The organism is Methanolobus sp. ZRKC4, from assembly GCF_045291305.1.
In the GTDB taxonomy this organism is placed as follows: Archaea; Halobacteriota; Methanosarcinia; order Methanosarcinales; family Methanosarcinaceae; genus Methanolobus.
This window is the reverse complement of record NZ_CP146983.1, coordinates 2820568-2878238: the sequence shown is the minus strand read 5'-3', so window position 1 is coordinate 2878238 and position 57671 is coordinate 2820568. Positions and strand designations below refer to the sequence as shown.

Genomic DNA, 57671 nt, shown 5'->3' with positions numbered 1-57671 from the left:
TCAGCTGATCTACATCGATTCCATTTGAAAAAAACTTGTTGGTAATATAATATGACATATATATAGTCGAATCTCCAAGGGATTCGATAAGCCAATCTGTGTCAAAGGGCAGCTTTGTACCAAGTCCCTTCTTTCTGGCGCATGCCTTATCTTTGAGCCAGTCAACCTTATTGTTGAATTCGACCCGGATCTCTTCCGGGATTATTTCCATGTTTTCAATGCACCTGTAAACTTTGTCCTTCCACTCTGGGTTGGAATAGTTCAGGAACCACTGTCCTTTGACCATGTTCACTACACATGGAGTTCCGCAGCGACAAACTACTGGTTCACTGAATTCGTAGAATATTTCTCCAATTCCTTTTTCAAGAAGGTCACGTGTCAGTACATCTTTTATCTTTGAGACGGCAATTCCTGCGTATTCGCCGGTATTTTCCTTTAGTACGCCACCATGAAACTCGCGTCGGTATACAAGTTTGGTTGCCTCTTCTGCTTTTGGGTCTTTCTGGTCTTTTACCCCTAGCTGTTCAACAGCATCAACAGCAGGGAATTCCCCGAAATCCTTCACTTCGATAAGTGAGATTAGATCTATATCACGTACGTTCTCATTAATTCCATATTCGGAAAGATCTCGATCATACAGGTCCTTGACAGCGAGGTAATCGTAAGGTGCATGGGCAGGAACACTCATAACTATGCCGCTCCCGTTGCCTGCTTTAACAAAGGATGCTGGTAGTGTGATAACCTCTTTCCCTGTCAGTGGGTTCTTTACCTTGATTCCAATGAGGTCTTTGCCAGGTACGTTCTCTATGAACTCAATGGTCCTGTCGGTAAAGGTGAGCTTTCTGTAAGCTTCCTGGCTTACGACCCATATCTCTTCACGTTCATCTTTTGTGACCTTAATCTTAACATGCTCAATTTCCGGGTTAACCCAAAGGTTTGTGACACCGAAAATAGTTTCAGGCCGCAGGGTAGCACAGGGTAGAATAAGTCCGTCATACTCAAATTTTATGAAAGTGAAGTCTACTATAGTTGCATCCTCGCCGTGGAGGATATCATGATCTTCAACCGGGTTATTGTCATTTGGACACCATTTTACAGGATGTGATCCCTTTACGATAAGGCCTTTGTCATGCAGAAGGTTGAATTGCCATTCGATGAACTTCTTATATGTTGGGTCAGTAGTGGTGAATTTTCTACGCCAGTCAATGGAATAACCAATTGAGCGCATTGCAATTTCCGCTTCTACACTGAAATAGTCAACTATCTTTTCCGGCGTATCCAGTGAAGGCAGGATTTCTTCCGGTATTTTGTGTAGCCTTGAGTAGACGTCCATAGTCTGCGGGTCCCTATTGGCGATGAGTTCCGCAAGACCTACTATGGGTGTCCCTGTAACGTGAAATCCCATGGGATAAAGTACATTGTAACCGAGCATTCTTCTGTGCCTTGCAACTACGTCACCAATCGTGAAGGTCCTTGTGTGTCCAGCGTGTAAGTTGCCGTTTAGATAAGGGTAAGGGATTGTTATGAAGAATTTCTCCCTATTGTCGGGTTCAGGTTCGAAGACCCGGCTCTCGTTCCAACGGCTTTGCCATTTATTTTCTATTACATGCGGATTATAGTCCTGTTCCATTGTTCGCACCTTCTCACGCTGGACTAAATCGTCACTATCTTCCCAAAGTCTATTGGTCAAATCTGAATATTAACCTTACGTACTTTTCATGAAACAGGGCATGTAGTTTACTAAATGTCTCAAATAGCACCTGAAAACCTTCAACATCATGCGGTTTGATTCAGTTCTTTGATTATAGTGGGTTTAATAAGTAACAACCTTAATAAAGGATACGGATTTGCCTTAGTTTCTCCGTTTCCATTTTTCTAAAAAGCGTCCTGTAATTATCTGTTGTGAGCACGATACACAGTTATATTATTATCATTGTTATTGGTTCTAGCAGGCCATTCATGACGGTTAAATGCCAATTATTCGGCAATGAAGATTAAAATAGTGTGTAAGTAATGGGTCATTAAAATAATTAGTAACTATTCAGCCTGATAAAAACGCTATCAATAACAATCTTGACAAAAAGTTGAAACGTAAATTTCATTAGGATCATTTATTTTGATTGTTGCTATTGATTGCTTTTTTGATTGTTAGATTATTAGTGAGTAGACATCTCTATTTCGATGAAATCAGTACCAATAGGCAAATCGTGCCAGGCTGAATAGTTACAATAATTAAACTCGAATTACTCTTGTGTCAGCCAGAAATAACACATTTTAAGAGTATGTCTCAATCTCTTAATTTAAACTGTTTACTACAACAAGGGCATACGGTTATATCATCACAGGATGTGTCGCCACGGTCGATGATTTCCATCTCAAAACCGCATGTCTCACAGAAATAACGCTCCCCTGGTTGCATATCATACAGTTTATGCATTTGCACCAATCTTCCGTTTGTTCATTTTAAAGTTTTGTCATTCCCATCCTCTTGCCATCTTTTCACCGCAAAAAGGACACTTCACTTCTCCTTCTCCGCAGTCATTGCAAGGAATAACAACTTCTTTGGAAAACCCACAGTTGTAGCACTTGTAGTATTTGCTTTGTTGCACATTACGTGGTTTATTCATATTGCCCCATACTCCAATTTATTCTTTGGCTTATGTGTTGATAAAGTTATCCAGTTGAACAATTGAACACATCATGCCTGACCGTTATACTTATTCTCAGGGACTCTTGTATCTTGGTACATGGAATTCAAGATGACAGGTGGATCTATCTACATAGACAATGTACCTGATTTTCTGAAGGTGCTAAGGTCTATATCTTCAAATTACAACACTATCGTCCAGGCAATGGATGGCAGCAAGATAGCAGGCGAAAAACACCTTCTTTTTTCTATCCAAAAAGCTTTGCGTGCTAAAGAGAACAATTGCTGTATGGCACATGATCTGGGAATTGAAATCATGAGGTATGCTTCGGGCAAAAAACAGATTGGTGAGGCATTTTCCATGGGTGTTCATGAAGGACAGATGAATGTAGTATTTGTTGTACTTGGTGAAAATACAGATGTTGAATTATCTGTTCAGGAGTTAAATAATCTCATTGAAGAAGCACCTGTGATGAAATATGCAAGTTCCAAAAGGGCTGTTTTGATTGAACAGTTTTCGATAACAGAGGAAGAAATATGGGCAGCAGGCGAAGAGATGATCCCATCCCTTGTTATGGAAAGAGTAGCTTTGGTTGATATTTTGAAATAGACTGAGCATTGACATATCAACCCCGCGAAACTCTAATATAGAAACCATTAATACATGTGTCATTAAATTTGTTATAATCAAAAAACAATTCAGGAAATGATAATTATGCCTCATCCTAAAACCGCTGAAGAGATGATAAAGTGTGCGGGACCAATCGAGTGTTCCCTTTTGCCCAGGTTATTACATGTTACAGAAGCAGCAGCAATTGCAGCTTCTTACCAGATGGGCCGTGGCGATAAGAATTATGCAGACCAGGTTTCTGTGGAATCAATGCGCAGAATGCTGAACTGTCTTGACATGAAAGGTATGATCAAGATTGGTGAAGGAGAGCGTGATGAAGCACCCATGCTTTTTATCGGTGAAGAAGTGGGAACCGGAAAAGGTGAACTGGAAGTCGATATTGCTGTGGATCCTCTTGAAGGTACCAACCTGGCAGCAAACGGAACCCCAGGTGCCATATCTGTAATGGCCATGGCTGAAAAGGGTGGATTGTTCCACGGTCCGGACATTTATATGGATAAGATCGTAGTCGGTTCGGAAGTAGTAAAATATGAGAAAGCACATCCGGATGAAAAAATAGACCTTGATGCACCAGTGCTTCAAAATCTTCAGATAGTCGCAAAGGCCCTTAACAGAAATGTGGATGAACTTGTGGTTGTTATCCTTGAAAGGGACAGGCACGAGGATAAAATAAAAGAGATAAGGAAAACAGGTGCCAGGGTGAATCTCATCACAGATGGCGACCTCCTGCCTGGGGTTGCAACCGCTATTCGTGGTTCCGGCGTACATATGGTACTTGGTTCCGGTGGTTCAGGGGAAGCCGTGCTTACAGCAGCTGCTCTAAAGATACTTGGTGGCAAGATTCTTGCAAGGCTTGTTCTTCCTACTGTAGCTAATGGTGGTTCACCTGAGGATATTGCGAAGGAAAAGGCTGAAAAAATGCCAAGACTTGAGAAAATGGGTATCACAGAAGGCAATATCAATGATGTGTTGGATACTGAAAAGCTGGCACCGGGAAAGGATATTATTTTCTCTGCTACAGGTGTCACACCAGGTTTACTGCTTCGGGGTGTCAATCTTTTCGGAGACGGTGACTCAAGGGTTCACAGCATAACTATGGGTAGTTCAGGAGTTGTCAAATTTTCTGATACGATCTATATCCATGATACAGAGAAAACTCCTCTCCGATTTGTATAAATGTTAGTCATCTGTAAAATGAAAGTACATATCTCAACTTACGGCTGTTCTGCAAGTCAGGCATCAGCCGAGATAATGAAGGCAAGTATCAGGGATAGCGGGCATGAGCTTGTCTCTGAGAAAGATGCTGATGTAGTTGTTATCAATACGTGTACTGTGAAATATACAACCGAGCAGAAGATCCTCTATAAGATTCAGGAATTCGGTGAAAAAGGTATAAAGGTCATAGTTTCCGGCTGTATGCCAGAAGTTCAGCTTGATGATATCATGCATCAGAATCCTGATGCCCACATATTAGGTGTGAATTCGATATCCCGGTTAGGTCAGATGCTTGATTCCCTTAATTCGGCAAATGGCAGTGTAAAGGTTTTTCTTTCGGAACCCGAGGGTTTCCAGAGTGTTCCAAGGATGCGTTTTAATTCTAATATTCATATCTGTCAGCTGTCCCAGGGATGCAATTATGCTTGTGCATATTGTATAGTGACCATAGCACGCGGTAGCCTGCGTTCATTTGAACCGGATGAGTTAGTTGCTGATGTAAGAAAGGCTGTTGATGAGGGGTGCAGGGAGATATGGCTCACATCACAGGACAACGGCCAGTATGGAACTGACAAAGAGGTCTTGCTTCCTCAACTGCTGGATATGGTGTGCAGGATACCTGGCCAGTTCAAGATAAGGGTTGGAATGATGAACCCTTTTTCTGTGATACCAATTCTTGATGATCTGCTTGACTCTTTTGAAGATGAGAAAATATACAAATTTCTTCACCTTCCAATACAATCCGCATCAGATGATGTCCTGAAGTGCATGAATCGGTATCATTCGATATCAGAGGCCAATGTCATTATTGATAGGTTCAGGTCACGATTTCCTGACATGACTATTTTTACGGATATTATTGTGGGTTATCCTGGTGAAAACGATGAAGATTTCAAAAAGACAGTTGACTGGGTGAAAGAGTATAAACCGGAAAAGGTGAATATCTCCCGTTTCACTCCAAGACCGCATACCAAAGCATGGGAAATGCGAAAGCTCGATTCACGTATAATTGTTAACAGGTCCAATGAGTTGCATGATGTTTGCGAGTCTGTTAAACTTGGAACAAGGGATTGTATGATTGGCAAAGAAGTCGATGTTTTCCTTTCAAAGCCTGCAAAACAGAAAGGCATGATGGCACGTACTGACACGTATAAACCAGTGGTCATTCCGAAATGTGCTCTTGAACCGGGAATTAACTGTCGTGTATACATATATGATGCAACACCAGGCTATTTCCTGGGAAGGATTGTAATTTAAGTTTAGGTTTAATTTTAAATTTAACCGGTATTTTAGCAGATTATAGCCTTTATTCCGGTTAAGGACCTTCTTTTTGTAGTCTCTGTACTTTATCAAGTATCTTCTTATCGTATAATTTCACGATATCACTGCGGGTTATTATTCCAAGCAGTTTTGTCCTGTCTGTTTTTAAGACTACTGGAAGCCTTCCAATATCTTTTGCAGCAAGGCGCTTTAATACTGTATTCAGAGTTTCTTCCGGATATGCCACTTCAACATCCTTGCTGCATATCTCATTGATCGTCTTATTAAGTTCATCGTGGCCTACTTTGTCCCTGACATCTTTAAGCGTAACCACGCCAGATAGATTCCCGTTTGAATCAAGCACCGGAAATCCTGCGTGCCGACTTGATTGCATGAGAGATATCAATGCTCCTACTTTCTTGTTCTCCGATACTGTCTGAACGTTGTGTTTCATCGCATTTGTAACCAGCAAGGATTCCATGATGTCGACTTCCCTGCCTTTTCTGATGGTGAAGCCTCGTCTATGTAATCCTTCTGTGAATATGGATTCGGAGTAAATAGAACTTGAAACTACATTGCTGACTACACATGCAAGCATTATTGGTAATATCATGTTATAGTCACGTGTAAGCTCAAAAAGAATGAGAATAGATGCAAGGGGTGCCCTGCTTGTTCCTGCGAATACGGCTCCCATGCCTGCAAGAGCATATGCGCCTGATTCTGCTGTGATCGTTGGGAATATCCCATGCACAATAGAACCGTAAGCTCCACCAAGCATTGCACCGACAAAAAGTGAGGGTACGATGGAGCCACCTGATCCGCCTGATCCCATTGTAAAAGAGAATGCGATGATTTTCAGAACAATGAGTGCCAGCATGAGTTTCAGTGCCAGTCCGTTGTTCAGGGCATCAGTTATGGCATCATATCCTACACCGAATATTTGTGGGTAGAAGAATCCTATCAGGCCTACGAACAGACCACCAATTGCAGGTTTGATAACCGGGTGTATGCTCAGTGAATCAAAGAACTTGTGTATTCCAAAAAGGGAACGCATTAGAATTGCTGATATGATTCCGGCCAACACTCCAAGGAAAAGATAAAGGATGGATTCAAAGAAGGGATTCATAAGTTGATATGATGATACTTCTATTGTTCTAACACCAAATATCACAGTTGATACCAGTGTTGCAAAGACTGCAGAGATAACAATGGGTATAAATGAACTCGCTTCAAGTTCACCTAATATTACCTCAACTGCAAACACAACTCCTGCAAGAGGCGCATTGTAGGCAGCGGCAATTCCGCCAGAGGCTCCACATCCGATCAGTATTTTCACTCGGTTACCATTCATCTTGAATATCTGTGAAACCAGAGATCCTACTCCTGAACCTGCAAGAACCACGGGTGCTTCTTTTCCAACAGACCCACCGGAACCGATAGATACGATAGATGCAAGAACTTCCAAAAATGCATTTCGTGCTGACATTCTTCCGCCATGAAGGGCGGTTGCTTCAATGACCTCTTCAATGTCATAGCGCCTGGTATGTATGAACAGGTGAACTATTATACCAACGATGAGTCCGCCAAGAGCAGGGAGGAGTATTATAAAATAGCCGTGAGATTCAGGAATTATCCCGTTAAATGAATTCTGGCTGATTTTCAGTAATCTATCATAAAAGACGATGGCAAAGCCTGTGAGAACACCTACAACAAGTGCCAGGGAATTGGATATCAGCGATTCTGTATGTAACCATTGTAGCAAATTTTGCTTTAGGTCTTTGAAAGCTGTTTTTCCATCCAAGAAGTTTCATCTCTGTTACTGGCTGGCAGGTTTAACATATCCATAATAGATATATTTTTTGAATTGCCTGTGTATATATATATTTTATATTCTGTAATTAGATTCTTTTCTGTATATATTGTAAAATAATTATCATAAATATATATATCATTCAAAATTAAATAATTTTATATTATATTATTTCTAATAGGTAAATGTGGAGTAATGTGGGGACATCAGTGATAGCGCTGTATGTCTGCAAAAGCAATCATTAGTAGTTGTATACAGGAGTGTATGCGGCTCAAAAAAATTGACTATATTCGGAAGCAGATAGCTGATTATTGTCAAGGGTGGGATTATGCATCCTTTAGTGAAAAACAGTACACAAAACGGTATATTGAATTATATGAGGGTACTATTGTCGATTTTCATTATTCTTTCGACATTTGGCCCCATGGTACTAGCAAGTGCGGCATCAGATGAGATAGTTTCAATAAGTTCTGATAAGATAAACCCCGGTGATAATGCACATGTAATAATTTCTATAGGAAATTGTGCGAATATCACAGGTATAAATCTGACTCTAGTGTATGATCAAAGTATCATATCCCTAAATAGTATTTCAGAGAACAACAGTGTTGTATCGGGACATGTAGTAGATCATGTTGAAAATATCACTGGAATAATTGATATCCAAATGATGCAGTTGGACAATATAACAACAGTAGAAGGCATTTCGTTAATTGACATAATTTTCACAACATCTTTGAGTGGTAATTCCTCTCTGGAATTGCAAGATGTGGAATTGTTTACGGGTGATACCTCATATGCTCCAGCTACTACTATAGATGGGATGATAAATATCAATTCAGCTCCAGTGTTTAACGCAATCGGAGATTTGAATGTTAGCGTTGGTGAACTTGTCAGTTTTAACCTTTCAGCAAACGACGTTGACGAGAATGATGACCTTACTTTTTATAATGTATCTGTACTACCGTTGGGCTCCGCTTTTTACCCGAATAATCAGAGCTTTATGTGGGAGCCTGCATCCATCGGTAATTACTCTGTGACTTTTGGAGTAACTGACAATTATCAAACAGATACAGTGACTGGAACTATTGTTGTTAATGATACTGTCGTTGTAGTAAATCATGCTCCTGAACTTGCAACGGTTAGTGATAGATCTGTCAATGAGTCTGAAGAACTTTCATTCACTCTCACTGCTAATGATGTCGATAATGACACTCTTGTTTACAGTATGAGTGGCCTTCAAGAAGCAGCTAGTTTGAACTCAACAACCGGTGTGTTCAGCTGGACTCCTATAATCGGTGATGCCGGGACATATTTAGTGATATTCGATGTCAGTGATGGTGAATACAATGCAAATGAGTCTGTTTCTATCACTGTAACATCAACTTCAACTTCGACTTCGTCCACCACCAGCTCTAGCAGCAGCGGTGGTGGTGGTGGCTCTTTGTCATCCGGTGAAAAGTTTGAGAATATTGATTTCAAAGATTATGTCATCAAGTCTGTTGTAAAGGATATGGAAACTGTCTTCAGCTTTGTAAAAGAAGACAATAGCATAATTTCTGTAAGCTTCACTACAGGCATCAATGGCGGACAGACAAAAGCAGTAGTTGAAATGCTCAAGAATACTTCCTCACAGGTAGGTTCCAGTGCACCAGGCAATGTTTACGAGAACATGAATCTACATATCGATTCAAAGCTGGCATCGGATGCAATAAGCAATCCAAAGATCAATTTCAAGGTAGAAAAGAGCTGGATTGATGATAATGACATTGATCTTTCTACAATTACACTTTGCAGATATTCCGACAGCAACTGGGGTCAGTTACCAACTGAAAGACAAGGCGAAGATGATCTTTATTTCTATTTCGCTTCAACAACTCCGGGATTCTCTCCATTTGCGATTTCAAGTGTGGAGTCAGCGGTAGTAATAAATGGGAATATAGTTGAAGATGTTGTAGCTAGTTCTCAGGACGCTGGAGACACAGTTATGTCAACTGAAGATGCCGTTTCGAGGAAATTAACAACAGAAACCAATCAGGAGAGCAGATCATCACTTTCATTTGTATTCGTCCTGGCATTGGTTGGTTTCATGGTTATTGGTGCAGTCGGCTATAGGAACAGGGGTTACTACAATAAGGTGCGTTTGCAAGTAGGAAATCCTGACGGTAAGCGTTACAGGCGTATTAAGCAATAGTTGGATCAAAAATGCTTACAGCAGATTACGAAGCTTTTGCTGATCTGTTGTATTCTCTTTTTGTAACTATTCAGCCTAGCTCACTTCCACCAAGCTGATTTCTTCATCCACGATCAATTCTGCAACTTTGGAACAAATGAATTGCCATAAAATATTGCACTAATTGCATCGATAACAGATTCAGAATTCTTATTAACAGTAGACACGTATCCTCTTATACGGCAGAAATTTTTTGCACCCTGTTCACTGCGGAAAGTACCTGATATCTTCTGCTGTACTTTCGTCATTCTGATATCTCTTTCAGCCTGATTGTTATCAAACGGAACGTTTTGGTCGTACATAAATCGCAAGATATCCTCTTTATGGCCAATAAACCTATCCAGCAAATTCTTTACCGTGGTCTGCTTCTTACGTCCTCGTTTTTTAGACCGCACATTTGATTCCGGATCAGGAGGATTTTCATTCACTCCTAAACAAGTTATGTGATCATAATCCTCACTGAACCTTTGAATTAGCTCAGTATCTAAAAGATCATTATCAACATGATGTTTAATGCATATCAAGAGATCACTCATTATCTTTGGCCACTGTTGATCCCTGTTTTCGGAAGCTCCAGTTAACTCTCGTAATAAATGTGCATTACATAATGAATGTTGACATTCATATTTGTTGTACGGTTTCCAAAAATCATGTGTTGCAACACCAGTGTAACCTGGTAATATGCCCATAGCATCCATTGCTTCTGAGCCCCTTTTGCGATGTGCAAAATAATAGGTCAGTTTGTCTGTACCTGCCACATGAAGCCAATTACGAACTGCATTTATTCTCATTCCTGTTTCATCCAGATTGATGACAGGAGATTCTTTCAGGAGATGTTTCACTGTATTTTCAAAAGCTCCAAGCTTCTCAAAACAACTACGTTCCGTGTTCACCAAAGTAGCAGGACTTATCTTGCATCCCAAAATATCAGAGAACAACTTGGTAACACGCTGATAAGGAAGTAATTGGTAAGTGTGCAAATAAACTGCAAATGACTTAACTCGATGACCGTATTGAGTCGGCTGAGTTACACCATCTGGAAAAAGAGCTTTGTTTACATGAGAACATTTGGGACATGTTTTAATCTCGCAACGATGTTCAATGCAATTGATAGTTATAGGAGGAATGTCAAAGACCTGTCTTCTTTCATAGTCAGAGGGAACAGAAGCTAACGATCTCCCACAATTGACGCATTGATTAACAGGATGAACAATAACTTCATCCGGATCATCATTTATTCTTAATGTAGTACCAGGATGACCGTTTTGACCACCTACATGCTTATTGGTCTTTTTTCTTTGACTTTTAACGGTTGGTTTATTCCGTGCATAAGAATCAGTAGAAGGTGGTTTGCTACTGTTGCGACTATTCTTTTCAAGCATTTCTTCCAAATGCCTGACACGCTCTTCAAGTTGTGCAATTTGGAGAGATTGATGTTCAATTATCCCAAGTAATCGAGTTACAAGTTCTACTACTGCTTCTGGACCAGCTTCATAAACTGCAAGTATTTCTTCGCGGTCTATACAAATCCCCTCAGATTGATAGACGTTTTTTATGATATTTTACTGAATATTTTTTAACACATAGAATGAAGCCATAGTATATTGTTTTTTGCATCATTAAAACAGTCAGGCTGAATAGTTACCTCTTTTTTTATTAAGTTGTATTTGTTTTACTGATTTGTTCTACTGATATTTTCAGAGATCTTTAAATAAAATTCATTTATCGATCAACTGTGGAAATAGGAATATTTCTCCTCCGATGACAGTATTGGATGATTAGAATGATTGCAAGCGTTCTCTGAACAATGAGTCTATAAAGGAGCTATAATTCCCGGAGGAATTATAAATTAATCAAAATTAAATAATTTTATAACATATTGTAGTATATTGGGAAATGGAGTAATGTGGGGGACATCAGCTATGGTACTGTATGTCCATACATGGTTGTGTGGAACTTAGATATGTTTGGCAGATAATTCAAGCTCAAATTGCAGATTATTGTCAAGGGTGAGAGTATGCATCCCTTAATGAAAAACAGTACACAAAACGGTATATTGAATTATTTGAGGGTATTGTTGTCGATTTCTATTATCCTTTCGACATTTAGCCCTATGATAATAGCAAGTGCGGCATCAGGTGAGACAGTTTTTATTAGTTCTGACAAGGTAAATCCTGGTGATGATGCACATGTAGTGATTTCTATAGAGAATTGTGAGAATGTCACAGGCATGGATCTGACATTGGTATATAATCAGAGTATCATTGATTTGAATAATATGTCCATCAACGCGACTGTTGGATCAGGCGAGATAAAAGATACTAATACTTCTGGGACGGTTGAAATAAAGCTCAGAAAGTTGGATAATCTTACTGATGTAGGATTAGTTCCATTAATTGACCTCACTTTCGACGCATTGAAAAGTGGTAACTCTACACTTGAGCTGCGAAATGTGGAACTTCTCGGTGGTGAAACTCCATCAATCTTGGGTGGGACGGATGATGAGTATATTCTTGTAGAGGAGACTATAGCGATAAACACTGCACCCAAATTTGGTACAATTGATAGTCAGTTCGTCAATGAATCTTCAGAACTTTCCTTCACTCTTAATGCAACTGATCCTGATGGCGATACTCTCCTTTTTGGCAAGAATGTCAGTTATGGTAACATTACAGGTGATGTTTTTACCTGGACTCCAACCACAGATGATGTCGGTACTCATTACATCAACTTCAGTGTAAACGACAGTGCTCTTTGGGATTATCATGTCGTTATGATTACTGTTAGTGAATTAGTTGAAGAAACTAACAACGCACCTGATTTTGGTATAATTGGTGATAAGTTCGTCAATGAATCTTCAGAACTTTCCTTCACTCTTAATGCAACTGATTTAGATGGTGATGCCCTTCTTTTTGGCAAGAATGTCAGTTATGGTAACATTACAGGTGATGTTTTTACCTGGACTCCAACCACAGATGACATCGGCACCCATTACATCAACTTCAGTGTAAACGACAGTGCTCTTTGGGATTATCATGTTGTTATGATTACTGTTAGTGAATTAGTTGAAGAAACTAACAACGCACCTGAATTTGGTATAATTGGTGATAAGTTCGTCAATGAATCTTCAGAACTTTCCTTCACTCTTAATGCAACTGATCCCGATGGCGATACTCTCCTTTTTGGCAAGAATGTCAGTTATGGTAACATCACAGGTGATGTTTTTACCTGGACTCCAACCACAGATGATGTCGGTACTCATTACATCAACTTCAGTGTAAACGACAGTGCTCTTTGGGATTATCATGTTGTTATGATTACTGTTAGTGAATTAGTTGAAGAAACGAACAGTGCACCTGAATTTGGTATAATTAACGATCAGTCAATCAATGAATCTGAAGATTTTTCCCTCACTCTTAATGCAACTGATCCCGATGGCGATGATCTTACTTATTATATGAGTGGTCTCCCAGAGGATGCAAACTTGAACTCGGCAACAGGTGTTTTTTCCTGGAAACCTGGCTACAATGATTCTAATATCTATGATGTCATGTTCAACGTTTCTGACGGTTTTGTCAACGTTTCTGAAACCATCCGCATAACTGTAATAAATATCGACCAAGCTCCAGAATTCAGTTATTCTATTGGTAATAGGGCGGTAAATGAGGCAGAGCTCATTAATTTCACGATAAACGCTACAGACCCGGATAATGATACAGTAATTTACTCTGTTGTCGGTTTGCCTGATGAAGCCAGCCTTGATCCAGGCACCGGATATTTCAGTTGGACTCCCGATCATGATGCTTCAGGTATTTACAATGTCGAATTAATTGCCACTGCCAATGGTCTTAATGATACGGAGGCAATCACCATTACAGTCAACAATGTAAATCGTGAACCTGTTCTTGCCGATATAGGAAGCTACAATGTTCAGGAAAACAAGACTCTTGAATTCAGTCTGTCTGCTACAGATGCTGACAATGACAGCCTCAGTTATGATATGAGTTATCTTCCATTAGCAGCAACTTTGAACTCGACCACCGGTGCTTTTTCCTGGACTCCTGATTACGAATCATCAGAAACATATACAGTACAATTCACTGTTTCCGATGGCAATGATACCGCTTCACAGTATGTCCAGATCATAGTTGAGAATACTAATAGAGCTCCAGAGTTCCCTGAATTTGGAACTTTGAATGCTACAGAAGGAAGTGAACTTACCCTCGACATCAGTGCATTTGATCCGGATCATAATTCTCTCACATACTCTGCTAATGTATTATTTGGTACCATCTCCGGAAATGAGTTCATATGGACTCCTGATTATAGTGATTCAGGAACACACGATATCGAATTTACCGTAGTTGATAAATATCTTGATTATGATACCTCTATTGTTACAATAGAAGTAGGCGAGTTTAACAGGGCACCATCTATGAATCCTGTATCACCTTTTTATATCTGTGAAGTAGGTGAAGTAATTTCGTTCAACCTTGTAGCCACAGATCCCGATGGACATTCAATCACTTACAGTGTAAGTGGATTGCCGGAAAGTGCAAATTCCAGTTTGGATATGATTACTGGTGCATTCGAATGGACTCCTACTTATGCCGACGAAGACAAAGTCTATTATGCTGAATTCACTGCCTTTGATGGCGATAAGTATGTCAGTGTAGAAACAGTGTTCCTGGTTGGTATAAAACTAAGTTGGGATGATATTGGTCCTAAGCAAGTAAATGAAGGTGAGAATCTATCGATAGTGTTGAATGGCTCTTCCAACGATACTGAAATAACTTATTTCGCATCAGGTTTGCCAACAGGTTCTACGTTTGACAATGTTAATGGTATCTTTAACTGGACACCTTCTTATGATCAAAGTGGAATTCATAATGCAACTTTTGGTATGAAGGTGGGTACATCTCAAATAAAAGAAACAGTATTTATCACAGTTGTCAATGTCAACAGAGCTCCATCGTTTAATATGGATGAGTATTATGTTGTCAACGAAAGTGAGAAATTGAACATTCTACTCAATGCAACTGATCCTGATATCGAGGACACGACTCTCATATTCAATTCCAATGTTTCTTTTGGTTCCATATCAGGTGATGTATTCACATGGACTCCGGGATATACTGCAAACCAAACATCAAATGGAACCTACTACATAAATTTCACAGCTACGGATGGCCAACTCAGTAATTCTACAATTGTAACTGTGCAGGTTTTCGATGTAAATGCGCCACCTGTGTTGTCTCCTATAGGCAGCCAGAGTATTGCGGAAGAAAAAGAACTTGTAACTAATCTTGCTGCAACAGATGTAGATGGCGACGTTCTTACATTTTCAGCTTTGAATCTCCCGGAAAATGCAACATTGAACATTGCAACCGGCGTATTTAGCTGGACACCTATAACCGGTGAAGATGGAACATCTATAATATTCAAGGTCAGTGATGGTGAATACAACGATACTGAAACAGTCACTATCACTGTAACTAAGAGTTCATCAACAAGTTTAACAAGCTCCAGCTCCAGTGGTGGCGGCGGTGGTGGCGGCGGTTCACTGTCTTCTGGCGAAAAGTATGAGAACATCATCTTCAAGGATTATGCCCTGAAGGCAGTTGCAAAAGACACTGAAACAGTTTTCTCCTTCTATAAGGAGAACAACAGTATTGTTTCGTTAAGCTTTACCTCAAAGCTTAACGGAGGACAGGTTAAGGCAGTAGTTGAAGTATTGATGGGCACTTCTTCGCAGGTAAGCTCCAGCGCGCCGGGTAATGTTTACGAGAATATGAATCTATATATCGGTTCAAAGCTTGGATCTGATGCTATAGGCAATTCAAAAGTCAATTTCAAGGTAGAAAAGAGCTGGATCGATGACAATGACTTTGATACCTCTATAATTGTGCTTTACAGGTATTTCAATGATGATTGGGCTCAGTTACCAACAGAAATGACAGGAAATGATGAATATTATTACTATTTCACTTCAACAACTCCGGGATTCTCTCCATTTGCCATCTCAGGTGCAGACGCAACAGATGAGTTCGTTGTTGAAGAGGTCGTAACCGGTTCCACAGATACAGAGGACACAGTTATGTCAACAGAGGATGCCGGTTCGATGGAATTAACGACAGAAACAACTCAGGAGAGCAAGTCATCACTTTCATTTGTATTCGTTCTGGCATTGGTTGGAATCATGGTTATCGGGGTATTTGGCTATAGGAACAGGGATTATTATGGTAAGTTGCGTATGCAACTGGGAAATCCCGATGGTAAGCGTTACAGGCGTGTTAAGAAATAGACTATGAAGAAAGATTGCAGCAGATTGCAAAAGTCGTTGAGTAATCTGTTGTATGCTTTATTTAGTTTGGCAATCATCCATTAAATTTGTCTAGTTATATAATTTGATGTATATGTTCAAATAAGTTTATTAAATCGTAAACTCAAAATAGAGCCGACTATGGAGGGGATTACATCATTAGTCCTATAAAAGAAAAATTTGCCTGTTTAGTTGTAAATGGGAAAAAGCATGAACGTTCTGGGAATTCCTCAACTTTTGTATGGCTACCAGTTATTCTTATCCTTTTAACAATTTCACAAATCGTGATTGTTTCGGCGACTAATAGTACTCCCGTTTTAGAGGTCATAGGCGACCGAACGGTCGATGAGGGCAGTTTATTATCCTTCACTTTGTCTGCAAGTGATTCAAATAATGATTCTCTGGTATTCTCCTCCTCCGGATTGCCGAATGGTTCAAATTTGAATGGAACCACGGGGTTATTTGAATGGCTCCCAAGCTATGAACAATCAGGCATCTATCTAATACAGTTTGTAGTTTCTGATGGTGGGAACATTGATTCTGAATATATAACGATAACCGTGAACAATGTCAATCGGTTACCTTTATTTTCTCCGATTTCTGATACTGCAATAAGTGAAAAAGCTCAGGCAACGTTGATACTTGAAGCATCTGATTCGGACAGTGATATTCTTGTTTTCTCAAAGGATGTGTCATTTGGAAATCTTCAGGGTAATGTTTTTACCTGGATGCCGGGTTACGATGACCAGGGTGAACATACTATTATCTTCACTGCAAATGATGGTTTTTCCTCAGTAACACAAACTTCAAGGATAAACGTTTCAAATGTAAACAGGGAGCCGGTGTTATACTCAATTGGTGACACTTCTGTTCCTCAGAATGCACCTGTTACTATACAATTGAATGGCTATGATCCTGATGGTGACACTCTTAATTATTCTATCGTAGGTATCTTACCCGAGGGTGCATCTCTGGATGCAAATACTGGCCTTTTCCAATGGCCAAATGCTGAAACTCTAGGTTTTTCTTTCCTGCAGTTTAGTGTCGATGATGGTTTCGCTTCAAAAACAAGGACTGCGAAGATCATAGTTGGCGATTCCAATTCCCCACCTGTCATAAACACTATAGATCCCCAGTTAATTGATGAAAATTCAGAGCTTTCATTTGAGATATCAGCTTCTGATCCTGATGCTGACAAACTGAGTTTTTCCTATCCGGACAATCTTCCACCAGGATCTATCTTAACAATAACAAAGTCTTCAGTTCAATTTACGTGGACTCCTTCATATGAGCAGGCTGGTAATTACAAAATAGAATTCGGGGTTTCAGACAGTAGTACGTATGGCTATTCAGCATATGAAGTAGTAGACATTGTGGTTTTGGATGTAAATCAAGCTCCTGTCATTGATTTAGTGAATGATTATACACTCAGTGAAAAAAATGTCCTTAATATTGATTTGAGTGCAAATGATCCTGATAATGATGATTTTACATTCTCAACGAACAGTAGCTTTGGAACTGTAAGAGGCAATATGTTTACCTGGACCCCAGGTTATTCTGATGCTGGGGTGCATGATATATGGTTCACAGTATCTGATGGTAGCTTGAGCAATAGTACAAAATCAACTATTATCGTCAATGATGCCAATATGCCTCCAAAAATAAATTATGTAAGTCCGTTGGAGGTTTCTGAAAATGAAACGCTAACATTTTCCTTATCAGTCTATGATGAAGATCTAAATGATACTTTTACCTACGCTGCAATCGATTCTCCTTCAGGTGCTAACTTCAATAGTTCAACAGCTACTTTCGAGTGGACTCCTTCCAGTACTCAGCTGGGCAAATATTCTGTGGGTTTCTATGTGAACGATGGTGCTCTAGATGATTATGAAACAATTTCAATAACCGTAGTCGAACCTTCTTTACCAGTCATTCCTACAAGTTCCAGCTCAGGAGGCGGTGGCAGTGGAGGCGGTGGTTCGATGAATACCGGTGAGAGGTATGAGAATATTGACCTCAAGGATTACACTATTAAGTATGTGATGAAGGACAAGAAAGCAATATTTGAATTTGACGAACCAGCTAATAGTATTATGTCCATTGGTTTTGTTTCCAGACTCAATGGGGGTCAGACCAAAGCGGTGGTGGAAATGCTAAGAGGGACTTCGGCATTGGTGGATGCTGCTCCTGATGGGGAAGTATATAAAAATCTGAATATATGGGTTGGAGATTCAAAGTTCTCTTCAGACGTGATATACGATGTAGCTATCAAGTTCAAGGTTGAAAAATCATGGATAGTTTCCAATGATTTGGATTTCGAATTCATAACACTGTATCGTTATTCAGATGGTATGTGGAACTCTCTGGAAACATCTTTTATAGCTGAGGATGGAGGGTATTTCTATTATGAAACAAAGTCACCTGGCTTTTCACCATTTGCTATTGTCATTCCGCATGCTTCAGAACTTATTATAACAGAAAATAGCTCTTTCATCAATGAAACTAAAATGTCAATTAGTGATGAAATCATTCTGGATGAAGGTAAGGATTCTCCACAGGATAAAAAAAGACCTCTGGTGTTCCTTTTAATACTGGGATTGATAGTTGCAGTTGCTGTGGTAGGTACTAAGTACAGATCTCAATATGAAAAATTGTATACTCAAATTGGAAATCCTGATGGCAAAAGGTACAGGCGTCTAAAAAAGTAAAACCTGGGTCTGTCCCTTCAGTTTTTCTTTATTTCATCGTGCATAAGCAAATTCCATTTTGTATATAAATTATTATTATTATATCAATGTGATTAAAAATTTTTATTAACCATTAGATATTAAACTTGTTAGTAGTGGTGGTGCTTCCTTTCGTGAGGTTAGTACTCTTGATAGTCACATCTAGAAGGCAGCTTTGCTTTCTTCTAAAAATGCTTTATGGGGGTAGGGCATGTTTCCGATGGGAGTTGAAAAAGATAAAAAAAGATATTTTCTTTTATTATGTATCGTTTTGCTGATTGTAGTGTTGCCTGTGCCTGCCAGTGCATATTCCAACGAGTCGGTATCACTTGGAAGCACTGTTGTAAATCCAGCCACTTCATTTTCATTACCATTATTTGTCGACAATATAAGCAATATGCGTTCGCTGTCTATGGATATTATCTTTGATGAATCTTCTTTTCTCATTGATGACGTAGTTGCAAATGAGACACTATCAGGATCGCAGCTGACATATTATCTTAACAATTCCACAGGTTTTGCAAACATGACCCTGGACTCTGTGGATATCACGGCAGAAGAACAAACTCATATTGCTGATGTTTTATTCAGGGCTAACACAAGCGGTGTCTATAATATTGTACTAAGGAATGTTTCTATTGAAAATGATACAATGTCGTATCCTGCAAAGTTCGTATTCAATAGCTCTGTAAGAGTCAATTATCCACCGGTGATCGATTATATCGATGATAAAAACGTCACTTCTGAATCAGAACTGTCTTTTCCAGTATCTGCAAATGATGCAGACGATACTGTTCTAAATTATACTGTTGAAGGCTTACCTGCTGGGTATGATCTCAATCCCACAACAGGATCTTTTATCTGGACACCGAAAAAAGAAGATTCCAATGTATATGATGCTAACTTTTCAGTGTCAGATGGTTTTGCAGTGGCTTTCACGCATACCAGTATTACTGTAAACGAAGCAATTGTAGATCAACCACCTGAATTGGCCTCTATTGGTAACAAGGCCGTTGTTGAAGATGACCTTCTTAGTTTCACAGTATCAGCCACCGATCCCGATGGTGATACAATAACTTACTCTTCTATAGCCTTGCCTTTGGTTCCAGTAGTGGTGCTTTTAATCTTTGGTTCCAGTAGTGGTGATTTTAGCTGGATCATACAGCTAACTTTGGTTCCAGTAGTGGTGATTTTAGCTGATCCCTGGTTTTGGAGATGAAGGTAGTTATGAAGTCACTTTCATTGCGACTTCTAATGTTCTTGAAGATTATGAGACAATCACCATAACCGTAGGTGATGTTGACAGAGCTCCTGAATTGGCCTCTATTGGTAACAAGGCCGTTGTTGAAGATGACCTTCTTAGTTTCACAGTATCAGCCACCGATCCCGATGGTGATACAATAACTTACTCTTCTATAGGCTTGCCTTCCGAGCTAACTTTGGTTCCAGTAGTGGTGATTTTAGCTGGATCCCTGGTTTTGGAGATGAAGGTAGTTATGAAGTCACTTTCATTGCGACTTCTAATGTTCTTGAAGATTATGAGACAATCACCATAACCGTAGGTGATGTTGACAGAGCTCCTGAATTGGCCTCTATTGGTAACAAGGCCGTTGTTGAAGATGACCTTCTTAGTTTCACAGTATCAGCCACCGATCCCGATGGTGATACAATAACTTACTCTTCTATAGGCTTGCCTTCCGGAGCTAACTTTGGTTCCAGTAGTGGTGATTTTAGCTGGATCCCTGGTTTTGGAGATGAAGGTAGTTATGAAGTCACTTTCATTGCGACTTCTAATGTTCTTGAAGATTATGAGACAATCACCATAACCGTAGGTGATGTTGACAGAGCTCCTGAATTGGCCTCTATTGGTAACAAGGCCGTTGTTGAAGATGACCTTCTTAGTTTCACAGTATCAGCCACCGATCCCGATGGTGATACAATAACTTACTCTTCTATAGGTGATCAGCCACAATGAACTTTGTTTTGGAGTAGTGGTGATTTTTTCCGGAGCTAACTTTGGTTCCAGTAGTGGTGATTTTAGCTGGATCCCTGGTTTTGGAGATGAAGGTAGTTATGAAGTCACTTTCATTGCGACTTCTAATGTTCTTGAAGATTATGAGACAATCACCATAACCGTAGGTGATGTTGACAGAGCTCCTGAATTGGCCTCTATTGGTAACAAGGCCGTTGTTGAAGATGACCTTCTTAGTTTCACAGTATCAGCCACCGATCCCGATGGTGATACAATAACTTACTCTTCTATAGGCTTGCCTTCCGGAGCTAACTTTGGTTCCAGTAGTGGTGATTTTAGCTGGATCCCTGGCTTTGGAGATGATGGTAACTATGATGTAACTTTCATTGCAACATCCCATGGTCTTGAAGATTCTGAGACTATTACCATAACCGTAGGTGATGTTGACAGAGCACCTGAACTCGATTCAATAGGCAATAAGGCAGTTAACGAGAATGAGCTTCTTAGTTTTACTATCTCAGCCACCGATCCCGATGGTGACACGGTAACTTACTCTTCTATAGGCTTGCCTTCCGGAGCTAACTTTGGTTCCAGTAGTGGTGATTTTAGCTGGACCCCTGGTTTTGGAGATGAAGGTAGTTATGAAGTCACTTTCATTGCGACTTCTAATGTTCTTGAAGATTATGAGACAATCACCATAACCGTAGGTGATGTTGACAGAGCTCCTGAATTGGCCTCTATTGGTAACAAGGCTGTCAATGAAGATGACCTTCTTAGTTTCACAGTATCAGCCACCGATCCCGATGGTGATGGTATAACCTATTCCTATTCCTCTTCTTCTCCTCCAGCTTCTGCTACTCTCGATCCAAGTACCGGCAAATTTAGCTGGACTCCAAGTTATGACGATGGAGGTAGTTATGATTTAACTTTCATTGCCAGTTCAAACGGTCTTACAGATTCTGAGACTATCACCATCACAGTTGGTAACACCAACCGTCCACCAAGACTTGCTGTTATAGGAGACAAGTCTACTGATGAAAATTCACCTTTATCCATTTCCTTGAGTGCAGAAGAGGATGATGGCGATGTTCTATCTTATTCAGCCACACCTTTACCTGAAGGGGCACAGATGGACGAATCCACCGGCATATTCACCTGGACTCCAACATACGAACAGGCTGGTAGTTATAAGGTTCAGTTCGTAGTTTCAGATGGAACAATAGAAGATACTGAAGAAGTAACGATAACTGTTAATAATATCAACCGTCCACCGGTTATGGATATTCCAGATCAGGTTCACGTAGCGGAAAATACTACATTGGTCCTGAGTTTGAATACTTCTGATCCGGACGATGATACACTTGAATATTCAATGGATCCTTCCTTTGGTACTTTGCAGGATGGTATCTTTTCATGGACTCCTGGTTATGAAGATGAAGGTGTTTATAGTGTCACTTTTACTGTGAAGGATGCTGAGTTTGAGATTAGCAAAGTATTGCTTATCAATGTCACACATTCAAACTCTGCACCGGTGCTTTACTCTATCTCTGACCGGCTGGTCAATGAGCTTGAAACGGTAACCATTAACCTGACAGCTATTGACATCGATGGCGATGAACTCACATTCTCAAAGGATGTGAGTTACGGTAACCTTACAGACAATATTTTCACCTGGACTCCTGGCATCAATGACAGTAATTTCCATGACATTCTGTTTACAGTGTCCGACGGTCAGCTTTCAGATTCAAAAACCGCGACTATTGCAGTTGGTAACACTAATATTCCACCGGTACTGGCGCACATGGAAACCCAACATACAAGAGAAAACGAAATACTGACATTCATTCTGGATGCTTCTGATGTTGATAATGATACGCTGACATATTCATCTTCCAACCTTCCAATCGGTGCAAATCTTGAAAGCAGCACTGGTCAGTTTTCCTGGATTCCAACATATGAGCAGGCTGGCAGTTATACTGTGGAATTCAGTGTGTCAGACAAGATATACACAGCAGTAGAGACCGCGATTATTAACGTGGAAAATGTCAACCGTGCACCAGTGTTTGTTTCTATTCCAATGTATGTTGCAAATGAAACCCAGAGGTTAAACATAAATCTTAGTGCAACCGATCCGGATGGCGATAGTCTATCTTTCTCAACTGATAATGTAAATGGCACCATCACAGGCAACGTATATGCTTGGACTCCCGGTTATTATGATAGCGGTGACCATTATATTGATTTCAATGTCACAGACGGGGAATTGGTAGACGCTACAACAGTTCACGTCAAAGTACACGAGACCAATATGCCACCGGAAATTGATTCTATTGGTCCGCTATCTGCTTATGAAAATGTAACTTTGAAGTTTTTTGTAAATGCGACAGATGGGGATTATGATTCATTGACCTATTCCGCTAGTGGATTACCAACAGGTGCATCATTTAATGCCTCTACAAGACAGTTCATATGGAAACCTAGCTATGCTCAGTCAGGCACATATTCTGTAGAATTCTGGGTTAGTGATGGAGAACTGGATATTTCAGAAGCTGTATCCATAAAGGTGTATGATGTAAATAGGGATTCCAGTAATGATCTTAGTAGCTTTTTAACATCTAGTAGCAGTAGCTCAGGTGGCGGTTCTTCAAGTGGTGCAGAAGATTATGATAATGTCGCATACAAGGATTATGGTATGAAATATGTGACACAGGGGGTAGAAATAGTATTTGAATTCCCGAATGTAGAAAATGATCTTGAGTATGTGAAATTCAGTTCTCTAAAAGCAGCAGGCCAGGTAAAGGCAATAATTGAGATACTAAAGGAACGATCTAGTCTTGTAAACAGTAATCCACCAGGAAGTGTTTATCGTCATATCAATATATGGGTCGGGGATGCCAAGTTCAATTCCGGTGACTATATGTCATCGGCAGAGATAAGTTTCAAGGTTGCAAAAAAATGGCTCGTTGATAACAATGCAGATCCTTCAACCATAAAGTTTTACAGGTATTCTACTGGCTCATGGGAAGAACTCGAAACATCAAGGATAGGAACTGATGCAAATTATTATTACTACAAGGCCCAGACGCCAGGATTCTCTCCTTTCTCTATTGTAAGCACAGGCAGTGGTCCGGTTCTGATGAGCACAGTGCCGGAAAGTACTGCTGGCAATATCAAATATAGTTCTGATAGTGAATCAATCCTCAATTCAATAGAAGCAAGATCCGAGTCAGAGGCATTGAACACAGCATTGGAACATGACCCTGTGAGCCCGGTGAACACTGGTATATTCTTCATAGGTATTATCGGAATTCTTGCAATTGGTTCTGTAATTGGTTACAGATCAAGGAACGAATCAGTGGTACTTTCCAGATATTACGAAGCCTTGTATTCTTTTTCGACAGGTATTAAAAATGCTGCAGAGTGGACAAAGTATAAGTTAAGTTTAGAATCAATGCATAATGATTATGCAGTTCTGTCTGGTAAACTGACTGAAATAAAGACTGCAGATTACAAGACAATATATGAAAAGACGATTGCTGAGATAAAGGAAAGGCAAAAACAGTAAATTTGTAAAATGTTGAACTTTCCTTATTTTTCCATTTTCCCTTAGTTTTATCTATTATTGAACTGTATTAATAAAAAGGGAAATTTTCAGGGAGAAATCATGCTGGAAAAAATGTTCAATCCTAATATTGTAGCTGTAATAGGCGCTTCCAGAACAAAAGGAAAGGTAGGAAGAGCCGTACTTGAAAACCTGATGCAGAATAGTGATCTTAAGATCATACCAATAAATCCCAACGTTGATGAGATACTAGGGATCCCATGTTATCATAATATTATGGATGTTCCGGATGATCAAAAGGCAGATCTTGCGGTGATTGTTGTTCCGGCAAGAATGGTACCAACTTCTGTTGGTGAATGTGGCAAGGCCGGAATCAAAAATATAATTGTTATTTCTGCAGGTTTTAAAGAAGCCGGTGTTGAAGGTGCACGTTTTGAACGTGAGTGCGTATCTCTTTGTGACCAGTATGGCATGAAAATGATCGGTCCAAATTGCCTGGGTATTATAGATACTGCTTCAGGTCTTAATGCTTCTTTTGCAGCCAACATGGCTTATGAAGGAAACATCGCAATGATGTCTCAGTCAGGTGCAATATGTACTGTAACACTTGACTGGGCCGAGAGAATAGGGGTTGGTTTTTCAAAGTTCATAAGTCTTGGTAACAAGGCAGTACTTGCAGAGAATGATTTTTTAGAGTTGTTTGAAAATGACCCTTCAACAGCAGTTATTGCAGCTTATCTTGAAGGTGTCAAGGACGGTCCGCAGTTCATTAAAATTGCACAGCGTGTATCCAAGTCAAAACCCATAATAATTGTCAAGTCAGGAAGAACATCTGTTGGTTCCAGGGCAGTGTCCTCACATACAGGTACACTGGCAGGCTCGGATGCAGCCTACAATGCAGCTTTTAAGCAGGCTGGTATCATACGTGCGGATTCGCTGGAAGAGATGCTTGATTACAGCCGTGCTTTTTCTGTCTGTCCATTACCGGAGGGCAGGAATATTGCTATAATCACAAATGCAGGCGGTCTGGGTATTCTCACTGCGGATGCATGTTACAATTCGGGGCTTTCAATTGCTTCGTTTGAAGAAGCCACAGTTGAGAAATTACGGGAAAAATTACCTCCGGCAGCTAACTTCTATGACCCGGTAGATGTACTTGGAGATGCAAGTGCTGATCTATACGTACATGCGCTAGATTCTGTTCTGGAAGATATCAATGTCAATGGTATAATTGTCCTGTTATCTCCGCAGTCAATGACGGATGTACCGGGTATTGCTGAAAAGGTAGCAGAGAAAATAAAACAGTCAAAGAAGCCGATTCTATGTAATTTTGCAGGTGGTAACCGCATAGCTGCAGGTGAGGAAGTTCTCAACAGCTACGGAATTCCAAATTATTCATCTTCTGAAAGAGCAGTTGCGAGTATGAATGCTCTCTGTAATTATCAAAGTATAAAAAATCGTAAACAAGATCAACCGGAAATACAGGATTTTGACACTAAATTTGCCCGTTCGTTCATAGATGGTGCAGCGTCGCAAAAAAGAAGGACACATGGTCTTGAATCCATGGATATACTCAAAGCCTATGACATCCCGGTTGTGGATTCAAGGATTGCAAAAACACTTCCAGAAGCAATAAACGCGGCAGAAGAGATTGGCTATCCCGTTGTCATGAAAATAGTCTCGCCGGACATATCTCACAAGACCGATGTGGGAGGTATACGTCTTAACCTGAAGCATGCGGATGATGTAGAACGTGCCTATAATTCCATGATGTCGGATGTCCATCGTTATATGCCGGATGCAAGGATAGCGGGCGTGCAGGTTCAGAAAATGCTTTCCGGTGGAAAAGAGGTTATCATTGGCATGAACAGGGATCCGCAGTTTGGTCCGCTTCTTATGTTCGGGCTTGGTGGTACCTATGTGGAGTTCCTGAAGGATGTCTCATTTGCCGTGGCACCGATAAGTGCAGATGAAGCAAAACACATGGTGTCGTCAATCAAAACCTATCCTTTGATTGCGGGTGTGAGGGGTGAGACACCTGCAGATATCAATTCTATCATTGACGCGCTTATGAAGATCTCGCAACTTGTGATGGACTTCCCCGAGATCCTGGAGTTCGAAATAAATCCTTTGATGGTGATGCAGGATGGGGAAGGCTGTGTCGCAATGGATGTAAGGTTCACCCTGGATAGTTAAGAGTTTAAGGAGACGATAGTATGGCATCGATATTGGTTAGTTCTTCAGAGAAATTTTCAGGTAAAAGCTCCATCTGTATGGGGCTGGGAAAGATATTCCGGGACAAAGGTTACGCAGTCGGATACATGAAACCAGTGGGAAATCTCCTGATAGATGTGCATGGTTCTCTCACGGATGAAGATGCTGAAAGCATTAAGGAAATGCTCGGACTCGATGATCCTACTAAACTGATAACTCCTATTCACCTGACAGACAGTTTGATAGATGATGCACTTACAGGTGTCAAAAAGGATCTTGATGAGAGGCTTCTGGAAGCCTATTCTATTATCTCGGAAGATAAGGATGTTGTTTTTGTAGAAGGCACGGGAGGTATTGGCGGAGGGGCTATGTATGGTCTTTCTGATCCCGAGATAGCTTCCAAACTCCAGACCAAAATGCTTCTTGTGACACGTTTTGATTCCATCTATGCAATCGATCGTATATTGTGTGATCTTCGCATCATCGGGGATGATAATATGCTCACTGGCCTGGTGCTTAATGAAGTGCCCACTAATATGGAAGACAGAGTGTCTGAACTTGTGGTTCCATTCCTTGAGAAAAGAGGCATAAAGGTATTTGGTACCATTCACGAAGACGACACCCTGCGTTCTGTCTTTATCTCAGAGATAGTTGAGGACCTTCATGCTGAGGTTCTTGTGGCACCACACAGACTGGACCAGCTTGTGGAGCACTATCTTGTCGGAGCCATGGAAGCAGGTTCTGCTATCAAGTATTTCAGGAGAATTCCTAACAGTGCGGTGATAACCGGTGGTGACAGGGCTGATATACAGATGGCTGCCATCGAAACAAGGGTGAAATGTCTGGTGCTGACAGGGAACATGCTTCCGAGCGGTGCTGTCCTTGCAAGTGCCGAAGAGGCGAACATCCCCGTGATTCTTGTTCGCGGTGATACCATGACTACGATTGAGAGGATGGAGCAACTGATGGGTCACGCTCACATAAAACAAAAGGTAAAGCTCGACAGAATGGTCGAGCTGCTGGAAAATCATCTCGATATCCCTGCAATCGCAGAGAATATCGGCGTTGAACTTAAAAGGTAATATAAAAGATGAAGGAGATTTTTAAATCTCCTGTTCTTCTGTTTTGTGATTATTTCAGCATCTTTGTTTTCTCTTTTAGTGTTTCCACAACAGCGGGGTCCTGTAGAGTAGTAACATCTCCTGGGTCCTTTTTATTTGCAATTGCTTTGAGTACTCTTCTCATAATCTTTCCGCTTCTTGTTTTGGGAAGATCATCTGAGAAGATTATCTGTTTGGGACGTGCAAAAGGTCCGATGTTCTTTGCAACATAGGCTGTGAGTTCTTTTTTAAGCTCATCACTTTCCTCTATGCCTGATTTGAGAGTAACGTAACAGTATATCACTTCACCTCGAAGTTCATCTTCCTTTCCTACAACACCAGCTTCTGCAACCGAAGGATGTGATACGAGTATACTTTCGAATTCGGCACTTCCTATGCGATGGCCTGATACTTTGATAACGTCATCTACACGTCCTATTATCCAGAAATATCCATCCTCATCTCTTTTGGCACCATCTCCTGCGAAGTAGGTTTTATTGTCCCATTTGCTCCAATAAGTCTCAATGAAACGTTCCTCATTTCCCAAGACTGTACGGACCATGCTGGGCCAGGGTTTCAGAATTGCAAGATAGCCATTCTGGCCTGCAGGTACTTCATTGCCATTCTCATCCAAAACTGCCGCCTTGATTCCGGGCAGAGGCATTGTGGCACTTCCAGGTTTGGTAGTTGTTATTCCCGGCAGGGAAGATATCATTATCATTCCGGTCTCCGTCTGCCACCAGGTATCGAGTACAGGACATTTACCCATTCCTATGTTCTCGTGATACCACAGCCATGCACCCGGATTGATAGGTTCCCCTACAGAACCGATGAGTCTTAGTGTGGATATGTCATGCATTTGCGGCCAGGATTCTCCCCATTTCATAAACGTTCTGATGGCTGTAGGTGCGGTGTAAAGGATTGTTATCTTATGCCTCTCTATCATATTCCAGTACCTGTCCTTATCAGGATAATCGGGAGCACCTTCATACATTACAAGGGTTGTTCCATTTGACAGGGGACCGTAGACCAGATAGGAATGTCCTGTGATCCATCCGCAATCTGCGGTACACCAGTATATGTCTTCTTCTTTAAGGTCAAAAACAAATTTTGTGGTAGTATGGGTTGCAACCATGTAGCCACCAGTTGTGTGCACAATTCCTTTTGGTTTGCCTGTGGTGCCGCTGGTATACATCAAAAATAGCATATCCTCTGAGTCCATGACCTCGGGGTCGCATGAACTATCGGAGTCTTTCATGACATCATGCCACCAGATATCTCTTCCTTCTTTCATGGAGATGTCATTTCCATTGTGTTTTACCACTATGACCTTATCCAGAAGCCCACAAGAGCGAATCCCATCATCAACCTTGTTCTTTTGTTCAACTGTTTTTCCCCTGCGTGAGTATCCGTCACAGGTTATGAGGACCTTGCTATTTGCATTCCCTATTCTGGTGGCTAGTGACTCTCCTGAGAAGGCGGCAAAGACCACACTATGAGGTGCTCCTATACGTGCACATGCAAGCATGGCAATGACAACTTCAGGTATCATAGGAAGATATATAGTTACAATATTTCCTTTTCTGATTCCCATATCTTTAAGGACATTTGCAAAACGCGAAACCTCTTCCAGCAGTTCCTTGTAGGTGTATTTACGGATATCTCCGTTCTCACCTTCCCATATTATGGCAGTCTTATCAGCACGCTGCTTCAGATTCACGTCAAGACAGTTGTAGCATGCATTTAGTTTGCCTCCGATGAACCATTTTGAATGGGGTGGCTCCCATTCCAGCACTTTGTCCCATTTCTGATACCATTCAATACCATTGGCATTCTCTTCCCAGAAACTTTCCGGATCCTCTTCGGCTTTCCTGTATATATCAGGGTCGTTGACGATGGCATTTCTGGCAAAATCTTCCGGTGGTTTGAATCCGGTTATACTTTTTTGAGATTGATCTATGTTTTCTCCCATGATAGCACCCACATGACGGAAAAAAATATTCCTGTAATATCATTATATCAATTTGTTTATATGGTTTATCGTATGGGTATAAAAAAGATTGAAAAAGAAAGGGTGCTAAGACCCTGAAAGAGATACTAGAAAAATGAATGATGATCTATTTCTTCATCATTTCGAGAACATCACAGACCTTGTTGATAGTGTCAACTGCGGTCTTCATACCTTCTTCATCCTCAGCAGCCGGCTTTTTGAGTATACCTCCAAAGTGTCCGCCATCGCCTACAACGATCATTCCGTGTATATGCATCCATTCATGTATTGTCTGGATGGTCTTCTCCTGCCCGCCGTTCCTTGAACCGCCAATTGCCATGGCAGCACCCAGTTTGTTGCTGAGCTTGAATCCCTGTCTCCTGTGTACGACACTCCTGTCACAAAGAGCTTTGAGCTGGGCTGTCATTGTTCCAAAGTAAACAGGTGATGATACTACGATTGCATCAGCCTCGACCAGTTTGTCATAAACGGGCTGCATATCATCATCAATAACGCATTTTTCACCTTTAGCACAGACTCCGCATGCGGTACAGGGGGCAATTTTGGATGAGGATATGAATACTGCATCTGTTTCAAAACCTCTCTTGCTTGCTATGTCCAGCATTTTGTTAATTAATGTATCATTATTTTGGCCAGCTTTAGGGCTTCCTGATATTCCAAGTATCTTCATATGATCACACTGTGGAATTGGAAGCAAGGGATATTAGTTTTTGGCTTCATGCTCCTAATGGAAAAGGTATAATAAGATTAGTTCATTTAGACAAAAAATTAGATTACAAATGTCATTTATATCCTTACTAATAATTCTATATTGATCAATGGTCATTCAGGTTAAACTAAGCGCGGTGATGGAATTTTGACTACCAGGGACTATCTTACTATTGATGATTTTGATGTGGACGGCAAAACTATACTTGTGCGAGTGGATCTGAACACTCCGATGGATACCGAGGGTCATATTCTCGATGACATGAGGATAAAGAGTCATATACCTACTATAAAAGATCTTGAAGATGCTAAAGTCGTGCTATTGGCTCACCAGAGCAGAGCGGGGAAAATGGATTTCACGACCATGAAACCCCATTCAATGCGCATGTCCCAGTATCTTGGAAAAGAAGTAAAGTATATTGATGATATCTTCGGTACATACGCAAGGTCATCTATTTCCTCCATGGAAAATGGTGATGTAATTTTACTTGAGAATGTAAGGTTCTATTCTGAAGAAAGCATGCAAAGGCCTGCAAGTGATCACGCAACCACACACATGGTGCGCAAACTCTCTCCACTCATTGATATTTTTCTAAATGATGCGTTTGCAGTTTCTCACAGAAGCCATCTTTCGATAATGGGTTTTACTGAAAGTTTACCAACAGGTGCCGGCAGAGTAATGGAGAATGAAATAAGTTCTCTTGACAGGGGTATCAAAGGCGGTGAACGACCATGTATCTTTGTGCTTGGTGGAGCAAAGGTTGATGATTCCTTGAAAGTCGCGGAAAATGTACTTACCAATGGTGGTGCTGACCGTGTGCTTGTTACTGGTGTTGTTGCCAATGTTATGCTTGCAGCGGCAGGTGTTGCTATTGGCCAGGTGAATCTGGATTTCATAGAGTCACAGGGGTATACGGACCAGATAGCAAGGGCAAAGCAGGTTCTGGACAAGTTCAATGGTAAGATCGGTTATCCAATAGATGTTGCTTTTAATGATGATGGCAAACGGGTTGAGGCTAACGTGAGTGAACTGCCGAATGTTAACCTGCCAATAAATGATATTGGTCTTGAGACCATAGTTGCTTTTTCCGAAGAAATTAAGAATGCAAAAACCGTTGTTCTCAACGGTCCTGCCGGTCTGTCTGAGATTGAACTGTTTGCACTAGGCACACATGAGATAATCAAGGCAGCAATAAATTCCGAGTATTCTATTGCTGGTGGCGGACACATTTCTGCAGAGATCAGGAACCTTGGTTACGAGGATGATTTCTCGCACTTAAGCACAGGTGGCGGCGCATGTATTGACTACCTTGCAGGCGATGCTCTGGCGGGAATAGAAGCTCTGAAGACCGCAGCCATACGATACAGACTTAACAGATAAGATAATAAGTTCCTGTGAAGAGTGAAAGGAGCTTTATTATGGGTGAAGGGGTAAAATTACTTGCAAATACCGAAGGTCAGGCAGCTGTTCAGCTTGCCAGAGATGCTATTGAAACCTATTTGAGGACCGGTGAGATGATCGATGGCTCTGAGATACAGCTTCCTGAAATATTCAATGAGGTTCGCGGAGTCTTTGTGACCCTAACGGTAAATGGAGACCTGCGAGGTTGTATCGGTCATCCGTATGCAGATTCTCCACTCAGGTATGCTATCACGGATTCCGCCCTTTCTGCCGCTCTGCGAGACCCTCGATTTCCCCCTGTGCATGTTAGTGAAATGAGCAGCATTGTCGTTGAAGTGACCATTCTCACCAGACCTGAACTTGTCGATGTCCCGCCAAAGGACCTTCCGTCTTCTATTAAGATAGGAAAACATGGGCTCATAGTCAAAAGCGGTTACAGGCAGGGTTTGCTTTTGCCACAAGTGGCACCGGAAAATGACTTTGATGAGATCGAGTTCCTGAATCACACATGCATGAAAGCAGGTCTGCCACATGATGCCTGGGTGACAGGTGCAGAAGTGTATTCTTTTGAAGGGCAGATATTCTCTGAAAAAGAGCCTAATGGGGAGATCGTTGAAAAAGATTTCAACGATAAAGCGTGTTCAAGTAAGTAAGATTCGAATCAATTTTCAATTCTTTTTTAATTTAAAGATAATTTTCCATTACTTTAAGAATTCCTTCAACATCCCTCTCAAGTGCATCAACCGATATTCCCATCATGAGATTGATAATGCCTTCATCTCCGAAAGTCCTGAAATCGGTTTTTAGCCCAAGTACCGGCATCCCTTTTGCATAGGCATATCCCATTTCCCATGCAGTTCCTGAGTCTACGTCACTGCCACCATCAAGTACTGCCAGCACGATGTCAGATTCATCTATCCCACGGACATCATTTTCAAAAATAATTCTCTGCCTGTCTTCCATGCGATTGAATTCCGTGTCGTTCCCATCCTCCTGCGGAAGGAATACAGCGAACCCCATTTCCACCAGCCTGTCCCTTAGCAGTATGTTGAAATCCCTCTCTGCCTGTGAAAAAAGTGGCCCTGCTAAGTATATCTGTTTTTTATCATCCATTATTTTCCCGTCCTTTAATTAAGAGAAATGTATATTGTCAGTCTGGTTAATAATAGTGTTGTAAGCAGGGTGAAAATAATCTAAATTATTGAAGTTGATTGAGAATCGATCATTAATTTTCTTTTGGATTGATCGGTATCTCAAATGTGAAATTGCTTCCCTTGCCTGGTTCACTGTCGACCCATATGCTGCCACTGTGAAGCTTCACCAATTTTTCAGTCAGTGCCAAACCTATTCCTGTACCGTCATATTTCCGGGCGATTGAACCATCTATCTGGACAAAGGGTTTGAATATGTTCTCTATATTATCTTTTTCAATTCCAATTCCTGTATCAGTTACAGAGATCTGAAGCATTTGGTCATGTTTTCTCGTCTCAATAGTTATCGAACCTCCCTCATTTGTGAACTTAACAGCATTGTCCAGAAGATTATGTATTATCTGCGTCAGTTTGTCTTCATCAGCGTATAATGTCTCGAATGCTCCTTCTTGTTTTAAATAAATGTTAATATTCTTTTTTGAGGACTTTTGGTACAGCAACATCATGATTTCGTTAATTAGTATGTTCAATGATATTTTTTTAAGATCAATTGCATCCATATCTTCAATTTCATATTTCGAAAAATCCAGTATTTTATTTATCAGTCCCAGAAGATTTTGTCCGCTGTTGTGGATATATCCAACATAGTTTTTTTGTGCATCACTTAATCCTTCAGAATCCTGTTCCAGCAAAATATCTGAAAATCCGATTACTGATGTAAGAGGTGTCCTGAGTTCATGGGATACATTTTTCATGAATTCGCTCTTGATACGGTTCGTATCATCTGAAACGACCTTTGAATACAGTAAAGCCTCTTCTGCTTTTTTACGTTCGGTTATATCCAGTGCAGTGAAAGTAACACTTTTTGACAGGTCAGAAGTATCTATTGGTGTTGAAGATAACAGTATGTCTATTATGGAACCATCTTTCCTCTTCCATTTTGTTTCCACGGTACCGGTGCCGTTTTCACTTATAAATCGGTATTTCACCTTCCCTACATACTCATACTCTTCCTGAGTTGGGTAGAATATTCGGGAACTGGTCCCAATAAGCTCTTTAGCACTATATCCTGACATTTTACATACAAGTGTATTAACGTCTGTGATTATGCGGTCAGTTACGACACCTATGCCTATGGGTGCTGCTTTGAAGATACTTTTAATTCTGTTCTCGCTTTCCTGTAACTTCCTATTTGTCTGTAACTGTGACAGTGCCAGTGCGATATTGTCTGCCAGACGTTCAAAAAAAGCTATTTTTTCTGCAGTGAATAATCCTTTCCTGGAATCATTGAGCTGTATAAGCCCAAGATTTTGTCCATGTGTCCTAAGAGGGATCAAAGCAACGGACTCATAACCTTCGCCATTGCAACGGTTACGTGTACGTATCATTCTATCTGATTCGTTCGTACTTTTTAGTAGTTCGGTGGTCGAATTTGTCCAGAAACTGCCTTTGTCGGTAAAGAATGGCATCATCGGGTTAAAACGTCCGTTAATAATATTTCCGCACATGCACTCAAGAACAGGATTGCCAAGTTCATCCCGGATTATCTGTCCGTTAATATCTTTTGTACAAAGTGAATTTTCAGAATTCACAAAACTTTCAGAGAAGCCCATTGTTTGGTAATATGGGTAATCCTCGCCTTCTCTTATCCTGATTCCAACAGCTTCGCAGCCGGACCACTTATTTAGCAATTCGGTCACAGAGTGAATAAGTTCAGACAAATCATTATGTGTGCTAAAAAGATTAAGTAATTGAATGGTTATTTCTCTCTCGTCAAGGGTTCTGGCAAGTTCAATATTGCTATAACTTACTATTGATATCAGATGTGTCAATTTAGAATAGAATGACATCACTGTATTGACTGTTTCTTTATTCCAGCGAGGTACTTTCTCAAGTGCAACGATGTATTCTTCTTCATTGAAACCATATTTCTGTGCTTGAAGCCTGAATGTGTCATATGGTATTTCTTCGTCGTCAAAGAAGAATTGTCCCAGAAAAAGGTTGCCTAGATGAACTCCTTCAATTATGATGGGAGTTGCAATGTCCCACATATTATTCTTACAATGGTAATATTTGAATGTTCCAGAGGCCACTCCTTTAGATAGTTCCGTGTCGCTTTCTATGCAATGTTTGCAGGTTTGAGGATTAACTCTATGGAACTTAGTACAAATTTCCTGCCATCCGGTGGTGACCAATACATTTCCATTAAGATCAATGATGCCAACACCAATATTGGTCAATCGATAAAAATCATCCATTAATGATTGGATTTCTGCAGAATCAATGACATCTGCAAGTTCAAGTGTCTCGATATCGCCCGGTTTTTCATTTGATCTTTTTTGGAAGGCGGGTGTTTTTTTCATAAAATCACTTAAGATTCACCTTTAATTCTCAGACTTTGTCTAAGTGAAGATTTACTTTTGCAGTCGGACATTAAATGCTTTGAAAGTTGGGTGATATCTATACCTAGCTAAAATAATTTAACCACTTTTATCTTTCTTTTTGTTCTTTTATGTGATTTATATATGATGGCGTAAAATAATATTTGATCATTATGTAAAACGAAAGTTGAAGCAATTTTTGTTCGGGTAATATAGCTACATGCAATCATATAGAATGGTTAAAATGAGAATTATATTTATTCAGAGCCGTTATTGATATTTTCAATTGCTTCGTTGCAAATCCCCAAATCCTTTTATCCTTCCAGCTCCAACAATTAACAGGGGTTGCTTATGTCACGATTGTTATCAGGTTTGAGAGTGTGGTGGATAGCTGTTCTTTTCGTAGTGATGATTTTCCTTGTGATATTTTCGGCTAACTATCTCGGTGTGCGACCTACCGTGACAGGTTCAGGAGTTGAAGGCATAACCCTGCCACCTGGTTTTGTCATTGATGTATATGCCGATGACCTGGGTAGCACCCTGCTATCATTCGGAGGACCGTCTCCTGGTCCCCGTATGATGATGATCAAGGATGGTCTGCTTTTCGTATCCATACCAAACAAGGGCCTTATAGCTGTACTTCCAGATCGAAATGGTGACAATGTTGCTGATGAGGTTGATGTGTTCATATCAGACCTTGATCATCCTCATGGAATAGACTACTATGACGGCTGGTTCTACATAGCGCAGGAGAGCAGGGTCATCAGGGTAAGGGATGATGACGGTGACCTTGTTGCTGATGAAGATAGTCTGGAAATTATAATTGATGCTCTTCCCACGGGCGGTCATTATACAAGGACCGTGAAAATCCATGAAGGTGAACTCTACCTGAGTGTAGGTTCTTCATGCAATGTCTGCTATGAGTCCAACAAAATGAGGGCTGCCATATCAAAGAGTGAGCTTGATGGAAATAATCTCTCGGTATTTGCAAAGGGACTTCGCAATTCAGTGGGAATGGCATTTCATCCGCTAACCGGGGAATTATATGCCACTGAGAACGGAAGAGACTGGCTAGGGGATGACCTTCCTCCTGATGAGATAAATCTCATAAAAGAAGGCGGGGATTATGGCTGGCCAAGCTGTTATGGTACGAATATTTACGACACTGACTTTAACGATAGTGAATACATTGGCAATCCCTGTAATGAAACTGGGAAAATGCCCAGTTTTGTGAACCTGCAGGCACACTCAGCACCATTGGGACTTACATTCTACCATGGTGACAGTTTCCCGGAAGAGTATCATGGCGACCTTTTTGTTTGTTTCCACGGTTCGTGGAACCGACAGGAACCGACCGGGTACAAGCTGGTCAGTATTGACATGGACACCCGAGAGCTCACAGATTTTGCAACAGGATGGCTTGGAGCTGCAACCATCAGTGGCAGGCTGGTTGATGTGATAGTAGCTGATGATGGATCGTTATTTGTCAGCGATGATAACGCAGGAAAGATATACCGGATATATTATGCAGGTTAACCACGTTTAACCATTTTTCAGGTTATTAGAGGTAATTAATTAAATATAAGAATTGAATACTCTTATTTATCGTAATTTTGAAATCATTCATCACTAATAGTTGTCATACAGGGGTTATATTATCAGCATCCATACTATCAATTCGGACATTGATTTCATAGAGGACATAACTCAGGGGAGTTATTTTTCCCTGCTGTATGAGAACACTGAAGAGTTTGTGGATATAGTGGCATCTTTCTTAGATGCAGGTTTCAGGAACAATGAATGTTGCCTGTGGGGAGTTTCAGGTCAGCTTGACGCTGACAACGCAAAGGATTTGCTAAAAGGTGCTGGAATTGACGTAGACAAGTATCTTGAAAACGGCCAGTTGATGCTAACTTCCTGCAACGAGTGCTACATTGCCGGTGAAGGTGCAGTTTCTGAAAGGGATATCAAAAAATGGGAAGAACTCTACAATATTGCAATAGATGAAGGTTATGATGGCCTGAGGGTAGTTGATAAGTTCACCATTGTCGGCGAGGATGCATGGGAAAGGTTCGTTGAATACGAAAAAAAGGCAATGGGCCTTATAAAAACGAAAGGTATCGTCGGCTTGTTCGCATTTTTACTTGAAGCCCGTACAAGGTCTGAGATAATCGAGATAATCGGTATGCATGATGGTAGCATCATAAAACAGAAAGGCAGATGGACCTTGCTTCAAAGCTCCTCATCTTGCAAGGTCGTACAGAAAGAAGCAATTTTCCCCGATGATATATTAGAGAATGTCTGGACAGGTGTCTGGGCCATTGACAAGCATGACAATATAGTTTACTGGAATATGGGAATGGAGTCCCTGTCAGGTCTGCTCAAGAAAGATGTTATTGGCACAAGAATAATCTCCCTCATGCCCCGGAAACTTGAGGCTGATGAACTCAGGTTCATTGATATTTTCCATATGACAAAGAAGAGCCTACGCTCTCGAACTTACGATATATTTCCTTTCGTAAAACCCGATGGCCAGTACATCTATCATAGCGGTGTTTTGTTCCCGTTGAGGGATAAACATGGTGACTATGCAGGGATGCTCGGTACAATTGGTAATACCACAGAGCAGACTATAGACCAGAATAATTTAAAGAGCAAGTTCATGTCTGCTGAAAGACAAGGGGATATCTACAAGAAGAGTCCGGTAGTTGCTTTTCTTTGGGCTGCAAAAGAGAATTGGCCTATAGAGTTTGTTTCAGAGAACATTGCACAGTTTGGGTATATTCCTGAAGAATTGACTTCCGGCAACTTTGTATATACGGATATGGTCCATCCTGATGATCTTGATTCTGTACGCAATGATGTTGCACAACTTGAGATATCAGGAAAGATGTATTTTTCTAAGGAATATCGCCTGCTCACAAAATCCGGTAATCTACGATGGGTTACAGAGAGATCGTTCCTTATCAGGGATGAAGACGGTGAGCCTGCCTATTATCAGGGAATTGTCATAGACATCACCGACCGTAAAAATGCAGAAGAAGCGATAATCGAAGCCGAGAAGAAATATCGTATGATCTTTGAGAATAGTCCTCTGGGAATATTCAATTTTGATAAAAACGGTGTTATCAGTCATTGCAACAGGAAATTCCTGGAAATAATGGGTCTTGGGAGGAGAGAGAATATCATAGGTTTTGATCTGGTTGAGTCCATTGTAGATCCAAAGATGAAAAAGGCTGTGGATGATGTTCTCTCAAGAAAGGTCGGACACTTCGAAGGTGAATATCACACAGTTTCAACTGATGTAACTATTTACATTAAGGCTGATTACAGTCCAAACATCGCAGAAGATGGTACTTTTCTTGGTGGTATTGGAGTATTTGAGGATATATCTGAACGTAAAAAGGCTGAAGAAGCAGTCCTTGAAGCTGAGAAGAAATATCGTCTCATATTCGAAAACTCTCCTTTGGGTATTTTTCATTTTGATGACAAAGGCATAGTAAGCCACTGCAATGAGAAGTTTTTGCAAATAATAGGTGTGAAGGATAAAAAAGCTGTCATTGGTTTCAACATGGTGACACACATTAAGGACAAAGTTATGAGAAAGGCGATTAGTGATGTTCTTTCCAGAAAAGCAGGCCACTTCGAAGGGAAATATCATGCGGCAATAAGTGGTGAAGATATCTTCATCAAGGCAGATTATAGTCCGAATATTGCAGATGATGGCACTTTCCTTGGAGGTATTGGTATTTTCGAGGACATTTCTGCTCGCAAAAAAGCTGAAGAGGCTTTGCTTTTGGATGAGTCACGGCTTGAAACACTCCTTAAACTTACCAGAATGACTAATAACACATTCAAGGAAATAGCCGATTTCGTGCAGGAAGAGGCTGTAAAACTTACTCAAAGCAAGATGGGATACCTTGCATTCCTGAATGAGAAGGCACTATTCTTATCGTGTATTCCTGGTCAAAGAATATAATGAAGGAATGCAAGGTCAAGGGAAAGAAGCTTGAGTATCCTCTTGAAAGCACAGGCTTGTGGGGAGAATCGATCAGGCAGAAAAAAGCTATCATTATCAATGATTTTGAAGCTCCCACCCCGCTGAAGCATGGTTATCCTGAAGGTCATATCATTTTAAAACGCTATATGAACATCCCCATATTCGATGGCAAGAAAATCGTAGGTGCTGCAGGTGTTGGAAATAAGGAAGAAGAATATAACAAGTCCGATCTCAGGCAATTGACATTGTTCATGGAAGGTATGTGGAGGCTCATACAACGTAAAAGAGCTGAGGATACTCTTCGGGAAAATGCCGATGAGATATCTAAGGTCAATGCTGAACTTTCAAAAGCAAACGCTGAACTTTCAGATGCTAATGAAGAACTGACGTCTCTTGACAGAATGAAGGATGAGTTCCTGTCAAATGTAAGCCATGAGTTCAAGACTCCCCTTACATCCATACAGGGATACAGCCAGCTTATATCGGACGGTACGCTCGGACCAGTGAACGGACAACAGAAAAAAGCTGTTGACACTGTGATCCGCAATTCCGAACGTCTCCGCAAACTTGTGGATTCCCTTCTGTATCTTAGCAGGGCACAGGCAGGTAAGCTGAGTTATTCGTTTGAGAACGTAAATATAATGGATGTTATCGATAATTCGATACAGGATCTTGCACTTCAGGCTGAGGGTAAAAAGATCAAACTTATAAAGGATATTCCTGACAACCTGCCGGTCATAACTGCTGACCACGATAAGATGATGGATGTTTTTGTCAATTTGGTAGACAATGCTATTAAATTCACGCCACAGGACGGCAAGATCACTATCTCTGCACACGCATCAGCTGATTCTCTGTATTTGGAGGTGGAGGATACAGGGATTGGTATCCCTGAAGACAAGATACCAAACCTGTTCGAACGTTTCTACCAGGTTGATTCTTCGATAAAACGCAGATATGGTGGAACCGGTCTTGGTCTCTATATATGCAAAAAAATAGTTGAGGATCACAGCGGCGATATACACGTTACAAGTGAGGATGGAAAAGGGACAATTATCCATATTCGCCTTCCATTGCAGCAATAAGTCCTCATTCTAATTTCCTGTCAATGGATATTTATTTTGTAAAAGCTTTCAGTATTAAAATTAGGTATTATCTAATTACAGTATATTCTACTAACGAGTGTGTTCTATGCTCGTTATTCTCTTATGTGCTAATCAAGGGTGAAACAATTGAAAATTATAATCATAGGTGGTTTTCTGGGAAGCGGAAAAACCACGACTCTGAGAAACCTTGGTAAACATCTGATCGACAAAGGACATAAAATAGCTATAATTGTCAATGAAGTAGGAGAGGTTGGAGTTGATGGTGAGACTATCTCAAGCGGTGGACTTGTCACAAAAGAGCTGACAAGCGGTTGCATATGCTGCTCACTCAGGATAAGTATGGAATACACCCTGCAGACCCTCATTGAGGATTATGACCCTGATGTTGTTATTATCGAACCCACAGGTATTGCTTTCCCTCTTCAGATCAAGGAACATATAGAGCTTATGGACATCGGCGATGTATCATTCGCACCTGTAGTAACGATCGTTGATGCAAGTAGGTTAGGTGTTGAATGGGACCAGATCCCTCGCTTCATCGAGAACCAGATAGTAGAGTCTGAGATCGTCTGCATCAATAAAATCGATCTTGCGGACGGGGATGCCATAGCTTCTTCAACACAGAAGGTTCTGGAGATAAATTCTGATGTAATTGTTGTGGAGTTCTCAGCAAAGAATGTGGATGAGAAGTTCGAGAGGTTCATGGATCTGCTGACTGGTGAGAGTGAGCTCCATCAGCAGCGTGAGGATCTGAACTCAATAGAAGAATCCGGTGTTGGGGCATATGCAGGAGAGTATTCGATCAGCTCAAATGGAATGCACTCCGACAAGGTTACAACAATGCTTGACAATCTGCTTATGGACATCAAGGATAAGGTTAGGGCGGTAAACCCCGACTTTGTAGGTCATATCAAGTTCAACTTCAAATACAGTGAAGGTCTTGTCAAGGGAAGCCTGACCTCTTCAAATGGCGAGCCTGTTGTTGAGATACTTGATGAGAAGGGCGCCGGTGAAGAACATCTTAAATTCCTCTGTGCAGTGACAAAGGTCCCGAAGGAAGAACTTGTGAAAATTGTGGATGAATGCATACAGTCAAATCTGAAAAAGGAAGGTCTTTCTTTTGAAAAGATCAGTTTCGAGGTCCATGATAAACCGAATTTGATAACTCTGGACATTTAATTGGCATATTTTCGTGGCAGGAATATTTATTCCTGCCCTTTGCACTATTTTCATCTCAATGAATAAATATCATTGAAACATTTTCTTTTCTTCATGAAAATGAATCCTGAGACAGAGATTATCGAATCGCTTGCAAAGATCATTCTTGTTGCTGCAAGAACCGCACCAAAAGGCAAAGGAATCGATGATATCGTGACCTTTATACCGGATGATTCCGAAAAGGCCGAGCTTACAAATAAAATGGAAGAGTTAAGTGAGATCAAGGGTTTGAAATTCCTGATTCGGGATGCAAAGAACGTCAGGGATGCTGATGCAATAGTCCTCATCGGTTTGAAGTCATCAGGTGCAAGTGGTCTTGACTGTGGAGCTTGCGGCTTTGGGACCTGCAAGGAAATGCTTGAAACCAGGAAGGTTAAAAAAGAATTTACCGGTCCTCATTGTATGATCAAATACATGGACCTTGGAATTGCAGTGGGGTGTGCGGCTGCAAAGGCAAAGGATCTGTGTGTGGATAACAGGGTTCTATATACGGCAGGAGCAGCAGCATGCTATTTTGATATTGTGGATGCGGATGTTGCTATGGGACTTCCGCTGAGTGTCAAGGGTAAGAACATCTTCTTTGACAGACCGTCTACAAGGTGAATGTCTGATTGATCATTTCCAGATAAGGTGGAAACATCCTTTCTTTTTTATCAGTTTACCGTTAGAACAATCCTTATAAATTCTAAGCTCGTTATTTTGAATGTATTTGAAAAACATTTCTGAATAGGGAATGTTTTGGGGTCAAAATACTAAACGTGCCTGTTTCATATTCATGGCATCATAAAAAGAACATCTGTGGGGATCAGTTCTATGGCTACAAAAGCATGCATCGTAAAACAGCCACAAGGTCTTGCCTTTTTTGAAAAATATCTTCCATTATGGGTTTTTCTTTGTATTATTGCTGGAATCCTGCTTGGAAGATTTGCACCGGATCTGGCACTTTATCTTGACAGTTTGGCAATATATGTTGACGGAGCACCTGTAGTCTCTATTCCCATAGCTATCTGCCTGTTTTTCATGATGTATCCAATTATGGTTAAGATCGATTTTGGGGAAGTGCTCAAAGCCGGACAGAACCTGAAGCCTGTGGGGCTTACGCTATTCATCAACTGGGCAATCAAACCTTTTAGCATGTACTTGATATCCTTTTTCTTTTTGGGTACTGTTTTCATAGGCTTCATTGGCCCGGAAGCAACAGATCTTGTAAAGATGCCTTTCGGGCTTGATCTTCCCGTAGGTGCGACTTATGGTGAAGGTACGGTTGTACTGGAGAACGGCATAAAGATGCTGGAGATTCCTCTATGGAGAAGCTATCTTGCAGGCTGCATACTGCTGGGAATCGCTCCCTGTACTGCGATGGTACTGGTATGGGGATACCTGGCTCGCGGAAATGACTGCCATACTCTCGTGATGGTTGCAATCAATTCCCTGACAATGCTGTTTCTCTACGGTCCTCTGGGTGGTTTCCTGCTTGGTATAGGGATGCTTCCCGTACCGTGGGAGGCGCTAGCACTGTCGATCGGAATATATGTGGCACTTCCTCTGGCTGCGGGTTACGCTTCCAGGAGACTGATTATCCGTACAAAGGGTGAAGAATGGTTTAACACGAATTTTGTCCCTCTGCTGACACCGGTTACGATAGTAGCGCTTCTTGTTACACTTATACTGCTCTTCAGTTTCAAGGGTGAGACAATACTTGCGCAGCCACTGACAATCCTATGGATAGCAGTGCCGCTTTTCATACAGACAGTGTTTATATTCCTGCTTGGATATGTGCTTGCAAAGTTCCTGAAACTGACTTATGAAGATGCAGCACCTTCGGCGATGATCGGGGCTTCAAATCACTTTGAGGTTGCGATAGCAACTGCGACGATGCTCTTCGGATTGTCATCAGGAGCTGCACTGGCAACTGTTGTAGGTGTGCTTATTGAGGTTCCTGTAATGCTAATGCTCGTGAGGTTCTGTCTGAGGACAAGAGGATGGTTTAGTTGACCATTCCTTTTTGAGTTTGTTTCTGGCTTTGTTTATATGATCTGACACTATTTGGGGAATCATTCACTAATTTTGATTTCTGCTTTAGAATAAGAATTCCAAAACGGCGTTATGAATTAAATATTATGTAATCTTGTTTATTTTTCTACAGATGCGAAAAAGCATAACTATAATTAACACCATATATATGATTAAAGAGTTCTTTGTAATAAAAACAAGAATTCCAAATGGAGAGTGAGTGGATGAAAAAAATACTAATCATATTGATGTTGTTGCTGGCGATGATGATGCCAGTAGCAAGTGCCGACATAGTTGATGACCTCAACAATAAGGTCGACGAATATAATGTGAATGCCGAATACCTGCCTTCTTACCTTAAATCCCTTCTGGGAAATGAGGTTATCGAACTGGCAATAGTCACTGACGACGGTGATGAAATATTTATAAAAGCAATCACCGAAGACGGTTACATCACTACCTTTGAAGAGGTTGATGAAGACGAAGAGTTTGATGCAACAATGATCGTAGGTGCAAATGAAGCTACAATAAGAAGCATTCTCAAATCGTCAGATCCATTGGCTGAGTTCATTGCCGCAAAGGACAATGGGGAGATAGTTATCGAGCCTGTAGGCCTTGTAAATACTGTCAAATACACCGTTGCAAATGTGGTGCTGAAAGTATCACAGTTCTTTGGTTTTTAATGATAAAAGTCATTATAAGCAATATCAAGTAATTGTATAGGGGGTGGTTTAGTTTACCATCCGCTTGTTTTTATTTTTAGAATAATTTAGAGTATTCTTGAAAAACAGAATTTGCATATAAAGAGAACAGACATTTTTAAAACGCTGTTTGTAGCACTTCTTTTAATGAAGGCTTAAATAGCATACTATATTTATATGCAATATAAATATATATGTACTTGCCTTCTGATTATCGCTACTATAACTAGTGCTAAAAATGGATTCAAAAAAATTACTCATTATCAGATATTCGATCGCATGTACCGGAATTGTTCTGATTATGGGAGTTGTAGTTGTAAGGAAAAAGAAGGAGGATGGAGGGCTTTAAGCCTTCTTCTTTATTTTTGTGAAATTACTATTTTATTTTGTAAATTGCTACTCTTATTTTAGAAAAGCTATTTTCTTCTCTGAATCAAGCTGTTGTATTACTGTTTTTATTATTATGATAACTTATGGGAAGTGTGTGGGGCACATTAAATATTAAAACAAGTATTATAGTGTTAATATAATCCAAGTTGATATTAATGGTGTTTGGAATGAATCAAAAAAAGTTACACATATTCAGATATTCAATAGTGCTGTTGATCTTATTATCATGCATGGGAATCGTATCTGCTACAGAAATAACGGATGAAGAGCAGCAACACATACTAGCAACACATCAGCTACCTATTGAAATTACATCTGCTGCAACAAGACTGATCGAAGAGCAGGAGCTCAGGCTAGCCTCACATGATCTGCCAGCCGAAATTACATCTGCTGCAATAACAACAACCAGTGGGCAGGAATACGAACTGACAACAGAGCCACTGGGCATGATCATGCCTGCAACAATAACAGTTGGAGAGAGCGGAAAAAATTATACTACAATTAGTGCAGCTGTTTTAAATGCAAATTCAGGTGACACTATTCTTGTAAGTGATGGAACTTACACCGAGAATGTAATAGTTAATAAAACCGTCACTATCATCTCTGAAAATGGGTCAGCAAGCACAGTGGTCCGGTCATCAGGTAACAGTGTTTTCAATATCAGTTCTGACAATGTCATTATTAGTGGATTCAATATAACCGGTGCAACGTCCACCGATAATTCTGGTATATATGTTTCATCTGTTTCCGGTTGTAACATTTCAGATAACCAATTGAATGGCAATTATTACGGTGTCTATACTAATAATTCAAGTTATCTCAATGTAAAAAACAACAATTTTGTTAATGGAGGTGCCCTATTTGAGCACACTGAAAATTCAACAATCGAAAACGTCACGGTATCAGAAAGTGAATTTGGCGTGATCCTGTCATTATCAAGTTTCAATACTATAGATGGCATCAATGTTAGCTCTGGACTCTGCAGTATTTACCTTTCTTCTTCAAGTAACAACACTGTTATCAACAATACTGCCAGTGACAACATGTTTGGAATTTTTGTTTATTCTTCAGGCAACAATGCTTTTACCAACAATATCGCCAATAACAATGGGATAGGCATTATTTTCGATTCTTCAAATAACAGTACAATAATCAACAATACTGCTAGCGACAACAATGGGTACGGTATTGTTCTTTCTTCTTCAAATAACAGTGTTTTGACCAACAATACTGCCAGCAATAACGTCGGGAGCGGTATTGTCCTTGCTTCTTCAAATAGCAATACCATGGTCAATAACACAATGGCATCAAACACTCATAATTTTGGAGTTCAAGGAGATACTCTGGAAGAATTCATACACAACATCGATTCAACCAATCTGGTCGATAGCAAACCACTTTATTACTGGGTCAATCGTTCAGATGCAGAGATACCTGCGGATGCGGGACTTGTGTGTGTGATAAATTCTACAAATATTACAGTTAAAGATCTTGAATTAACAAAAGGAGAAGATGGGGTTTTATTTGCCTATACTAATCATTCTACGATACAGAATGTCAATGCGTCAAGAAATTATTATGGGGTAGATTTGATCAATTCCAACTATATCAATCTTGAAAATATTACCGCCGTTAACAACATTGAAGACGGTTTTTATCTTTACCATTCAAGCAACAATATTTTGAGCAACAATACTGCCAGTTCCAACTCTGATTCCGGTATTTATCTTTCTCATTCAAGCAACACTACCATGATAAATAACACCATGTCATCAAATTCTGGCAATTTTGGAGCTTATGGGTCTAGTCTGCAACAGTTTATTCATAACATTGACATAAGCAACCTGGTTGATAACAAACCACTTTATTACTGGGTCAATCGTTCAGATGCAGAGATACCTGCAGATGCAGGACTTGTCTATGCAATAAATTCTACAAACATTACAGCAAAAGACCTTGAATTGACAAAAGGAGTGTATGGGGTTTTATTTGCCTATACTAATAATTCTACTATACAGAATGTCAATTCCTCTGGTAATTATCGTGGAGTGCGCTTGATTAATTCCAATTATGCCATTCTTGACAATATTACCACCCGTAACAACACCGTGGACGGCATTTATTTTACCGGTTCAGATAATAATATTTTGACTAACAACACTGTCAGTTCAAACGCTGATGATGGTATTGACCTTTATGTTTCAAGCAACAATACTTTTATTAACAATATTGTCAGTGCAAATGCTGATAATGGCATTCATCTTTCTACATCAAGCAACAATGCTTTGATCAATAATACTGTCATTTCAAATTCTGATATTGGTATTGTTATTTATAGATCAGGAAATACTACTTTGACAGAAAATTATGCAATAAATAACTCCGATTATGATTTAATTGTCGATTCGTGTTCTGATAACATAATAGATAATCTTGTGTTAACAAATAATTCCGCAGAGTTATCCTTTGTAAGTGATAGTGACGTTAAACTCAAAGGGGTTGAAACTGTTGCAACAGCTCTTTCTGGAAAAACCAGTATGAATCGCTATGTAACGATTGTCAATTCAAGTGTATCAACCATGAATTTCACATTCTTCTATGATGATTCAGGACTGAGTAGCAGCCTTGAGGATTCTGTGGCATTGTACAGGTTAAATAATAGTGAATGGCTCGCAGTTTCCGGAACTTCACTTAATACCACTGATAATTATGTTTCTGTAAGTCTATCTGAATTTGGTACATTTGGTTTGTTTAAAGAAACTATAAGCACCAGTTCAACCAGCTCAGGTTCCAGTGGCAGTTCAGTTGCTTCAAGAGTAAGATCACAGGGTACAGAAACCCAGTTGTCTGCAAATGATGGTGGGGAAATATCTGCTGACACCACTGCAAAATCATCAGACACAAAAACAACGTTGACCTTTTACAAAGGAACGGCAGCTACAGATCCTTTAGGCAATCCGGTAAGCAAGATCATAGTCACCAAACCTGCATCCTTACCTGTGGATACTCCTGCGGAGGTCGTTGAATCAGGTCTTTACTATGACTTCGGACCATCAGGAACAACCTTCAACAAGGAAGTTCTCATTGCCATCGATTTTAATCCGGAAGATTTTGAAGACAAAGCTCCAACGATCTACACTTACACATCCGAAGGTGGATGGGAAGCCCTGAAAACAACTATTGACTGGGAAAGCGGCAAAGCAACAGCAATGATAAGTCACTTCTCAATGTATGCATTGTTCGGAACCGATACAGAAGAAGTAAAGGAAACTGCGGTGGAAACACCGGAAGTGATTACTGAAGCATCTGATGTTGTGGAAGAAGTAACACCAGCAGATAACGATGATAATTCCGGTTATCTCTATTGGATCACAGGTGTTGGAATTGTTCTGATGCTTGGAATAGTTGTTATAAGGAAGCAAAAGGGTGATTGAGGGCTTTAAGTCCTCTATTTATCCTTTATATTTATGGGCTTATCCCAAAGTTAAATAGTATGTACAAAAAAGAAAAATAGTTCTTAATTAAGCTTAAAATTAAGGATTATATTTCCAGTCACTTTTTTTTATCCATTGTCTTCTGCTTGGTGCAAATGAAACTACAATAAGAAACATTCTCAGATAATCAGACCCATTGGCTGAGTTCATTGCCGCAAAGGACAATGGTGAGATTGTAATTGAGTCTGTAGGTCTTGTAAATACTGTTAGATATACCGTTGCAAATGTAGTTCTGAAAGTATCACAGTTTTTTGGTTTTTGATGGTTTGAGCTGATTGTATTCTTAAGAAAAAGGATGGTTTATTCGACCATCCTTTTGGAATTATTGGTTGAATACTTTATAAGTAGATGGCTGTCAGTTTCTATTTATTGAGTTTCTCATATAGGGTATATATTTTAATCAAATTTAAAATCTGACAGTCTCATTTGCCCATCTCTTTTTGGCGGAATGACAACCTTCTTTAAATTATTAATTAGGATATCGTATCTTTGTATGAGTACTAAATTTGTAAATAATTTAACCATAGGTTCCCAATCTTCTTTGTTACCATATTTTAGCGAAACTATGTATGATTCTCTATCGTTGCCTAAAAACAAAAGCTTTGGATAGCCTTCTCTTGATAGCATATAGTTAAATATTTCGCGACCAACTCTTCCATTGCCATCCGCAAATGGATGAATCATTTCAAATTTATAATGGAATAATACTGCTTGCTCAAAAGGATACTTGTTTTTTTCTATTCCTTCGTAATATTCCTTTATAATGTCGTTCAATTCTTCTTCGATCATAATTGATGGAGCAACTCTTAAGTCACACCCCATTATGCCAATATCATCGGTTCTCCTAAAAGTACCTGCTGATTCTACATCTATATTAGCCATCACAAGACTATGTAAGCTTTTAATGAAATCTAAATTAACTTTATTTTTATATTTGTCTCTGCAACTTCTCACTTTTTTAAAATTTTGAATTTCATTAATTTCTCTTAGTGTCTTGTCTTTTGGTACAATACCATCTATTAAGAGGTCACGAGCTTCTTGTATTGAAAATGTATTTCCTTCTATGGAAGTTGTTCCTTGAACATAATGTATTTCAAAATTCTCTTCATAAGCTCCAATTTCATTAGTAGTGAGTAATTCAGTAAATGTTTTATACAAAAACCGAAGACGTTCTATTTCTTTAACCTTATCTAAAGGCAAATAGGCAGAATCATAAATGCTGCTGCTAAATTCTGCTTTTTTTTCAGCGACTTTAAATTCAAGATTAAATGCATGTTCATCTGAATATCTTATAATATCAATTTCTGAAGGTGGAGTTGTTCCAAGATACTGTCTTACTTTACCTTTTTTTCCTTTAAACCATACATCTTTCACTAAAAAATACTGTGGGTTTTTTCCCTTTGGATAATTGAGTTCTACTCGATATCTCCTTTTTGCCATAATTCATAATGGGTGATGGGGATTATTAATCTTTCCATAAAACACCCATCATCCTACAAATAGTTATTAAGTTAATTGTTTTTGTATATTTTTCGTATTTAATACAATCAAGATTAATGATGTCTATTTTTTCATTCACAACAATCTTCTTTTCTTTTTTCCTCTTTCCTTATCTCCCCTCCCAAAGCGTAACCGTTATAGCACTACAATCACTTCTCCATCTTATATTTGATAATAATTTTACAGTGAGAATCATGATAAGTGCAGGAATAATCGGTGCATCGGGATACACTGGTGGGGAGCTTATGCGCTTGCTCCTGAACCATCCCGAGGTTAATATTACGGTAGCTACTTCAAGGAAGCTTGCAGGAACGGATGTTAGTGAAACACACCCGCATCTGAGGGGATTTCTGGACCTTGAGTTCCAGAATCTCAGTCCTGAAGAAGTAAGGTCGAAGTGCGATGTGGTATTTGTGGCTGTGCCACATGGTACTGCAATGAACATAGTGCCTAAGCTAATTGACGGGAAGACAAAGGTCATAGATCTGAGTGCGGATTACAGGCTCAAGACAGATGTCTTCGAATCCGTCTATAATCTTGAGCATAAGAGTCCCATGGAAGCTGTGTTCGGTCTGCCGGAGCTCCATCCAGAGGTTGCTGAACAGACATTCATCGCAAATCCGGGATGTTTCCCCACAGGTGCGATACTGGGTGCTGCTCCGCTGGCAAAGGCTGGACTTATCAGCTCAGTGATATTTGACTCAAAGTCAGGCGTCACCGGTGCTGGAGTTGAGCCTTCACAGACATCACACTATCCGAACATGGCTGAGAATGTGCAGGCGTACAAATTGACCACACACAGGCATGTTTCTGAATTCGTGCAGGAACTCAACCGTCTGGATAATTCCCTGACAAACATCAGTTTCACACCTCATGTAGTTCCTTCATGCAGGGGAATCCTCACCACAGCCCACATATTCACAAAGGAACAACTCACGCTGGATGATGTTAGGTCATTGTACGAGGATATGTATGCAGACAAGCCATTTGTGCGTGTAATCAAGGGCATTCCTACTCTTGGTGCTGTTCGTGGCTCCAATTTCTGTGACATCGGATTTGAGGTTGATGAAAATAACAACCGTGTAGTTGTCGTCTCTGCCATTGACAACCTTGTAAAAGGTGCATCAGGGCAGGCAATTCAGAACATGAACCTCATGTGCGGTTTTAACGAGACCGCCGGGCTCTGGAACGCTGCAATCTTCCCGTAAGGTGCAAATCCTGAAATATTATAGTAAAGTAAGGTATAATCATGAAAGTAAAAGATGTAATGAACCCGAACGTTGTTACCTGTGCTCCAGATGATGCGATAAGAGATGTGGCGCAACTCCTGAAACAGGAAAACATCAGTGGTCTGCCGGTAGCGGATGAGGGCAAGGTAGTAGGTATCGTTTCAGAAGGCGATATCCTGAAATTGCTGCAAGTCCCGGAACATGGCGGGCTCTGGCTCCCGAGTCCCTTTGAGGTTATCGAGGTTCCTATCCGGGAGCTTATTAACTGGGAAGATACAAAGCGAATGCTCGATGACATTGGTTCAAAGCCTGTAGAAGAGATTATGAAAAAACACGTTTACACAGTCAGTCCGGAAGATTCGATACAGGAAGCCTCTACTATAATTACTAAACACAAGATTAACCGTCTTCCAGTTGTGGATGAGGATGAACAGCTTGTGGGTATCATTACCCGTGGTGACATCATCCGCGGACTTGGCAAATTGTGAAAAGAGGTTATATGAATTTCATTGAAGGCGGTATCTGTGCGGTAAAGGGTGTGCGTGCAAGTGGCATCAAACCCGGGAAGATGGGACTGGCGATAATGCAGGCAGAAGGAAATGCTGCCGGAGTGTACACCAGAAACAAGGTAATTGCAGCTCCGCTGGTGGTTACTAGGGAACATATCACAGATACCGGCAGGCTTGCCGGAATAATTGTTAATAGTGGCAATGCAAATGCTTTTACAGGTGAGCAGGGTATTGCCGATGCTAGGATGATGGCATCTGCACTTGCATCAAAAATGGGTGTTGACGAGAACTTGATAGGTGTGGCTTCCACGGGTGTTGTTGGACACAAGCTTGATACTGGCTGGATCAGTGATCATCTGGACGAGGTTCTGGCTTCCCTGGACGAGGATGCTGATGCCAGTATGAGGGCATCCCGTGCCATTATGACTACTGACACTGTCCCTAAGGAAGTTGCTATCGAGATGGAATCCGGCATTCGCATCGGAGGTATTGCCAAGGGTGCAGGCATGATCGAGCCGAATATGGGTACTATGCTTGCCTTCGTGTACACGGATGCTAAGGTTCACCCGGATGTATTGCAGTCGTGTCTTACAGTTGCTGTTGACAAGAGCTTCAATATGATAGTAGTGGACGGTGACACAAGCACCAATGATATGGTGCTGGTGACAGCTACAGGCCAGTCAGGTATTACTCCTGAACTACCTGACCTTCAGGCAGGTCTTGACCTTGTACTTACCGAGCTTGCCAAGATGATAGCAGCCGACGGTGAAGGCGCCACCAGATTGATTGAATCCAAGGTAACAGGTGCAGCGACAGAAGAGGATGCCTGTCTTGTAGCCAAGGCAATAGTCCGCTCCCCGCTGGTAAAATCCGCCATATTCGGCGAGGACCCCAACTGGGGACGTGTTGTGGTGGCAGCAGGCTATTCAGGTGCCGGTATGGACCAGACAAAGATATCCCTTTCTTTCTCGGCAGGTACCGAGGTCGCTGAGCTTGTAAAGGACGGCGAGGTTGTCAAGAATGACAAGGAGACCCTGTCTCATCTGAAATCCATCATGTCACAGGATGAAATTATCATAATAACTGACCTTGGCATGGGACATGAGAGTGCAACTGCCTGGGGGTGTGATCTGACATACGATTATGTCAGGATCAATGCCGAGTATACGACTTGATATTTCTGTTAATAGTGGAGGGGCTGAACCTTTCTGTACTTCTTTTTTTAGTTTCTTGCATTATTAAATAATTTTGGCATACCTTTATTGTTTTTGATAATTCCCACTACTCTGTATTCGGTTGCAACAAATTATAAGTAACCCTTATTATATAATCAATTTCATAAAAGTGGGTGTGCCAGATATGTCTTTGAAAATAAACGATTCCTCGGTTTCTAAGTTTGAAGTGGATTCAATGGATATCCATGGAGATGGAATTGTCATACTATCACCCGATGGGATCATTTCTTATTCGAATTCAAGTTGGCATGAATTTGTCTGGAGCAATGGTACACATCCTGTTAAAAATGTTGAAGGAATCGATTATTTAAAAAAGTGTGATGAAACAACTGGTGAAAAAGCAGAAGAAGCTGCAGAAGCAGCAAAAGGGATAAGAGATGTCATTAATGGGGATAAGAACATATTCAAGCTTGGATATTCCTGCCAGGTTTCTGGTGAAAAACACTTTTTTTTAATGAAAGTCCAACCACTCTCACAAAATCATCCTACAAATGTTCTTTTACAACATATTGATATCAATGGGCAGAAAAAAACAGATGCAGATTTACTTGGATTAGAAAAACGTTTTCATACAGTCCTAAATAACATACAGCTTGTCAAGTTAACATTGGCTTCAAATGGGGATATTATTTCTTTTAATGACTACTTACTCGATCTGACAGGATGGAAAAAAGAAGAAGTTCTTAACAAAAATTGGTTTGAAATTTTCCTGCCGGCAGAAACAACTGCTGACATAAAAACCGCCTTCCTTAAGACAATTGAAAATAATGATGTGCCCACATATCATGAAAATGAGATTATCACAAAAGATGGGGACAGGAGATTAATTGCCTGGACAAATACTGTTTTTAAAGACCAACATGGTAGAATTTTCGGTATTACCAGTGTTGGGGAAGATATAACCGACCATAGGTTTGCAGAAAAGTCGCTGTTGGATAGCAAAGGGCAATTACGCACATTAGTGGATACGATTCCAGACGTAGTTTGGCTGAAAGATGCTAATGGTACTTACCTCATATGCAATGCCAAGTTTGAGCGATTCTTTGGTGCAAAAGAGGCAGAAATTATTGGGAAGACTGATTATGATTTCGTAGACAGTGATCTGGCAGATTTTTTCACCCAAAAAGACAGGGAAGCAATGGAAGCTGGAAAACCTGTTATGAATGAAGAGAAGATCACGTACTCCGATGATGGACATGAAGAATATCTCGAAACCATCAAAAGTCCAATGTATGATTCTAATGGACAGTTGATAGGAGTACTGGGTGTTGGCAGGGATATTACCCCGCGCAAACAAGCAGAAGAGGAACTGAAGGCGAGAGAATTAAAGCTTCGTACTGCACAGAAGATCGGACATTTTGGAAGCTGGGAGTTCGACTTAAACTCCGGCAAAGTGGATGCTTCGGAGGAAATACTTAGAATATACGGCATGGAAGATAAACAGTGTACGATCGAAGATATGCAAAAAGTACTGCTACCTGAATATGTTCCTATTCTGGATGCGGCACTAAGTGATTTAATGACTAGCAAGGTGCCTTATGAAGTCCAATTCAGGATAATGAGGCAAAATGATGGTGAGACCCGTGATATACGTTCGGTGGCTGAATATTTCCCCGAGCGAAATGCAGTTATCGGAATGATTCAGGATATCACTGAACAAAAAAGGATTGATAAACAAATTGCCGAAGAGGCTATCTGGAGACGTATATTCATAGAAAAATCCCGGGATGGGATAGTTGCCCTTGATAAAAATGGTAAAGTTTACGAGATGAACCAAAAATATGCGGATATGCTTGGCTATTCTCTGGAAGAAGGCCTTGAGTTGCATGTTTGGGATTGGGACACCCAATGGACACGTGAAGAATTGGTTGAAATGATCAGGCATGTTGGTGAACCCGGGAATCATTTTGAGATGAGCCAACGCCGCAAAGACGGCTCTTTTATTGATGTGGAGGTCAATTCGAACGGGGTCATGTTTGGGGAGCAGAAATTATCTTTATGCGTGTGCAGGGATATTACAGAAAGGAAGCAGGCTGAAGAGGTATTACTGCGTGCTAAAATAGATTCAGAAGCTGCTAACAAGGCAAAATCAGAATTCCTTGCTAACATGAGTCACGAACTACGCACCCCTCTTAATTCCATTTACGGTTTTTCACAAGTGCTAAATGATAAAATAGTGGGTGAGCTGAACGAAAAACAATCAGTGTATCTTTCGAATATTCTGGACAGCAGTGAACATTTGCTCGAATTGATCAATGATATTCTCGATCTATCAAAAGTTGAAGCCGGGAAGATGAAACTTGAATATGGAACTTTCAGAGTTAGTGATCTAATAGATGAAACTTTGATATCGATGCAACCTGCTGCAAAGAAGAAACTCATCGATATAAGGTCCGAAATTCAGACTGATGATGTCGAAATATATGCCGACAAAAGCAAGATTAAAGATATTATGTATAACCTTTTTTCCAACGCAATTAAATTCACACCTGAAAAGGGAGACATATACGTTAATACAATTTCCATCAATGGCACACTGCAGGTCTCTGTCTCAGATAATGGTATTGGTATTTCAAAAGACGACCAACAAGAGATATTCAAACCCTTCAAACAAGCAGACTCTTTTCTAACCCGTAAATTTGAAGGGACGGGTCTTGGTCTTGCAATTGTTAAAAAATATGTGGAAATGCACGGTGGAAACGTTCTGGTAGAGAGCAGTCTGGGGAAAGGCAGCACTTTTACATTTGAAATTCCATTGTATCAGAAAGAGAATTGATGGTTAATTTTTTTGGGTTGAATATATGCTGCTCATTTAAGGAACTTTCAGGATATGAGAGAATGCTGGGTATATTAATTGGGCGCATTAACATCTCTTCCTTCTATCAATCACATATAAATACTCTCTAAACATAATTTGTATTCATTGGGTGAAATAATGGACATTGCCGATTGGGAAAAACGGTATTCAGAAGCAGTCTCTAATGTAAAAGGGCAGCTTGAAAATGTGCAGGGTGTATTCGTGGCTTATAATAGTAATGTTGATGCCATGAAACATATCAGCGAAACGGACATAAAAAAGCTCATTGGGATAGTGGGATGCGAAAAGATACATGAAAGGATGGTGGAATATCCCCGGGAAATAAAGGATCCGGTTGATTTCATGGCCCGCCTTGTCATTTCCATGCGTGACGGGAAAGCTGCGGAAGTGCCTACTTATGGTACTGATTTAAATGAATGGCTCATGGACAATCTTGTCTTCGATCATGCACGGATGGGGGGACAGGCTGGTATCATGTCCAATTTGCTGGCAAATCTGGGCCTGAATAACGTTATCACCTATGTACCCTGGCTCTCCAGGGAGCAGACTGAATACTTTGTTGATTCTCCTAACCTGAAGTATCCTGTTGTCGAGGATGGTAAACTGGTGCTGAAACGTCCAAAGGATGCTTACGACCCGGACCAGAAACCCAAGGTTAACTGGATAATCGAATACTCCAATGGTATGAAGTTCAGTTGTGCAGGCGAAAAATACGAAGTTCCAAGGGACAACCGGTTGATAATATCATCCCGGCCTAAATGGATAAGAATAGACATGAGTCCTGAGATGTACGAGCAGCTCTCTGATATCAGGAAGGAAATTGATGGTGCAATACTTGCAGGCTACCAGATGATAAAAGAAGAATACGGGAACGGGATGACATATCGCCATTACGTGGAAAAAGCCGTTAATGTCATCGAATCCCTGAAAGCCTGTAATCCTGACATGCCCATTCATGTGGAATTCACATCCATACAGAACAAGGTCATCCGCAAGGCCATACTCACCGACATAGTGAAAAAGCATGTAACATCCCTGGGTCTTGATACTGTAGAGGTCGCGAACGCCCTCAATGTTCTCGGGTATGAGGAACTCGCCTACTCCGTTATGAGCAGGGACGAAAAGAGTGTAATTGCCCTGTATGAAGGCGCTGTCAGGCTTCTCAAGGAACTTGAGTTGCAGAGGGTGCATATTCATTCACTGGGCTATTATATCTGTGTGGTATCAAAGGACCATCCACTGGATGCAGATTCTCACAGGCAGGCACTGCTTTTTGCTTCAACGGTGGCAGCAACACAGGCAACTCTTGGCGCCATTAAATGTATTGATGATATTTCCGTAGGTCTGGAAGTACCTGTCTATACTGACGGACATGATGACCTTATAGAACTTGAAAAATATCTTGTGAGAAGGGGCATCTGTACAGCTGAGGATTTCGAGGATGGTTGTATAAGCAGTAGTAGTCATGGTCTTATTATAGTTCCATCCAAAGTTGTAAAGGACCCTGTTGCAACGGTGGGGATAGGTGACGCCATATCAGCAGGTGCTTTTATTGCTTTGCTTGCAAAAATGCCGAAGGTCAATATATGCCAGATAAAGGAGTAACCGATGAATATTCTCTGTGCCTACAATGCAAATATAGATTCCATCAATCACATTGATGGCCAGGAACTTTCCCGAATGCTCGAAGAGAGCACAGAATTTCAGGACAAGTTTCAGGAGAAATTAGTAAATCCTCCAGGTTCCATATCATCAAAATCAGACTTCTTTGCAGGCCTGCTTTTATGCATGCGTGATGGTACAGGCGCTGAATGGCTCATTCATGACAAAGAAGTTTTTGAATGGCTCAAAAAGACATTTCTCAATGATTCTTTAATGAGAATGGGTGGCAATATGGGTATAATGGCCAACGTTCTCTCAGAGCTCGGCGCTTCAAAGGTGGTGCCGAATGTTGCCAGTCTTTCAAAACTGCAGGCATCCTTTTTTTCTCAAAAGGCTATCTTCCATCCGTATGATGGAAAGCTGTACAACAGTAAGGAAATAGGGGCTATTCTACCAGCCAATAATAACAGGCCTGAGCTCATTCACTTTGTATTCGACTTCAAAAAAGGAG

39 protein-coding genes (2 of these 39 only partly in view) are annotated in these 57671 nt (G+C 40.5%); 29 read left to right on the top strand and 10 right to left on the bottom strand.

Annotated elements, in window-relative coordinates; all coding sequences use genetic code 11:
* The 3 genes from leuS to V7O67_RS14110 form a co-directional block, all read right to left on the bottom strand.
* Window positions 1–1630, bottom strand: partial view of a leucine--tRNA ligase gene (leuS, locus tag V7O67_RS14120; RefSeq protein WP_406671492.1) — the 5' portion only. 1259 nt of this gene lie to the left of the window's left edge; 1630 of the gene's 2889 nt are visible here — the first part of the coding sequence; the start codon lies at window positions 1628–1630; its stop codon lies beyond the left edge, outside the window.
* Between the two features lie 657 nt (window positions 1631–2287).
* Window positions 2288–2437: a hypothetical protein gene (locus tag V7O67_RS14115; RefSeq protein WP_342304243.1), complete on the bottom strand. Its 150-nt coding sequence runs from the start codon at window positions 2435–2437 to the stop codon at window positions 2288–2290.
* 37 nt (window positions 2438–2474) lie between these two features.
* Window positions 2475–2627 (bottom strand): hypothetical protein, encoded by a 153-nt coding sequence (locus V7O67_RS14110; RefSeq protein ID WP_342304244.1) that lies wholly within the window; start codon window positions 2625–2627, stop codon window positions 2475–2477.
* Between the two features lie 120 nt (window positions 2628–2747).
* On the opposite strand from V7O67_RS14110, the gene cgi121 reads away from it, so the two are divergent.
* The 3 genes from cgi121 to V7O67_RS14095 all read left to right on the top strand — a co-directional run bounded on the left by cgi121 (window position 2748) and on the right by V7O67_RS14095 (window position 5750).
* On the top strand, window positions 2748–3257 hold the full coding sequence (gene cgi121, locus V7O67_RS14105) for a KEOPS complex subunit Cgi121 (protein ID WP_342304245.1): 510 nt from the start codon (window positions 2748–2750) through the stop codon (window positions 3255–3257).
* A 105-nt stretch (window positions 3258–3362) separates the two neighbouring features.
* Window positions 3363–4454 (top strand): class II fructose-bisphosphatase, encoded by a 1092-nt coding sequence (glpX, locus tag V7O67_RS14100; protein WP_342304246.1) that lies wholly within the window; start codon window positions 3363–3365, stop codon window positions 4452–4454.
* Between the two features lie 18 nt (window positions 4455–4472).
* Window positions 4473–5750 (top strand): tRNA (N(6)-L-threonylcarbamoyladenosine(37)-C(2))-methylthiotransferase, encoded by a 1278-nt coding sequence (locus V7O67_RS14095; protein ID WP_342304247.1) that lies wholly within the window; start codon window positions 4473–4475, stop codon window positions 5748–5750.
* 58 nt (window positions 5751–5808) lie between these two features.
* Here the strand turns inward: V7O67_RS14095 and V7O67_RS14090 are convergent, their stop codons facing one another.
* Entirely contained in the window at window positions 5809–7554 is a 1746-nt protein-coding gene (locus tag V7O67_RS14090) for a chloride channel protein (RefSeq protein ID WP_342304248.1), read from the bottom strand.
* A 397-nt stretch (window positions 7555–7951) separates the two neighbouring features.
* On the opposite strand from V7O67_RS14090, the gene V7O67_RS14085 reads away from it, so the two are divergent.
* Entirely contained in the window at window positions 7952–9757 is a 1806-nt protein-coding gene (locus V7O67_RS14085) for a PGF-pre-PGF domain-containing protein (RefSeq protein ID WP_406670319.1), read from the top strand.
* Window positions 9758–9870: 113 nt separating this feature from the next.
* Here the strand turns inward: V7O67_RS14085 and tnpC are convergent, their stop codons facing one another.
* Entirely contained in the window at window positions 9871–11319 is a 1449-nt protein-coding gene (tnpC, locus tag V7O67_RS14080; protein WP_406671410.1) for an IS66 family transposase, read from the bottom strand.
* Window positions 11320–11873: 554 nt separating this feature from the next.
* Between tnpC and V7O67_RS14075 the strand changes: the two genes are divergently transcribed.
* The 8 genes from V7O67_RS14075 to V7O67_RS14040 all read left to right on the top strand — a co-directional run bounded on the left by V7O67_RS14075 (window position 11874) and on the right by V7O67_RS14040 (window position 27674).
* A complete protein-coding gene (locus V7O67_RS14075; protein WP_342304251.1) occupies window positions 11874–16100 on the top strand; it encodes an Ig-like domain-containing protein in 4227 nt (1408 codons plus the stop codon).
* A 302-nt stretch (window positions 16101–16402) separates the two neighbouring features.
* The gene (locus V7O67_RS14070; protein WP_342304252.1) at window positions 16403–18826 is read left to right on the top strand and encodes a PGF-pre-PGF domain-containing protein; all 2424 of its coding nucleotides are present in this window, start codon (window positions 16403–16405) and stop codon (window positions 18824–18826) included.
* Window positions 18827–19055: 229 nt separating this feature from the next.
* Window positions 19056–20063 (top strand): putative Ig domain-containing protein, encoded by a 1008-nt coding sequence (locus tag V7O67_RS14065; protein WP_406670317.1) that lies wholly within the window; start codon window positions 19056–19058, stop codon window positions 20061–20063.
* Window positions 20041–20400, top strand: coding sequence for a putative Ig domain-containing protein (locus tag V7O67_RS14060; protein ID WP_406671490.1), 360 nt, complete (start codon window positions 20041–20043; stop codon window positions 20398–20400). The genes V7O67_RS14065 and V7O67_RS14060 overlap by 23 nt, the downstream gene beginning before the upstream one ends.
* A 29-nt stretch (window positions 20401–20429) precedes the next feature.
* Window positions 20430–20819 (top strand): putative Ig domain-containing protein, encoded by a 390-nt coding sequence (locus V7O67_RS14055; protein ID WP_406670316.1) that lies wholly within the window; start codon window positions 20430–20432, stop codon window positions 20817–20819.
* Between the two features lie 19 nt (window positions 20820–20838).
* Window positions 20839–24381, top strand: coding sequence for a putative Ig domain-containing protein (locus V7O67_RS14050; protein WP_406670315.1), 3543 nt, complete (start codon window positions 20839–20841; stop codon window positions 24379–24381).
* A gap of 99 nt (window positions 24382–24480) precedes the next feature.
* Window positions 24481–26574 (top strand): acetate--CoA ligase family protein, encoded by a 2094-nt coding sequence (locus V7O67_RS14045; protein ID WP_406670313.1) that lies wholly within the window; start codon window positions 24481–24483, stop codon window positions 26572–26574.
* Between the two features lie 20 nt (window positions 26575–26594).
* On the top strand, window positions 26595–27674 hold the full coding sequence (locus V7O67_RS14040) for a phosphotransacetylase family protein (protein ID WP_406670311.1): 1080 nt from the start codon (window positions 26595–26597) through the stop codon (window positions 27672–27674).
* Window positions 27675–27723: 49 nt separating this feature from the next.
* Here V7O67_RS14040 and acs read toward each other — a convergent pair whose 3' ends face one another.
* Both acs and V7O67_RS14030 read right to left on the bottom strand, forming a co-directional pair.
* Window positions 27724–29664 carry an acetate--CoA ligase gene (gene acs, locus V7O67_RS14035; protein WP_342304256.1) on the bottom strand — a complete coding sequence of 647 codons (1941 nt, stop codon included), beginning with the start codon at window positions 29662–29664 and terminating at the stop codon, window positions 27724–27726.
* Window positions 29665–29809: 145 nt separating this feature from the next.
* Window positions 29810–30373: a flavodoxin family protein gene (locus V7O67_RS14030; RefSeq protein WP_342304257.1), complete on the bottom strand. Its 564-nt coding sequence runs from the start codon at window positions 30371–30373 to the stop codon at window positions 29810–29812.
* 186 nt (window positions 30374–30559) lie between these two features.
* Here V7O67_RS14030 and V7O67_RS14025 point away from each other — a divergent pair, with 186 nt between their 5' ends.
* Together V7O67_RS14025 and V7O67_RS14020 are read left to right on the top strand one after the other, a co-directional pair.
* Complete coding sequence (locus V7O67_RS14025) at window positions 30560–31792, top strand: phosphoglycerate kinase (RefSeq protein ID WP_406670308.1); 1233 nt, start codon at window positions 30560–30562, stop codon at window positions 31790–31792.
* Between the two features lie 38 nt (window positions 31793–31830).
* Window positions 31831–32466 carry a TIGR00296 family protein gene (locus tag V7O67_RS14020; RefSeq protein ID WP_342304259.1) on the top strand — a complete coding sequence of 212 codons (636 nt, stop codon included), beginning with the start codon at window positions 31831–31833 and terminating at the stop codon, window positions 32464–32466.
* Between the two features lie 31 nt (window positions 32467–32497).
* Here V7O67_RS14020 and V7O67_RS14015 read toward each other — a convergent pair whose 3' ends face one another.
* Both V7O67_RS14015 and V7O67_RS14010 read right to left on the bottom strand, forming a co-directional pair.
* A complete protein-coding gene (locus V7O67_RS14015) occupies window positions 32498–32926 on the bottom strand; it encodes a nucleoside 2-deoxyribosyltransferase (RefSeq protein ID WP_342304260.1) in 429 nt (142 codons plus the stop codon).
* A gap of 112 nt (window positions 32927–33038) precedes the next feature.
* Window positions 33039–35327 carry a PocR ligand-binding domain-containing protein gene (locus V7O67_RS14010; RefSeq protein WP_342304261.1) on the bottom strand — a complete coding sequence of 763 codons (2289 nt, stop codon included), beginning with the start codon at window positions 35325–35327 and terminating at the stop codon, window positions 33039–33041.
* Between the two features lie 369 nt (window positions 35328–35696).
* Between V7O67_RS14010 and V7O67_RS14005 the strand changes: the two genes are divergently transcribed.
* The 9 genes from V7O67_RS14005 (at window position 35697) to V7O67_RS13965 (ending at window position 48529) form a co-directional block, all read left to right on the top strand.
* On the top strand, window positions 35697–36881 hold the full coding sequence (locus V7O67_RS14005) for a PQQ-dependent sugar dehydrogenase (protein ID WP_342304262.1): 1185 nt from the start codon (window positions 35697–35699) through the stop codon (window positions 36879–36881).
* Between the two features lie 100 nt (window positions 36882–36981).
* Window positions 36982–39324 (top strand): PAS domain S-box protein, encoded by a 2343-nt coding sequence (locus V7O67_RS14000; RefSeq protein ID WP_406670306.1) that lies wholly within the window; start codon window positions 36982–36984, stop codon window positions 39322–39324.
* Window positions 39324–40430 carry a sensor histidine kinase gene (locus V7O67_RS13995; RefSeq protein WP_406670305.1) on the top strand — a complete coding sequence of 369 codons (1107 nt, stop codon included), beginning with the start codon at window positions 39324–39326 and terminating at the stop codon, window positions 40428–40430. Before V7O67_RS14000 ends, V7O67_RS13995 begins: the two co-directional genes overlap by 1 nt.
* Window positions 40431–40568: 138 nt before the next feature.
* Window positions 40569–41630, top strand: coding sequence for a CobW family GTP-binding protein (locus V7O67_RS13990; RefSeq protein ID WP_406670304.1), 1062 nt, complete (start codon window positions 40569–40571; stop codon window positions 41628–41630).
* Between the two features lie 93 nt (window positions 41631–41723).
* The gene (locus V7O67_RS13985) at window positions 41724–42272 is read left to right on the top strand and encodes a ferredoxin domain-containing protein (RefSeq protein ID WP_406670303.1); all 549 of its coding nucleotides are present in this window, start codon (window positions 41724–41726) and stop codon (window positions 42270–42272) included.
* Between the two features lie 210 nt (window positions 42273–42482).
* Entirely contained in the window at window positions 42483–43664 is a 1182-nt protein-coding gene (arsB, locus tag V7O67_RS13980) for an ACR3 family arsenite efflux transporter (RefSeq protein ID WP_406670301.1), read from the top strand.
* A gap of 242 nt (window positions 43665–43906) precedes the next feature.
* The gene (locus tag V7O67_RS13975; RefSeq protein WP_342304267.1) at window positions 43907–44365 is read left to right on the top strand and encodes a hypothetical protein; all 459 of its coding nucleotides are present in this window, start codon (window positions 43907–43909) and stop codon (window positions 44363–44365) included.
* 575 nt (window positions 44366–44940) lie between these two features.
* Entirely contained in the window at window positions 44941–48207 is a 3267-nt protein-coding gene (locus V7O67_RS13970; RefSeq protein WP_342304268.1) for a NosD domain-containing protein, read from the top strand.
* A gap of 196 nt (window positions 48208–48403) precedes the next feature.
* Window positions 48404–48529: a hypothetical protein gene (locus V7O67_RS13965; RefSeq protein ID WP_342304269.1), complete on the top strand. Its 126-nt coding sequence runs from the start codon at window positions 48404–48406 to the stop codon at window positions 48527–48529.
* Between the two features lie 134 nt (window positions 48530–48663).
* On the opposite strand, the gene V7O67_RS13960 is transcribed toward V7O67_RS13965, so the two are convergent.
* The gene (locus tag V7O67_RS13960) at window positions 48664–49707 is read right to left on the bottom strand and encodes a Fic family protein (RefSeq protein ID WP_342304270.1); all 1044 of its coding nucleotides are present in this window, start codon (window positions 49705–49707) and stop codon (window positions 48664–48666) included.
* 254 nt (window positions 49708–49961) lie between these two features.
* Here V7O67_RS13960 and argC point away from each other — a divergent pair, with 254 nt between their 5' ends.
* The 6 genes from argC to V7O67_RS13930 form a co-directional block, all read left to right on the top strand.
* Complete coding sequence (gene argC, locus V7O67_RS13955) at window positions 49962–50975, top strand: N-acetyl-gamma-glutamyl-phosphate reductase (RefSeq protein ID WP_342304271.1); 1014 nt, start codon at window positions 49962–49964, stop codon at window positions 50973–50975.
* 41 nt (window positions 50976–51016) lie between these two features.
* Window positions 51017–51484 (top strand): CBS domain-containing protein, encoded by a 468-nt coding sequence (locus V7O67_RS13950; RefSeq protein ID WP_406670298.1) that lies wholly within the window; start codon window positions 51017–51019, stop codon window positions 51482–51484.
* Between the two features lie 11 nt (window positions 51485–51495).
* A complete protein-coding gene (gene argJ / locus V7O67_RS13945) occupies window positions 51496–52680 on the top strand; it encodes a bifunctional ornithine acetyltransferase/N-acetylglutamate synthase (RefSeq protein ID WP_406658142.1) in 1185 nt (394 codons plus the stop codon).
* 184 nt (window positions 52681–52864) lie between these two features.
* Window positions 52865–55516 carry a PAS domain-containing sensor histidine kinase gene (locus tag V7O67_RS13940; protein ID WP_342304274.1) on the top strand — a complete coding sequence of 884 codons (2652 nt, stop codon included), beginning with the start codon at window positions 52865–52867 and terminating at the stop codon, window positions 55514–55516.
* 159 nt (window positions 55517–55675) lie between these two features.
* Entirely contained in the window at window positions 55676–57163 is a 1488-nt protein-coding gene (pfkC, locus tag V7O67_RS13935) for an ADP-specific phosphofructokinase (RefSeq protein ID WP_406670297.1), read from the top strand.
* Between the two features lie 3 nt (window positions 57164–57166).
* A protein-coding gene (locus tag V7O67_RS13930; RefSeq protein WP_406670296.1) for an ADP-dependent glucokinase/phosphofructokinase crosses the window boundary here: on the top strand, window positions 57167–57671 show its 5' portion. Its footprint extends 866 nt past the window's final position; 505 of the gene's 1371 nt are visible here — the first part of the coding sequence; its start codon is at window positions 57167–57169; its stop codon lies beyond the right edge, outside the window.

Bases quoted from the DNA above. Each gene is read 5' to 3' on its own strand.
- V7O67_RS14045 (WP_406670313.1), top strand. From the start codon at position 24,481: ATGCTGGAAAAAATGTTCAATCCTAATATTGTAGCTGTAATAGGCGCT.
- V7O67_RS14010 (WP_342304261.1), bottom strand. From the start codon at position 35,327: ATGAAAAAAACACCCGCCTTCCAAAAAAGATCAAATGAAAAACCGGGC.
- argC (WP_342304271.1), top strand. From the start codon at position 49,962: ATGATAAGTGCAGGAATAATCGGTGCATCGGGATACACTGGTGGGGAG.
- glpX (WP_342304246.1), top strand. From the start codon at position 3,363: ATGCCTCATCCTAAAACCGCTGAAGAGATGATAAAGTGTGCGGGACCA.
- V7O67_RS14005 (WP_342304262.1), top strand. From the start codon at position 35,697: ATGTCACGATTGTTATCAGGTTTGAGAGTGTGGTGGATAGCTGTTCTT.
- V7O67_RS13975 (WP_342304267.1), top strand. From the start codon at position 43,907: ATGAAAAAAATACTAATCATATTGATGTTGTTGCTGGCGATGATGATG.
- V7O67_RS14040 (WP_406670311.1), top strand. From the start codon at position 26,595: ATGGCATCGATATTGGTTAGTTCTTCAGAGAAATTTTCAGGTAAAAGC.
- V7O67_RS13960 (WP_342304270.1), bottom strand. From the start codon at position 49,707: ATGGCAAAAAGGAGATATCGAGTAGAACTCAATTATCCAAAGGGAAAA.
- V7O67_RS14065 (WP_406670317.1), top strand. From the start codon at position 19,056: ATGTTTCCGATGGGAGTTGAAAAAGATAAAAAAAGATATTTTCTTTTA.
- V7O67_RS14095 (WP_342304247.1), top strand. From the start codon at position 4,473: ATGAAAGTACATATCTCAACTTACGGCTGTTCTGCAAGTCAGGCATCA.
- acs (WP_342304256.1), bottom strand. From the start codon at position 29,664: ATGGGAGAAAACATAGATCAATCTCAAAAAAGTATAACCGGATTCAAA.
- argJ (WP_406658142.1), top strand. From the start codon at position 51,496: ATGAATTTCATTGAAGGCGGTATCTGTGCGGTAAAGGGTGTGCGTGCA.
- V7O67_RS13950 (WP_406670298.1), top strand. From the start codon at position 51,017: ATGAAAGTAAAAGATGTAATGAACCCGAACGTTGTTACCTGTGCTCCA.
- cgi121 (WP_342304245.1), top strand. From the start codon at position 2,748: ATGGAATTCAAGATGACAGGTGGATCTATCTACATAGACAATGTACCT.
- V7O67_RS14030 (WP_342304257.1), bottom strand. From the start codon at position 30,373: ATGAAGATACTTGGAATATCAGGAAGCCCTAAAGCTGGCCAAAATAAT.
- arsB (WP_406670301.1), top strand. From the start codon at position 42,483: ATGGCTACAAAAGCATGCATCGTAAAACAGCCACAAGGTCTTGCCTTT.
- V7O67_RS13995 (WP_406670305.1), top strand. From the start codon at position 39,324: ATGAAGGAATGCAAGGTCAAGGGAAAGAAGCTTGAGTATCCTCTTGAA.
- V7O67_RS14015 (WP_342304260.1), bottom strand. From the start codon at position 32,926: ATGGATGATAAAAAACAGATATACTTAGCAGGGCCACTTTTTTCACAG.
- V7O67_RS14110 (WP_342304244.1), bottom strand. From the start codon at position 2,627: ATGAATAAACCACGTAATGTGCAACAAAGCAAATACTACAAGTGCTAC.
- V7O67_RS13985 (WP_406670303.1), top strand. From the start codon at position 41,724: ATGAAAATGAATCCTGAGACAGAGATTATCGAATCGCTTGCAAAGATC.
- V7O67_RS14020 (WP_342304259.1), top strand. From the start codon at position 31,831: ATGGGTGAAGGGGTAAAATTACTTGCAAATACCGAAGGTCAGGCAGCT.
- V7O67_RS13970 (WP_342304268.1), top strand. From the start codon at position 44,941: ATGAATCAAAAAAAGTTACACATATTCAGATATTCAATAGTGCTGTTG.
- V7O67_RS14115 (WP_342304243.1), bottom strand. From the start codon at position 2,437: ATGCATAAACTGTATGATATGCAACCAGGGGAGCGTTATTTCTGTGAG.
- pfkC (WP_406670297.1), top strand. From the start codon at position 55,676: ATGGACATTGCCGATTGGGAAAAACGGTATTCAGAAGCAGTCTCTAAT.
- V7O67_RS13940 (WP_342304274.1), top strand. From the start codon at position 52,865: ATGTCTTTGAAAATAAACGATTCCTCGGTTTCTAAGTTTGAAGTGGAT.